Annotated in this window: 44 protein-coding genes (1 of these 44 only partly in view); 21 read left to right on the top strand and 23 right to left on the bottom strand. The window is 40.5% G+C overall.

What is annotated here, in order from left to right; translation table 11 throughout:
* The first annotated feature begins 24 nt into the window (after positions 1-24).
* Positions 25-1,056 carry a glycerate kinase gene (locus NMK36_RS01900; protein ID WP_254172862.1) on the top strand — a complete coding sequence of 344 codons (1,032 nt, stop codon included), beginning with the start codon at positions 25-27 and terminating at the stop codon, positions 1,054-1,056.
* Positions 1,057-1,145: 89 nt separating this feature from the next.
* On the opposite strand, the gene prmA is transcribed toward NMK36_RS01900, so the two are convergent.
* Entirely contained in the window at positions 1,146-2,036 is an 891-nt protein-coding gene (prmA, locus tag NMK36_RS01895) for a 50S ribosomal protein L11 methyltransferase (protein ID WP_254172861.1), read from the bottom strand.
* Positions 2,037-2,229: 193 nt separating this feature from the next.
* The gene (gene serA, locus NMK36_RS01890; RefSeq protein ID WP_072716922.1) at positions 2,230-3,813 is read right to left on the bottom strand and encodes a phosphoglycerate dehydrogenase; all 1,584 of its coding nucleotides are present in this window, start codon (positions 3,811-3,813) and stop codon (positions 2,230-2,232) included.
* Between the two features lie 690 nt (positions 3,814-4,503).
* Between serA and NMK36_RS01885 the strand changes: the two genes are divergently transcribed.
* The 4 genes from NMK36_RS01885 to NMK36_RS01870 all read left to right on the top strand — a co-directional run bounded on the left by NMK36_RS01885 (position 4,504) and on the right by NMK36_RS01870 (position 8,662).
* Positions 4,504-5,022: a hypothetical protein gene (locus NMK36_RS01885; RefSeq protein ID WP_072716920.1), complete on the top strand. Its 519-nt coding sequence runs from the start codon at positions 4,504-4,506 to the stop codon at positions 5,020-5,022.
* 159 nt (positions 5,023-5,181) lie between these two features.
* Complete coding sequence (locus NMK36_RS01880) at positions 5,182-5,961, top strand: photosystem II S4 domain protein (RefSeq protein ID WP_254172860.1); 780 nt, start codon at positions 5,182-5,184, stop codon at positions 5,959-5,961.
* A 123-nt stretch (positions 5,962-6,084) separates the two neighbouring features.
* Positions 6,085-7,422: a hypothetical protein gene (locus tag NMK36_RS01875; RefSeq protein ID WP_254172859.1), complete on the top strand. Its 1,338-nt coding sequence runs from the start codon at positions 6,085-6,087 to the stop codon at positions 7,420-7,422.
* A 145-nt stretch (positions 7,423-7,567) separates the two neighbouring features.
* Positions 7,568-8,662, top strand: a complete 1,095-nt coding sequence (locus NMK36_RS01870; protein ID WP_254172858.1) for a RuBisCO accumulation factor 1 — start codon at positions 7,568-7,570, stop codon at positions 8,660-8,662.
* 101 nt (positions 8,663-8,763) lie between these two features.
* Here the strand turns inward: NMK36_RS01870 and NMK36_RS01865 are convergent, their stop codons facing one another.
* A complete protein-coding gene (locus NMK36_RS01865; RefSeq protein ID WP_083579838.1) occupies positions 8,764-9,645 on the bottom strand; it encodes a DUF4349 domain-containing protein in 882 nt (293 codons plus the stop codon).
* Positions 9,646-9,796: 151 nt separating this feature from the next.
* Here NMK36_RS01865 and NMK36_RS01860 point away from each other — a divergent pair, with 151 nt between their 5' ends.
* Positions 9,797-12,214 (top strand): ATP-dependent helicase, encoded by a 2,418-nt coding sequence (locus NMK36_RS01860; protein ID WP_072716916.1) that lies wholly within the window; start codon positions 9,797-9,799, stop codon positions 12,212-12,214.
* Here the strand turns inward: NMK36_RS01860 and NMK36_RS01855 are convergent.
* Together NMK36_RS01855 and NMK36_RS01850 are read right to left on the bottom strand one after the other, a co-directional pair.
* Entirely contained in the window at positions 12,211-13,629 is a 1,419-nt protein-coding gene (locus tag NMK36_RS01855; RefSeq protein WP_254172857.1) for an OB-fold nucleic acid binding domain-containing protein, read from the bottom strand. The two genes, NMK36_RS01860 and NMK36_RS01855, sit on opposite strands and share 4 nt — an antisense overlap.
* Before the next feature lie 175 nt (positions 13,630-13,804).
* The gene (locus NMK36_RS01850) at positions 13,805-13,969 is read right to left on the bottom strand and encodes a hypothetical protein (protein WP_186440272.1); all 165 of its coding nucleotides are present in this window, start codon (positions 13,967-13,969) and stop codon (positions 13,805-13,807) included.
* 547 nt (positions 13,970-14,516) lie between these two features.
* Between NMK36_RS01850 and NMK36_RS01845 the strand changes: the two genes are divergently transcribed.
* Positions 14,517-15,614, top strand: coding sequence for a trypsin-like serine protease (locus tag NMK36_RS01845; protein ID WP_254172856.1), 1,098 nt, complete (start codon positions 14,517-14,519; stop codon positions 15,612-15,614).
* A gap of 453 nt (positions 15,615-16,067) precedes the next feature.
* Here the strand turns inward: NMK36_RS01845 and NMK36_RS01840 are convergent, their stop codons facing one another.
* From NMK36_RS01840 to remA, 3 genes are all read right to left on the bottom strand, one after another.
* Positions 16,068-17,405 carry a GNAT family N-acetyltransferase gene (locus tag NMK36_RS01840; protein WP_083579836.1) on the bottom strand — a complete coding sequence of 446 codons (1,338 nt, stop codon included), beginning with the start codon at positions 17,403-17,405 and terminating at the stop codon, positions 16,068-16,070.
* Positions 17,406-17,416: 11 nt separating this feature from the next.
* Positions 17,417-17,974, bottom strand: coding sequence for a guanylate kinase (gmk, locus tag NMK36_RS01835; RefSeq protein ID WP_072716912.1), 558 nt, complete (start codon positions 17,972-17,974; stop codon positions 17,417-17,419).
* Positions 17,975-18,182: 208 nt separating this feature from the next.
* Entirely contained in the window at positions 18,183-18,449 is a 267-nt protein-coding gene (gene remA / locus NMK36_RS01830; RefSeq protein WP_072716911.1) for an extracellular matrix/biofilm regulator RemA, read from the bottom strand.
* 326 nt (positions 18,450-18,775) lie between these two features.
* Here remA and NMK36_RS01825 point away from each other — a divergent pair, with 326 nt between their 5' ends.
* Positions 18,776-19,747: an NAD(P)-dependent alcohol dehydrogenase gene (locus NMK36_RS01825; protein WP_072716910.1), complete on the top strand. Its 972-nt coding sequence runs from the start codon at positions 18,776-18,778 to the stop codon at positions 19,745-19,747.
* 79 nt (positions 19,748-19,826) lie between these two features.
* Here NMK36_RS01825 and NMK36_RS01820 read toward each other — a convergent pair whose 3' ends face one another.
* From NMK36_RS01820 to NMK36_RS01780, 9 genes are all read right to left on the bottom strand, one after another.
* Entirely contained in the window at positions 19,827-21,512 is a 1,686-nt protein-coding gene (locus NMK36_RS01820; RefSeq protein WP_072716909.1) for an NAD+ synthase, read from the bottom strand.
* Positions 21,513-21,536: 24 nt separating this feature from the next.
* Entirely contained in the window at positions 21,537-22,637 is a 1,101-nt protein-coding gene (locus NMK36_RS01815) for a hybrid sensor histidine kinase/response regulator (RefSeq protein WP_072716908.1), read from the bottom strand.
* Between the two features lie 11 nt (positions 22,638-22,648).
* Positions 22,649-26,416, bottom strand: coding sequence for a response regulator (locus NMK36_RS01810; RefSeq protein ID WP_254172855.1), 3,768 nt, complete (start codon positions 26,414-26,416; stop codon positions 22,649-22,651).
* An 86-nt stretch (positions 26,417-26,502) separates the two neighbouring features.
* Positions 26,503-27,270 (bottom strand): carbon dioxide-concentrating mechanism protein, encoded by a 768-nt coding sequence (locus NMK36_RS01805; RefSeq protein WP_072716906.1) that lies wholly within the window; start codon positions 27,268-27,270, stop codon positions 26,503-26,505.
* An 83-nt stretch (positions 27,271-27,353) separates the two neighbouring features.
* Entirely contained in the window at positions 27,354-28,079 is a 726-nt protein-coding gene (locus NMK36_RS01800) for a hypothetical protein (RefSeq protein ID WP_072716905.1), read from the bottom strand.
* 40 nt (positions 28,080-28,119) lie between these two features.
* Entirely contained in the window at positions 28,120-29,727 is a 1,608-nt protein-coding gene (locus tag NMK36_RS01795) for a ribulose bisphosphate carboxylase small subunit (protein WP_072716904.1), read from the bottom strand.
* A 250-nt stretch (positions 29,728-29,977) separates the two neighbouring features.
* Positions 29,978-30,280 carry a EutN/CcmL family microcompartment protein gene (locus tag NMK36_RS01790; RefSeq protein ID WP_072716903.1) on the bottom strand — a complete coding sequence of 101 codons (303 nt, stop codon included), beginning with the start codon at positions 30,278-30,280 and terminating at the stop codon, positions 29,978-29,980.
* 87 nt (positions 30,281-30,367) lie between these two features.
* A complete protein-coding gene (locus tag NMK36_RS01785; protein ID WP_072716902.1) occupies positions 30,368-30,706 on the bottom strand; it encodes a carbon dioxide-concentrating mechanism protein CcmK in 339 nt (112 codons plus the stop codon).
* A 184-nt stretch (positions 30,707-30,890) separates the two neighbouring features.
* Positions 30,891-31,202: a carbon dioxide-concentrating mechanism protein CcmK gene (locus NMK36_RS01780; protein WP_072716901.1), complete on the bottom strand. Its 312-nt coding sequence runs from the start codon at positions 31,200-31,202 to the stop codon at positions 30,891-30,893.
* A gap of 620 nt (positions 31,203-31,822) precedes the next feature.
* On the opposite strand from NMK36_RS01780, the gene NMK36_RS01775 reads away from it, so the two are divergent.
* From NMK36_RS01775 to NMK36_RS01750, 6 genes are all read left to right on the top strand, one after another.
* The gene (locus NMK36_RS01775) at positions 31,823-33,694 is read left to right on the top strand and encodes an NAD(P)H-quinone oxidoreductase subunit F (RefSeq protein ID WP_254172854.1); all 1,872 of its coding nucleotides are present in this window, start codon (positions 31,823-31,825) and stop codon (positions 33,692-33,694) included.
* A gap of 168 nt (positions 33,695-33,862) precedes the next feature.
* Positions 33,863-35,365: an NADH-quinone oxidoreductase subunit M gene (locus NMK36_RS01770; protein ID WP_072719110.1), complete on the top strand. Its 1,503-nt coding sequence runs from the start codon at positions 33,863-33,865 to the stop codon at positions 35,363-35,365.
* A 116-nt stretch (positions 35,366-35,481) separates the two neighbouring features.
* Positions 35,482-36,651, top strand: coding sequence for a CO2 hydration protein (locus tag NMK36_RS01765; RefSeq protein WP_072719109.1), 1,170 nt, complete (start codon positions 35,482-35,484; stop codon positions 36,649-36,651).
* Between the two features lie 135 nt (positions 36,652-36,786).
* A complete protein-coding gene (locus tag NMK36_RS01760) occupies positions 36,787-39,486 on the top strand; it encodes a DNA methyltransferase (RefSeq protein ID WP_254172853.1) in 2,700 nt (899 codons plus the stop codon).
* 324 nt (positions 39,487-39,810) lie between these two features.
* The gene (locus tag NMK36_RS01755) at positions 39,811-41,556 is read left to right on the top strand and encodes an ABC transporter ATP-binding protein (RefSeq protein ID WP_072719108.1); all 1,746 of its coding nucleotides are present in this window, start codon (positions 39,811-39,813) and stop codon (positions 41,554-41,556) included.
* 319 nt (positions 41,557-41,875) lie between these two features.
* The gene (locus NMK36_RS01750) at positions 41,876-42,937 is read left to right on the top strand and encodes a hypothetical protein (protein ID WP_139295043.1); all 1,062 of its coding nucleotides are present in this window, start codon (positions 41,876-41,878) and stop codon (positions 42,935-42,937) included.
* 2 nt (positions 42,938-42,939) lie between these two features.
* Here the strand turns inward: NMK36_RS01750 and NMK36_RS01745 are convergent, their stop codons facing one another.
* From NMK36_RS01745 to NMK36_RS01735, 4 genes are all read right to left on the bottom strand, one after another.
* Positions 42,940-43,476, bottom strand: a complete 537-nt coding sequence (locus NMK36_RS01745) for a DUF1349 domain-containing protein (RefSeq protein ID WP_072719106.1) — start codon at positions 43,474-43,476, stop codon at positions 42,940-42,942.
* A gap of 113 nt (positions 43,477-43,589) precedes the next feature.
* Positions 43,590-43,715 carry a hypothetical protein gene (locus NMK36_RS28705; protein ID WP_281250325.1) on the bottom strand — a complete coding sequence of 42 codons (126 nt, stop codon included), beginning with the start codon at positions 43,713-43,715 and terminating at the stop codon, positions 43,590-43,592.
* A gap of 152 nt (positions 43,716-43,867) precedes the next feature.
* Positions 43,868-45,214: an ATP-dependent protease ATP-binding subunit ClpX gene (clpX, locus tag NMK36_RS01740; RefSeq protein WP_072719105.1), complete on the bottom strand. Its 1,347-nt coding sequence runs from the start codon at positions 45,212-45,214 to the stop codon at positions 43,868-43,870.
* A gap of 193 nt (positions 45,215-45,407) precedes the next feature.
* A complete protein-coding gene (locus tag NMK36_RS01735) occupies positions 45,408-47,441 on the bottom strand; it encodes an ATP-binding protein (protein WP_083579990.1) in 2,034 nt (677 codons plus the stop codon).
* A gap of 493 nt (positions 47,442-47,934) precedes the next feature.
* Here NMK36_RS01735 and NMK36_RS01730 point away from each other — a divergent pair, with 493 nt between their 5' ends.
* The 4 genes from NMK36_RS01730 to NMK36_RS01715 all read left to right on the top strand — a co-directional run bounded on the left by NMK36_RS01730 (position 47,935) and on the right by NMK36_RS01715 (position 52,470).
* Positions 47,935-49,083, top strand: a complete 1,149-nt coding sequence (locus NMK36_RS01730) for a glycosyltransferase (protein ID WP_254172852.1) — start codon at positions 47,935-47,937, stop codon at positions 49,081-49,083.
* 241 nt (positions 49,084-49,324) lie between these two features.
* Positions 49,325-50,059, top strand: coding sequence for a sugar transferase (locus tag NMK36_RS01725; protein ID WP_072719103.1), 735 nt, complete (start codon positions 49,325-49,327; stop codon positions 50,057-50,059).
* Between the two features lie 411 nt (positions 50,060-50,470).
* On the top strand, positions 50,471-51,499 hold the full coding sequence (gmd, locus tag NMK36_RS01720) for a GDP-mannose 4,6-dehydratase (protein WP_072719102.1): 1,029 nt from the start codon (positions 50,471-50,473) through the stop codon (positions 51,497-51,499).
* A 26-nt stretch (positions 51,500-51,525) separates the two neighbouring features.
* A complete protein-coding gene (locus NMK36_RS01715) occupies positions 51,526-52,470 on the top strand; it encodes a GDP-L-fucose synthase family protein (RefSeq protein ID WP_072719101.1) in 945 nt (314 codons plus the stop codon).
* A 61-nt stretch (positions 52,471-52,531) separates the two neighbouring features.
* On the opposite strand, the gene NMK36_RS01710 is transcribed toward NMK36_RS01715, so the two are convergent.
* The gene (locus NMK36_RS01710) at positions 52,532-53,815 is read right to left on the bottom strand and encodes a valine--pyruvate transaminase (protein WP_254172851.1); all 1,284 of its coding nucleotides are present in this window, start codon (positions 53,813-53,815) and stop codon (positions 52,532-52,534) included.
* Between the two features lie 197 nt (positions 53,816-54,012).
* Here NMK36_RS01710 and NMK36_RS01705 point away from each other — a divergent pair, with 197 nt between their 5' ends.
* Both NMK36_RS01705 and NMK36_RS01700 read left to right on the top strand, forming a co-directional pair.
* Positions 54,013-54,855 (top strand): Tab2/Atab2 family RNA-binding protein, encoded by an 843-nt coding sequence (locus tag NMK36_RS01705; protein WP_072719134.1) that lies wholly within the window; start codon positions 54,013-54,015, stop codon positions 54,853-54,855.
* Positions 54,856-54,961: 106 nt separating this feature from the next.
* Positions 54,962-55,750 carry an Rpn family recombination-promoting nuclease/putative transposase gene (locus NMK36_RS01700; RefSeq protein WP_072719099.1) on the top strand — a complete coding sequence of 263 codons (789 nt, stop codon included), beginning with the start codon at positions 54,962-54,964 and terminating at the stop codon, positions 55,748-55,750.
* Positions 55,751-55,885: 135 nt separating this feature from the next.
* Here NMK36_RS01700 and NMK36_RS01695 read toward each other — a convergent pair whose 3' ends face one another.
* Positions 55,886-56,485, bottom strand: coding sequence for a DJ-1/PfpI family protein (locus tag NMK36_RS01695; protein ID WP_072719098.1), 600 nt, complete (start codon positions 56,483-56,485; stop codon positions 55,886-55,888).
* Between the two features lie 109 nt (positions 56,486-56,594).
* Between NMK36_RS01695 and NMK36_RS01690 the strand changes: the two genes are divergently transcribed.
* A protein-coding gene (locus NMK36_RS01690) for a histidinol-phosphate transaminase (protein WP_072719097.1) crosses the window boundary here: on the top strand, positions 56,595-57,671 show its 5' portion. The gene runs 54 nt beyond the window's last position; 1,077 of the gene's 1,131 nt are visible here — the first part of the coding sequence; its start codon is at positions 56,595-56,597; the stop codon falls past the right edge of the window.

The raw sequence follows: 57,671 nt of genomic DNA, 5'->3' as shown, positions 1-57,671 counted from the left end.
TTTTTTATGTTTCTGTGATTGTCTATGATAGAAATTTTGCAAGCTTGGGCTGATGGACAACCCCCCCATTCCACAGATTTAGAGCTTTTAGAACAGTGGGAACTGTCTGATTCTAAACAAGCGATATTGTGGGGAATCACACCGGAAAATATTAGGCGGAAATTACAAGGGCGATCGCATCTTTTTTATAGACTTTTTCAAGAGAATCTTGATTTCCCTATATTATCCCAACAGTTAGAAACCCTCTGGAAGTTTTGGCTTCCGTTTGCGACCCAACTGGCTGAGTCTCGTCAACAGTTAGGTCGTCCTCTGGTTCAAGGAATATTAGGAGGACAAGGGACAGGGAAAACAACTCTAGCGAAAGTCTTAACTCAGATTTTGTCTCTTTTTCACTATGACACAATCAGCTTGTCCTTAGACGATCTGTATAAAACTTATTTAGAACGTCAACAGTTACAAAGGGTCGATCCCCGGTTAATTTGGCGGGGGCCACCTGGAACCCATGATGTTGAATTGGCAATACAGGTGTTAGAACAATTGCGTCAACCCTTACCGAATCAAACCATTGCTATTCCTCGATTTGATAAGTCATTATGGCAGGGTGCAGGTGATCGCATTTCATCGGAATTTGTTACAGGAATTGATATTATTTTATTTGAAGGCTGGTTCGTGGGATGTAGACCCATTGATCCACAACAATTTAATTCTGCACCTGAACCCATTATTACCCTCACCGATCAACAATTTGCCAGGGATATGAATGAACAGTTAAAACAATATATTCCTTTATGGGAAAAATTAGATCAATTAATGATTTTAAATCCGATCGATTATAAACTATCAAAACAATGGAGAATTCAAGCTGAACATGACATGATTTCAACCGGAAAATCAGGCATGAGCGATGCAGAAATCAGTCAATTTGTTGATTATTTTTGGAAAGCCCTACATCCCGAATTATTTATAAATCCATTAATTAAAAATCCTAAGTTAGTTAATTTAATTGTAGAAATCAACCCCGATCATTCCCTTGCCAATATTTCCAGAAACCAGTAAACTGATAACTGATAACTGATAACTGATAACTGATAACTGATAACTGATAACTGATAACTGATAACTGATAACTGATAACTGATAACTGATTAAGATCGCCGAATATTAAAACAACACCATTCTTGCCGACGCCATAAGGTAGCGACAACCCAACCATTTTGCTCTAAAGTATCTGCAATGGGTTTAGCTTGATCCATTAAAATACCGCTTAAAACCGCCCAAGTATTTTTCTTAGAGATCGCATTAAATTGAGGAATTAAATCAATAATAACTTCTGCTAAAATATTACAAACAATACCATCAACTGGTTGTTCTGCCACCGAAATGATCTGTTCTATACTTCCATCTTGAATAATAATTTTTTCCGGTGGAATTTGGTTTAATTCACAATTTTCTTTCGTAGAACGAGTCGCTAACGGATCATTATCAGCCGCATAAACCTTTGATGCGCCTAATAAAATTGCCCCAATTGATAAAATACCCGAACCACAACCAATATCTGCAATCACCGCTTGGGTGGGTTCTCCCCCTAATCGCATTTCTAAAGATTCTAAACACAGTTGAGTCGTGGCGTGGGTTCCGGTTCCGAAGGCAACCCCTGGATCTAAGCGTAATAAAATTCGATCACAATGTTCGGGTAAGGTTAACCAAGCTGGATAAATTAAAAAGCGATCGCCAATAGGGGTCGGTTCCCAATGTTGTTTCCAAGCCGTTGACCAGTCCTGCTCATCAATTAAATCCCAAGTTACCGCAGGAATGGGGATTTCTAAGCACAGAGCATCTTGACGCAACAATAAAGAAAGCGCTGCTAAATCCAGTAAATGGGCTTTTTCTTCAGGTAAATAAGCCGATATCAGGCAGGAATTATTTTTAATTTGACAAGCTGTTCCCCGACAACCAAAGGATTCCAACCGCCAAAAGACCGCATCCTCTAGCGTCGGATCACACAATACTTTAATTTCCCACCAACTATTAGCCATAATCAGTTATCAGTTATCAGTTATCAGTCATCAGTCATCAGTCATCAGTGTAGAGATTTGCGATCGCCCGTTTCTACCCACTCATTAGACTTAACAATCGCGAGTTGATATCCTAGGCGATTCGTCCGGGTAAAAAGTTAATCAACGGTCAATGGCTGCCACTGATAACTGATGACTGATAACTGATTACTGATTAAAGCGTTACCGTATAAGCGTCGCGGATACCAGAAACTTTCATGATTTCCGCCAGCAGTCCTTCAGGTAAGGGATCATCAAGGCTTAAAACCATAACAGCTTCACCCCGAACGATTTTACGTCCGACTTGCATACTGGCAATATTGACATTAAAACTGCCCAAAAGGGAGCCAATTTTGCCAATAATTCCCGGCATATCCCGGTGAAGCGTAAATAACATAAAGCGGGTCGGGGGCACGTTAATCGGGAAATCGTCAACACTGGTAATCCGAATTTCCTGATCCCCTAATAAAGCTCCCGTCACCGAATGACTACCTAATGAGCCCTTCGCTTCTAAATGCAGTGATCCCGTGTAGTCCGTCAAGGCAGCATCACGGGTTTCAATCACTCGAATTCCCCGTTCTTTGGCTTCAATACTGGCGTTAACATAGTTCACCCGTTCGCGTAAAGCTTTGGACAGTAACCCTTTGAGGGCTGCCACAACCACCGCTTGGCTATTGGTTCCAGCCAGTTCCCCTTGCAACCGCACATCCAGGAAGTCTACCCGACCTCCGGCTAACTGACCGACTAAATTACCTAGGGTTTCAGCCAGTTGCAGATAGGGTTTGAGTTTTTCCAAAACATCGGGATACAACCCTGGAATATTCACCGCAGAGCGGGCTGGTAAGCCCAGTAACACATCCCGAATTTGTTCGGCAACATCGATCGCCACATTGACTTGGGCTTCCTCTGTAGAGGCTCCCAGGTGAGGGGTGAGCACAATTTTAGATCCCAATTCCCGCAGAGGAGAATCGGCTTCTAGGGGTTCGTTCTCAAAGACATCGAGGGCAGCCCCGGCTAGTTGGCCATTTGTTAAGGCGACGGCTAAATCGGCTTCATTAATCACCCCCCCTCTAGCACAGTTGATTAAGCGGGCTGTCGGCTTCATTTTAGAGAAGATGTCCGCGTTAAACAGATGATAGGTTTCTTTGGTTTTGGGAATATGCAGCGTAATATAATCGGACTCGCGAATCAACAAATCCAAGTCCACTAACCGACAGCCAATTTGATCCGCCCGTTCTTGGGAAATAAAGGGATCATAAGCTAATAATTTCATCCCCATCGCTTTAGCCGCCGTCGCGACATGGGAACCAATTTTACCTAAACCCACAATGCCTAGGGTTTTCTTATAAACTTCTACACCAATGAAGCTTTTACGATCCCACTTTCCACTTTTAACAGATTGGTTAGCATCGGGAATGTAGCGAGACAGAGACAGCATCATCGCCAAAGCGTGTTCAGCCGCAGCAATGGTATTTCCTTCGGGGGAGTTGACAACAACAATCCCTTTGCGGGTAGCGGCGGGAACGTCTACATTATCGACACCCACACCCGCGCGACCAATAATTTTTAAGTTATCGCCAGCTTCAATAATTTCTTGGGTTACACGAGTTCCAGACCGGATCATCAAAGCATCATACTCTGGAATAATCCGCACCAGTTCTTCTGGGGGTAAACCTATTCTGACATCCACCTGAGCGACTTGGCAGAGGATGTCTATACCAACTTGATCAATCGAATCGGAGACAAGAACCTTCGGCATGATTTAGGAAAATGGGTTGCAATAGCAGGAATCGAGATCTCACCCCCTGACAAAATCCGCTAGGGGGATGTTCGAGAGAGTCTTCATGATCTATTCTCTCTCCCAAATTAACGGTCTATGTAAATACCGCAGTAGGTTATTTTAACTGTTAATGGGGTCTATCCACTGCGAATCCTTGGAAAAAATTTGGTTTTGCTCTGGGTGGGGGAGAGAGCAAAGGTGAGGCAGCTTGGGTTTGAGGAGTAGGGGGGTAAGGATTGTGTAGACTAGCAATAGTATTAATGGTGTATTTTCAGATTCTCCTGTCAGCACCCCGCTCTAAAGAGACGGGGCTTCATGCCTCCTCTTTGGATAGCTGACCAGCTATAGTCTTAATTGACTACGTTATCGGCAAGTGTTCAAGAACCCACCAATAGATGCGTAGCTAGTCTGTTGCTCTGGAACTTAAAAGTTAAACAGTTTTACGAGGGGTAAAATAGTGCTTTTGAGATAGTTACCGACCGATAACATTGGCGAAGCTAACATTACCCTAGCAATAGGAGTGGGAGAAATCCCAAAAAAATCGGGAATCGGCAAATAAAACAATTTTTGTCGGTTCCCAATCCAATATTCACGGGGAATAAATTCCCCTGAGTCGTGTTTCCTCTCAGGTCTGAAGACGCTGAGTTTCCACACTCCCATCCTACTTTTATGAACTATCTTGTGACTGTCCTCTCTGATCGCCTACAAGCAGAAACGGCTTATCTGGAATTAGAGAAAGAAGGAATTCCCCCAACTCAAATCACGATTTTAGGAAAAGGCTATAAAACGGCGGATGAATTTGGCTTAATTGATCCCAATGAAAGTGCGATTAAACAAGTGAAATTAATGGCAACTTGGTTAATTCCCTTTGGGTTTGTGGCAGGATTTACCTTTAGTTTAATTACAGGATTAGATACCTTCGCTTGGGCGGGACAGGTTGGAAATCATTTAATTGGTGCGGTTCTCGGTGCGATTTCCGGGGGGTTAGGCAGTGTAGTCGCTGGCGGCGGCGTGGGTTTAATTGTTGGGGGAGGGGATGCGTTACCCTATCGTAACCGCCTCAATGCTGGAAAATATTTAGTGGTGGTCACGGGTTCAGAAACCTTAATGCGGAGAGCCACTCGCGTTTTAAGACCCTTAGAACCGGAAAATCTGCAAGGTTATACGGTGGGAGATACAATAGTTTAAATGGGCGCCATTCTATCCTGGGATTTGTTGCTTTTGTCTCTAGGTATTTCTAATGATTCTGGAGAAAAGTTTATCGAGTCCAAATGGATTGAACTTTTGTTAAAAATGCTATCATCAATACCAATAATTGTTCTATTCCCGTTCACTTAAAATCACCTAATGTTACCGAGAGATGAACTTCTAAAAGGCATTGAAAATCGAGAAAGTTTAGCACGGGTTCTCGATCTGGCAGAACAAGCACTTAAAACGTGGGAAATTACCTTAACGGATTTTCTGTCTCCTCCTGAATTGGCGGAATCAGAAAAGGTTTTTAGTCGATTAACAGAAGTGCAGATGATTGCCTGGGGAGGCTATCCCCAAGCAGAAAGAAAACGGTTAGGAATTGCTCGATCTGATCTGCCTTTGGATTCTTCCCAGGTTAGCGTTGTGGTGTTAGAGATTTCGGGAAATTTTCTCTTTGATCCAGCCACCCATCGAGACTTTTTAGGTTCGATGTTAGGAACGGGAATTGTCCGTGATAAAACGGGGGATATTATTGTTTTAGGAGAGCGTGGTGCTCAAACGATTGTTACTCCAGAATTAGCGGATTTTTTGGAATTAAATTTGACCCAAGTGCGTTCTGTTCCGGTAAAAACACAGCGCATTGATCCGAGTGAATTAAAGGTTAAAGAACCTAAAAAGAAAGACTTAACAACGGTAGAAGCTTCGATGCGTTTAGATGCAGTTGCTTCTGCTGGATTTGGAATGTCACGCAGCAAAATGGTCAGTTTAATTGATGGGGGAGATGTGCGGGTGAATTGGAAGGAAATCACCCAAGCAAGTTATCAAGTAAAATCCGGTGATTTAATTGCAATTCGGGGAAAGGGACGTTTAGAGGTCAAGGATATTGTGATTACCAAAAAACAACGATATCGAGTGGAATTAACTCGGTATCAATAAATTAAGAGGGAACAGGGAACAGGGAACAGGAAATAGGGAATAGAAAGAATTTGGATTTGATGATTAATTTTTGTTATAAGCCTTTTCATAGGATTGCTTTATAAAGTTAAGAGGATATGAGTTATGAGACGACTTTATGATCAAGCTTTTGAAATTTTACAACAAGAAGTTAAACAGTGTTCTCAAAAAGATTTAGTTGGAGACGTGGGAGCGAAAATTGTTCTAAAACGATTAGAAAAAATGCGGTTACAATCAGGAGATTCCCTGACTTTAGATGAATTAAAAGATTTAGTTTATGATCAATTTCCTAACTTTAGCGAATCCGTTTTAAAAAAAGCAGCAAAAGTGAATCGTCCCCCTGGAATTTTTCCTAAAATTGTTTTGGGAATGGCTGTTTTAGGCGGATTTGTAGGATTAGTTGCTCTGGCTAATTTACCTTATCCCATGATTCGTTTTCCGGTGGCTAAAACCTTTCCCATTGTATTACTTCCGAGCTATATTAATATGGATTATAACTATCGACAAGCGGTGTCATTAGTTGAACAATCCGATCAATTAGTCAATCAAGCAACAGCCATTGCTGATATTGAATTAGGGGTTGGAAAAGTTAAACAAGCTCAAAAGCATCTGGATCAATTACCAGTTTGGTTTTTAGGCTATTATCCTCAAGCGTATTGTTCGTTTATGGGTTGTATGTGGCGATTTACCTTCGATGAATATGAAGATGCTCGCAAGAATATAGGACGAATGGAATCTAAAATTTTTCAAGAACAAAATGCCTATCAGGAATATACAAAAGCCGAACAATCCATTCAAGAAGCACAGCAAAAATTCCAAAAACTTCCCCCTGGAAATGAACAACAACAAACCATTAAAGTTTGGCAAACTGCGATTGATCAATTAGAGAAAATTCCCCCCGAAACCTTAGCAGGAAAATTAGCTCAAAAACAGTTAGCAACAGCGCAACGGGATTTTCAACAACAACTTGGATTTGTGGCGGGAAGTATTAAAGGAAATACGTTAATTGATGCGGCGATGCAATTTGCAAGTCAAGCTGCAAAAGCTTCTCAAAATCCGCCTCACACTGCTCAAGAATGGCAACAACTGATTAAATTATGGGAGGAGGCAATTCGTCGGTTAGAACAAATTCCGACGGAAAACCCCAGCTATTCAGAAGCTCAGAAAAAATTAGCAGAATATACAACAAATTTAGGAATATCTCAAACTCGGTTACAAACTGAAAAAGATGCTGTTGAGTTAGTTAAACAAGCAAAATCTGCTATTGCTCAATGGCAAAAATTAGCTCGTTCTAAAGATCCTGATATTGGTGCTTTAATGAGTCAATTAACCGATATCATTAATACCTTGGAACAGGTTCCAGCAGGAACAACAGTTAGTCAAGAATCTCAGAATTTATTACGTTCAGCCCAACATACCTGGGATAAGTTATCTCTAAATTGATTTGACAATTTTGCTGATTTCTGTACCGCTCTATTAATTTTGAAGAAATCAGGTTTATAATTCTCCATCTTTTATGATACATTAAAAATTCAGACAAAAAGTTGATATTTTCAGACGGTTTTCCAGAAAATTAACCTCTATAATTATGACTCAAACACCACAGAATCCTTCTGATTCTCTCTCCGCGACACCAGATTCTTCGACGGACACAGTAAATTTAATACAGTTATTACGTCGTAAACAAGGAAATTGGGTCGAGTGGGGTGAAGCTTGTGCTCAATTACAAAAATCCGGTTACAATCCCCAACAAATTTTTGAGGAAACCGGGTTTGAACCCATTCAACAAAATCAAGTGATTGTGGCGGCACAGGTTTTTAGCTCTTTAGTCAAAGGCAATTTAGCACTTGAAATTCAATCTTATTTTCAACGCAAAGGAAGTGATATTTTATATGAATTTCGGATTCTGAACCAAGCGGAACGAGTCAGGGCTTCAGAATTTGCAAATCAGCGTCAATTAGATGCCGATGAAGCGAAAGAATTAGCAAAAGCAATCAAAGAATTTTCTCGATTTTCGACTGCTCCAGACGGTTTTTCTCATCATCCTGGGGATATTTTAGCTTATTACGCTTGGAAAGCCGCACGACAACATCATGATTTACAACAACGCTCACGGTTAATTGCAAAGGGGTTAAAATATGTTCATTCCCAAACCGCCAGAGAAAAAATTGAACAACTGTTAACCGATTTTTCAGTTACGACAAAACGCTCTGCTCCTCGTTTACCGATTTATCGTTTAGAAACGGAAGAAGATATCCCTCGTTTAATTCCAGTTGCGGGTGAATTTCCGATTTCATTATCGGACTTTAATGCTGTTCCTTTAATGGAAGAAATCGGTACATTTCGTATGGTTAAATCGTCAGGAAACGCCGCCTGGGTAGCTGTTCCAGGATGGCAAGTGGTGATGAAAGCAGAAGATCCCGTTGCCATTTTAGGAAATAGTGCTAATTTACCCCATCCCTTACCGAATAAATCGGAACCTGTTTTAATGATTGTAGATCGCGCTCAACGGGAATGGGATACTGATGCCTATTTCTTAGTAGAAGGCTCCGAGTATTTAGAATTACAATGGTTTGATGAAAACCCGTCAATCTTATTACTCGGAAAATTGCTTTTGGTAGTCCGCCCCAAAAAAGTATTAGATGAGGATCAAATTCATGATGTTTGGCAAACTGATGAATAATTAAGGGTTGAGTTTTAGGAAGAAACCGAGTTTTTAAGTTGTGCGAGCGTCCTCGCTCGCGATTTACCCCAAAATCTTATAAACGGTTCAGGATTTTAACTTTATTTTATTTTATTTTGACGATACCAACGATAACCATAAACTGCGCTTCCCAGAAGCAATAAATAAGGACTAAAGGCTAATAACCATAAAGTTAATCCTACTAATAACCAAGTAAATTCTCCCATTGTATGAGTTGCGCTTCCCCAAGTTTCTTGTATTCTTAATCCCAAATTATCAGAAGTAGAAGCAGCAGAAACGGGCGATTCAAGGGTTAAACTAATTGTGGAATAAGCAACTTGATTTTGTAAATTTCTTAATTGAGCATCAATGCGTTCAATGGATTCCCGAATGGTACTTAATTCATTCGCGGCTTTGAGAACATCCCCAACGGAACCCGAACGTTCCATAATTTTTAAGATCATTTCTTCCGATTTGCGTAAATTTCGTAGTCGAGCTTGAAAATCGACTAATTGATCGGAAACATCCTCGGCTGTAATCATTTGATTTTCCACCGTTCCTAATTTTGCTAACGCATTTAACGTTGTTTCTAACCGTTGTTGAGGAACTCTAAACTCTAAATAAGCCGTTTGACGCTGACTATTATCGGGAGATTTTTGAGCTTCAAATTTTAAAATATCTCCTTGCTGTTTCTGGATAATAGCAGTAATTGATTCTGTCGTTTGATGAATTGATTCCACTACTAAGGTCAATTGAGCACGTTTAATCAGTTGAGATTGTTTTTTAGGTTCTGGGGTCGTTTGTTCCGGTGCAGAATTAGCCATTTCGCGGGTATCTGCTGGGGCTAAAGGCGCACTAGCGGGAGAACTCATTGTCGCTTTATTCGCCTGACTGCAACTGGATAAAGCTAAAACTGATACCATTAATCCTAGACAAAATCCTAGCTTTGATGCTGTCCGAGAGCCCATTTGATTAGTATTCATGGCGTTACCTTCCTCAAAAAAAGAACCCGATATTACAGCAATATCCTTTTAAAATTTACTGTTTCCTGATAAAATTTTAAGCGATATCCCTATAACAATATGTCTAATTTAACCTTTTATTGTTAATAACTCCTTTAAGATTGAGCCTAAAATGACAGACGATTTTGACCTGGATCAAGTTTCCTCCTCCGATTCTATATCAACCCCAGAAACGGAATTGACGGTTTCTGATGGCACAACAACGAATTCTTTAGAAAATATTGAGAAAGTTCGTGCTTTTCGATCCGAAAAAATTAAAGAAATTTATCAAAGTTTACGTCCTGGTCAACAACAAATGGCGGATTGGAATGGAGGGCCATTAGCGATTTCTGCGGTTCCGGGTGCGGGAAAATCAACAGGAATGGCGGTTGCTGCTGCTTTAGCGATCGCTCATTATCAACTCCACGCTCGTCATCAATTAGTGATTGTCACATTTACCCGTTCAGCCGCTGCTAATATTCGGGCTAAAATTATAGAAAAACTCAAAGAACTTAAATTACCTTTAGGCGGATTTGTTGTTCATACTTTGCATGGTTTAGCTCTCAATATTGCCTTAAGGCATCCTGAATTATCGGGATTAAATTTAGAGAATGTTACTTTAATTTTACCCACTCCCAGTAATCGCATTACTCGCACCTGTGTTGAACAGTGGATTGCTGCAAATCCTCGTCATTATCAACGCTTAATTGAGGGAGTTCAATTTGATGGAGAAGAAACAGAACGCTTAAGGAGGCAATCAGTTTTACGAACAGAAATTTTACCGAATTTGGCTTGGAAAGTGATTCAAGAAGCGAAAAGTTCAGGGTTAAAACCGGAAGATTTAAACCAAATTAGCGAACAAATTCCTGATGATTATGAGATTTTAAAAATTGCTGGGGGGTTATATGAAAATTATCAAAATTTATTGCGATCGCTGAATTTAATTGATTATGATGAAATGATTTTAGCTGCCTTGCAAGTCTTAGAAAATCAAGCAGTGCGTCAAGTTTGGCAAAATCAAGTATTTGCTGTGTTTGAAGATGAAGCTCAAGATTCTACGCCTCTGCAAAGTAAACTCTTGAGAATTTTAGCCCGGTCTTCTGAGTCAATTAGTGATGATTTAGAGACTTTAAATTTAGTTCGAGTCGGTGATCCTAATCAAGCGATTAACTCAACTTTTACTCCTGCTGATCCCATTTATTTTCGGAATTTTTGTAATGAATGTGAACGGTTACAAAAATTAGCGACAATGGATCAGGCAGGAAGAAGTAGCTGCATTATTATTGATGCGGCTAATTATATGTTATCGTGGGTCAATCGCTCCAAATTAGCAGGAAATGAACAACCTTTTCGAGAGCAAATGATTCGGTTAGTGGGATGGAATGACCCTCAACCCAATGCAAATCCACCCGCTTATGATCGAGGCTTAGAACTGTGTGAACCTGCGGATATTTATCAAACCGTTGAGTGGATTGTGCAACGGATTGTAACAATTTTTAATCATGAGCCTAAAGGAAAATTTGCTATTTTAATTCGAGAAAATAAACAAGGAGAGTTTATTTCTAACGTTTTAAATAACCCCAAATCATACAATATTAAGATACCCGAAGATTTTAAAACTAAAATCCGCATTTATGATGCGTCTCAACAGGCACGAAATTCTAAAATTCCTGAAGAGATGTTAGCCTTATTACAATTTTTAGATCGGCCCCATTCACCGGATTATTTAAAATTAGCGTTAAAAGTCTTAGGCGATCGCAATTTAATTCCGAATTTAGATTATAATAAAATAGCAATTCATCCTGAAGAATTTCTTTATCCTGGCCCACTGGATGCGCCTCAGTCTCCAGAAATTCGTCAATGTCGTTATTTTTGTTGTCAATTATTGCAAGCGCGTTTAGAACTTCCTCCCTATCAATTAATCTCTTTTTTAGCCTTATCCCTGCGCTATGAACGAACGGAATTAGCAACAGCCGATAAATTAGCTGAACGCATTGGTCAAAAAACTTTTGGTAGCCATTCTATGGGAACTATTTTAGATGTTTTAAACGATATTGTCAGTTCAGAACGATTTGAACCCGTTGATATTGATGAAGAAACTTCTAAAGAAAGTCCCTACACCCGTGACGGTCAATTAACTTTAATTACCATGCACAAAGCCAAAGGATTAGATTGGGATTATGTGTTTCTTCCCTTTTTACAAGAGTCTACTATTCCGGGGAATTTACGAGTTTTACCGCAAACGAAATTTCTAGGAGAATTAACCCTTTCTGAAGTCGCTCGTGCTCAAATTCGAGCCGCATCTCACGGACAAGAATTAATTCCTGATGTTGTTACCGCTTGGGAACAAGCCAAGGATTTAAAAATTGCCGAAGAATATCGCTTACTCTACGTCGCCATGACCAGAGCTAAACGTTTTTTATGGATGTCTGCGTCTCGTTTTGCTCCCTACACTTGGCATAAACCCGAAAATCAGCAAGAACAAAAACCCTGTCCGGTTTTTATTGCTTTAAAACAACAATTTCCTCAACATTTTTTAGAGAAATATTAAAAAATAGAAGAAAGAGTTGGTTCTATTTTCGGTTTAATTTCAGCATCAAACCCAGCAGATTTTAAGGAATTCAGAGTGGCTTCAGCATTTTGTATCCAGAAGTCACGACCTAAACAAACCCCTTTATAATTATGTTGGAATTCTCCCTTCACTGTAGCCACAATAGGAATATTAGCTTGTTGTTGATTACCCGATGATTGTTCTTTGAGGAGTGCATGAAGTTTTTGCAAGCGAGTTAAATCATAAATTTCCTCAATTTTTAAATGTAAAAGCACCATAAATTCTGATTCCTCTATTTCCAAATCTTCTAATAAAGGAGTTGGGAGTTTTTCATGACGAGGGAGAGTATTGGCGAATTGCAATTCATCAATAATTAACTGAGTTTTATCTTCCTGTTTATCAATTTTTCCTGTAATTAAAACCACATCATTTTCACCCGGAAAAGTCTTTATTTCTTGATAGGTTTGGGGGAAAACAATCGCCTCCATTTGTCCGGTTAAATCTTCAATTTGTAAAAATGCCATGCGATCGCCTTTTTTAGTGGTATGCAGTTTAATCGAGGTAATCACAACAACGACTTTAACTTTTGATTTTTTACCCGTTAATTCTGATAAAGTAACTCGTTCCTCTACAATAATAGATTCTAAGATGGATTTTAAAGGATGTTCAGAAACATAAAATCCCAGTAATTCTTTCTCAAATTGTAGTTTTTCTTGAACTGTAAAATCTTCCAGTTTTGCAGGTTTTGGTGCATCTTCATGGGTGTTAATTGTATTTGTTCCTCCCCCTAAAAGATCAAAGATACTTTGTTGACCAACAGCCCGATCTTTAGCTTTACTTTGCGCCCAAGAAATTAATTTATCTAAATGATCAATAGCTTGGCGACGGTTGGGGTTCAATTTATCTAAAGCACCACATTTAATTAATGCTTCTAAAGCACGGCTATTGACAACTTGTAAATTAATGCGATCGCATAAATCAGGATAACTTTTAAATTCTCCCCCTTCTCGACGCTCTGCTAATAAATGTTCAATCGCACCTTCCCCTACATTTTTAATCGCTGAAAGTCCAAAAATAATACTGTTATCGGAGGGGGTAAAATCCATACCCGAAAGATTAATATCCGGGGGGATAACCTCAATTTCGAGGGATTTTTGGCAAGATTCAATATACTTTTGAATTTTATCCGTATCCCCACTATTAGCACTTAATAAAGCCGCCATATATTCAACGGGATAATTGGCTTTTAAATAAGCGGTTTCATAGGTGACATAGGCATAAGCCATGGAATGGGATTTATTGAAGCAATTAGAAGCAACTAAACCATTACTCAGAATAAAGTTATGATATTGTTCTACGCCAATATCATAAACTGGTTGGGTTCCTAAAGATTTGCGACTAATAATTTTAACCATTTTTATAGCTCTCTAAAATTTGTTCAACTTTTAACTTCTTACGTTGAAGCCCTAAATGGGGATATTGATCAATTAAACTATAGAATATATTATAGCAATAATTTGCTCCTTTTGATGAGAGTTTAATCGATACAAAGTTTTTCCCCTAATACTGTGTTGCCCTCTCTCAGGGCTTTTAACTTTTTAAATAATTCTTCCAATGTGGAACCAACGGTTTAAAATTTTCTGGTGTTAGTAGTCTATACAGTTCTTTTTCTAGCACTTCTAATGGTAGCACCGCCATTTGACTTTGATGCCTTAAATCCGCATTTCTCAAAATTCTCCCTGTTGTTTTAGTCATCTGATTTCCTTCCCCCTTCAACTCACACCGAATGAATGCGATCGCCCCTTTAAACTCACACTTACAGTTGCCACCTCGCTAGGGCGACTACTCATCGCCCTCTTCAACTAGCATTAGCCGTTGCGATCGCCTCCTATCTTTTCCTTAAGTTGACGGACTTTGGGGTCTTCTTGGTGCATATAGATAAATTCTATCAACAACCTCGAATAAAGAGTTGAGTCTTTAACTAGCCTCTGGGTGGGGGTCATACCTATACTTTTGGCTAGGTTAAAAACTAAACAATAGTTGGTTTCGTTAACCAGGCTGACTCTGATACAGTTGCAATTACAGGGAACAGTCATGTTAGGTCGCAGTACAGCGCACTGTTTACGAAGCCTCTGCATAGCGGAAGAATCTCAGAGATACTTACAAGCTTCGTTAACGCTCCAGTCCGTTTCGATCAGGATAACCATCCTGCATTAATTTTCTACCAGATGTTGGCTAATTGAGAATGGTTGCAATAGTAGCCCTAGAACAAGAGCAATACATTAGGAATGGAACAAATCTGATGTCAATATCTATCTTTAAAAAGCTTAACGTTTTGGTCTCTACAATCGCCTCAACTACCTTATCTTTAGTGGGAGTTTTTGTACTTTTTGATATTAATAATAAAGCTGAATCTATAGTAACTTCAGGCGATCCTAATGACTATATTGTTAAGCCTGGAACTGGATATAATGGTGTTGTCTCTATACCAATTAAAATTGGTTCAGAAATGTTTGGTTGTTCAGGTTCGCTGTTATCTTCAGGACGACATATTTTGACAGCAGCCCAGTGTTTCGATAACCCTTTTACCCCTGGTTTATCGACTGATACAACGATATTATTTGACTTACCGACAGGTCAAATTGGCATCAAGGCTAATAAAATTTATATTCACCCAAATTGGAAAGATGTTTTTGATTTTAAGTCAATTGAAGGTGATCTCGCTATTCTTGAACTCGCATCTGTGGCACCGGAAGCTGCCGAACGATACGATATTTATCGCAATACCGATGAAGTTGGTCAAGTTGGTGTTAAAGTAGGATATGGGGTTTCGGGTCAAGGAAATCAAGGTTTTGACGTAACAAAATTCCCATTTGGAGTCAAGCGTTTCGGCAAAAATCTATATGAAAGTGGGGGAGAAATTTTCAATAGTTTAGATCCGTCTCAATTCGTCCCAGGTACATCTTTAGCCTATGATTTTGATAATGGCAACCCCGAAAATGATGGATTTGGAAGCATCGGTATTCCTGATTTAGGATTAGGTTTGCAAGAGGTTCATGGAGGAACAAGCCCAGGTGGCCCAACATTCATTAATGGGTTAATTGCAGGAATGGGATCCATGTTTTTTTGTTTGGGTAGTGCTAATGATAATTACACTAGCTGTTCAAGTCCTCCTGATATTGATAATATTCTTCTAAATACTAGTTTCGGAGAATTTGGTGTAGATACTCGCGTGTCAACTTATGCCAGCTATATTGATGATGTTTTAGGGGGAAAAATAAAACCAACTAAGACCGTTCCCGAACCAAATATGATCTTTGGTACTATCTTAACTTTGGGTGCTTTTGTGCTTCATTCCCGTTTCAAGCAAAGAAAAGATAAAACGACTCAATCTTCGTGACTAGGTATTAGAAACCGAGTTTCTAACCCACAGTTGTTAAGAAACTCGGTTTTTGCCTGAAGACGCAATCCTAGACATTGATATAGCATTTGAGTCGTACAAATTAAACTTATGCACCAAGCTCTTGCGTAGTAAGCATAGCCATGATACTTTGAGTTTAGCCCTGATAGTAACATAATTGTTGGCAACATAGTCAGTTTATTATTACCACTTCAGAGGATAAAAATGCCCAAGTTTGGAACCGAAACGGTCAATTTTAACAGAACTGAAAGGACATCAAACTCAAATTCAATCAGCAGCATTTAGCGAAGATAGAAAATTAATTCTGACCCATGCAGAAAACAATACCTTACGGGTCAGGTGTGTGAACAAATTCGGGATTATTTAAAATATGGTTCCGATGTGGAGGAACAAGATCGTAAACTGTGTGATGGGGTTGGGAATTGAAAATAGTTAGGGGGAAACCCAAAACATTCCTTTAATACCATTAGGGTCGGTAATAAACCCTAAATTATGATAGAAATTAACCGCTTTTGAACCTGCAAATAAGGTGATATTTTCGATGTTTTGTTGTCGCAGTTTTTCTAACGTATACTGAATTAGGGTCTTTCCTAATCCTTGACTTTGAAAATTGGGATGAATGACCACATCCCACAACGTTGCATTATAAACATGATCAGAAACAGCCCGTGTAAACCCTATTAATTGTTTTTGGGTATCTTTGACAAACCAAAGAGTAACGGCTAAAAAACTGTGTTCTAGGGCAATTTTCATTTGTTCATGGGAACGAGTCATCCAACCCACTGCTTCAAAGAGTTGGTCTAATTGGTCTAAGTCAAAATCGATATCCGTACTTAATATAAATTGTCCGTTTTTTTGATTCACAGCTAAAGGATTATAAGAATAATTAACAGTGGGTTTAGCAGCGATCGCATCATCATATTTAGACCATTTTTTTGGATTTTTACTAATATTTTGATGGTACAAAACAATCGTTTTTTCTAAATCATTCTTTTTCTGAGATATGGTTTTTAATTTCTCTTTAATGAACCGCTCATCAGGATAAACTTCAATCGCCATTGAATACAGAATTAAAGCAGCATTCATCCAATGTTTATGGATGAAAAAATCTGCTATTTTAATCCATGATTTTAGATTAGTATTTAGAAAATTAATAATATTTTGATACTCAGGATACTGTTGACTCTTCTGAATCACGTTTTGATAATAAGCGATCACTAGATCAACAGTTTCCGGTAAACAAGATTCTAGGGTTTCTCCTAATTTAGTGGCAATAATCACAAAATCCTGTTCTTGATTGGTTTGATGAAGAACAACCAAACTATTCCAATAATAAGTAATCGCTAAATCCCACTTTTTTTGCTGAACTAACGCATCCCCTAAATTACAATAAGACCAATGAAATTGAGCATTTAACTGAATAGCTTTACGGTAAACCTGAATTGCTTCTTCCCAGGATTTTAATTTTAATAAAGCATTTCCCAAATTATGATACGACCAGGGAAAATTAGGATTCAGTTCAATGGCGCGACGATAATGATTAATCGCCTCTTGCCATTGTTCTTGTTTTAAGAAAATATCCCCTAAATGATGATAAAACCAAGAGCAATTGGGATTTAATTCGATGGCATGATAATAATTTGCGATCGCAGCTTGCCATTGTTCTTGCTGACTCTGCAAACGCCCTAAATTAGCATAAGCTTCAGCTGACTTGACATTTGTTGCCATCCCATTGACCAAGTTGAGTTTTAAAGCCTCTTCCTCTGGCATATTTCCTTAATTTAAACAGGCGTATATAGCACAGATTCTAATCGTTGTAACGCGAAATCCAAATCATCATTAATCACTTCAAAATCAAACTCATTCGCCGCGTCCATTTCTGCTTTTGCTCGCATTAAACGCCGTCGAATGGCATCTTCAGAATCCTGACCTCGACCGCGTAAACGACGTTCTAATTCATCAATGGAAGGAGGCATAATAAAAATTCGTAAAGCGGAAGGAAATGTGCGCCGAATTTGACGAGCCCCTTCTAATTCTATTTCTAATAAAACCGATGTTCCCGCTTCAATATGTTCTTTAACCGGGATTAAGGGTGTTCCATAACAATTACCCGCAAATTCAGCCCATTCTAATAACTCTCCCTGTTCTACCATCTCTTGAAACCGATGTCGATCTACAAAATAGTAGTCTTGTCCATTAATTTCACCCGGACGGGGAGAACGAGTTGTTACGGAAATGGATAAATGCAGGTCAGGATGACAGTTGAGCAGGGAACGAACCAAGGTGCCTTTCCCGACCCCACTAGGGCCTGTCATTACAATTAATCGGCCTTTTTTCATAGAATTTTTACTCATTCACGCTGAATAGGAATCTTTCCATTTTCTCATGGTATGCCGATGGAAACCAAGAGATCAAAAATATAGCAACCGCCAGGGGTATTGAGAACAAAGACTGATACTATAGTGCTACGCATTAAAGTGTTTGACAATTCGTAAATCCTAAAACCGTTGCAATACTCACTGTTCCCTGTTCCCTGCTATAAATTTCTTAATCATCGCGAGAATTTCCATCTTTCGCTATCACGAACCGATGAGCAACGGTTTCCGGCTGAATGGCAGAGAGAATCACATGGCTAGAATCGGTGATAATCACGGCTCTGGTTCTACGTCCATAGGTAGCATCGACTAACTGTCCGCGATCGCGTGCATCGGTTATAATACGCTTAATAGGGGCCGATTCAGGACTAACAATGGCAATCACCCGATTTGCAGAGATAATATTACCAAAACCAATATTGATTAACTGAATATCCATAAAAATCTCAATTATAGGGTTTGCCGAGGTTTTTGCGTCATAATTCCATGATAGTGAGAATTTTAGGGAGTTACAACTGTTTATGGGTTAAAAAGTTCCGATTTTATTCTCTTGAGTTTGTCCTTTATTGTTGAGTTAAAATACGAAAAATCACTAATTTTAATGAATATTTTACCGAACAAAACCGTTAATATAGAATTCAAAAACCCTATTTTTCCTCTCAAAAAACAGCAAAATATTAATGAAAATCAAGAGAACCTGAATCCCCATCTCCAGAAGTATGTGTTAAGCTGACAGGTGTTCTCTGCCTATTAATGTAAACGGTTATGAAAGCAATTGTTATCAATCAATACGGAGCACCCGATGTGCTTCGTTATGAAGATATTCCCACCCCAACGATTAAACCGGATCAAGTTTTAGTCAAAATTCATGCCAGTAGTATTAATCCTGTAGATTGGAAAATTAGGCAGGGATTATTACAACCCTTATCCGGCTACAATTTCCCCAAAGTTTTAGGATGTGATTTATCTGGGGAAGTGGTGGAAGTGGGGGAAAAAGCAACAAGCTGGCGGGTTGGAGATCAAGTTTATACCTTCGTTAATCCCTTATTTGGAGGGGCTTATGCGGAGTATGTGGCTGTAAATGCTACCAATTTGACCTATAAACCCCAAAATATGACCTATAGCGAAGCCGCAGGGGTTCCGGTGGCGGGTCTGACGGCGTTACAGGGGTTGTTAGATTTAGGTCAATTGCGACCGGGACAACGGGTATTAATCAATGGTGCGTCTGGTGGTGTCGGAACCTTTGCGGTGCAAATTGCTGCGGTGATGAATGCAGAGGTAACGGGAGTTTGTGGGACGGCTAATGTTGAGATTGTGAAACGTTTAGGAGCCCATACCGTTATTGACTATACCCAAGAGGATTTTACTCAGCAACAAATTCAATATGATATTATTTTTGATGCGGTGGGTAAACAGTCCTTTTTTAATTGTGAAAAAGTTCTAAAACCGGATGGAATTTATATCTCAACATTACCAACGGTTGATAATATGGGAGCGACCCTACAAACGTTATTCTTTTCTAACCAAAAATGTAAATTAGTCTTAGCTCAACCCAGCCGTCGAGATTTAGATGCTTTACGAGATTTGATCGCAACGGGTAAAGTTAAAACAATCATTGATCGAACCTATTCCTTAAGTGATTTGGCTGAAGCTCATACTTATAGTGAAATGGGGCGAACTGTTGGCAAAATTGTGATTACGGTTAATGAAGGGTTACAAACCATTAATATTGATTGATTAGGGAACAGTAAGTAGAGACGTGCCATGGCGCGTCTCTACATGGCGCGTCTCTACAACTGTAATGCGTTGCTATATATTACCAATTAAGGGCTTTAGCAATGGGCATTCTCCATCCGGTTCCAAAAGCGCGATCGCTAATTTTTAATCCGGGTGCGGCTTGACGACGTTTAAATTCAGCAATCATCACTAATCGAATCACTTTTTTAACGACCGTTTCGACCTGTCCTGCTTCCACAATTTCAGTCAAGGATTGATGTTTTTCAACTAAACGATATAAAATATCATCCAAAATTTCATAAGGAGGTAAAGAATCTTGATCCACCTGTCCGGGTTTGAGTTCTGCACTCGGCGGTTTTACTAATACATGATGGGGAATTATTTCTTTTCCATAATATTGATTTAGCCAAGAACATAAGGAATAAACACGGGTTTTCGGTACATCTGCAATGACCGCTAATCCTCCATTCATATCACCATATAAGGTACAATATCCCACCGCCATTTCTGATTTATTCCCAGTGGTTAATAATAAATGCCCAAATTTATTAGAAACCGCCATTAATAAGGTTCCTCGGATGCGAGATTGGAGGTTTTCTTCAGCTAGTCCAAAGGATGTTCCTGTAAACATCGGTTCTAAGGTTTGATCAAAGGTTTGCATTAAATCGCCAATGGGTAAAGTCTGGGTTTGAATCCCTAAATGATTGGCTAATTCTAAAGCATCTTGAATGGAATGATCGGAACTATAGGGAGATGGCATTAATACCCCTAAAACGTTTTCTGCGCCTAATGCTTCCGTTGCGATCGCTGCAACTAAAGAAGAATCAATCCCTCCACTTAACCCTAAAACTACTTTAGAAAATCCACATTTATGCACATAATCTTTTACCCCTAAAACTAACGCTGACCAAATTTCTTGATCTTCATTCTCAATTAAATTTATGTCTTGATTTTGAGAAAAATTAGCAACTAAATCTTGGGTTTGGGTATCAAATTCTATAACGGCAAAATCCGTCTCAAAGGGTTTTAAACTTAAAATTTTATCGCCATTTTTATTAAAGGCAAAACTACAACCATCAAAAATTAAATCATCATTTCCTCCGACTTGATTTGCATATAAAATCGGAAGATTATAGCGTTTTGCCGTATGACTAATTAAAGATTGTCTAAATTTTTGCTTACCCACTTGATAAGGTGAAGCCGATAAATTAACGACTAAATCTACATCTAAATTCGCTAAATCTTGAAACGGATTACAAGGATAATTGCGTTTTCCCCAGAATAGTTCATCATTCCATAAATCCTCACAAATTGTTACCCCAATTTTCAAGTTTTCTTCTAAATAGAAAAAATCACTTTCTAACCCCGGTTCAAAATAGCGATCCTCATCAAAAACATCATAGGTTGGTAATAATCGTTTCTTAAAATACTGTTTAATTTCACCCTTTTCTAATAATGCAGCACTATTAAAAATTGGGTTGCCACCTTTTGTTTGATAATCTAAATTTTGTTGAATTGTTCCGACTAAAACGGCAATTTTAGGAGGTAAATCTATTGCTAATTGCTGTAATTTTTTCTCTGTCGCCTCAATAAAACTCGGGCGAATTAATAAATCTCTGGGAGGATATCCTGTTAAGGATAATTCTGTCGTTAATAATAGATGACATCCCGCTTCAACCGCTTTTTCTGCTGCGTCTAATATTCGTTGAGCATTGAGCGTTAAGTCTCCAACCGTTGGGTTAAGTTGAGCGATCGCAATTTTCATAACTAAACTGAAGTAAAGGAAAATTTAATGGTCAATTTCAATAATGAAGATTGAACCTTGAGGTGTATTATCAACAACGGAAATCCTGCCGCCATGAGCCTCCGCCACAAGTTTGCAAAACGCTAAACCTAATCCAGTTTGGCTAATTCCTTTCATGGGAGTTCCAATTTCATATTTTTCAAAAATGCTTTGTCGTAAATTATCATTCACCCCTGGCCCAAAATCAGCAACCTGAACTCTAGCACCTTGTTCACCTGGGTAATCAACTGTGAGGATAATTTCACTATCATGGGGTGAAAACTTAATCGCATTGGATAGCAAATTGTCAAGGGTGCGACGAAATAGAGAGGGATCAATATTCACCAGACGGTGATTCACTTGAGGCATTTTGGCAATCAGTTTTAAATTATTTTGAGTGGCAATTTCTTGTAAGTCTGTAATGGCCGAGGTACAAAGTTCACACAGGTCTACCTCTTGACGTTCAAGAACTAATTTACTCGATTCTAATTTAGCCCTTAAAAGTAATTCATCCACCAAAGATCGCAGCTGTCGTACCCCTTTCAAAATCTGATCCAGCTTTTTCTGAAGTTTTTCGGGGGGTACGGTGGAATATTTCATCAGCAATTCTGCGGCTAAGAGAATACTGGTAATTGGATTTCGTAAGTCATGAACCATCATATTAACCATATCTTCACGGAAACTCAGCAAGTCTCGAAGATGGTCATAAGATGCTTTTAGCCTGAGTTGGGTTTTAACCCTAGCCATGAGAATTGGCGGGCTAACAGGTTTTGTAATATAGTCAGTCGCGCCCAACTCTAAGCCTTTACGCTCATCCTCAATGCTCGATTTAGCCGTCAGAAAGATAATCGGGATATCCTGAGTTTGTGGGTTAGCCTTAAGCTGGCGACAAACCTCATAACCATCCAAACCAGGCATCATAATATCAAGGAGGATCAAATCAGGGGGATTAGCTGACTGAGCAATTGTCAATGCTTTTTCACCATTGTTAGCAACCTTGACCCGATAATCATCCTTCAGCAGTCCACTGATAAAAGTCAGGTTATCCGGGGTATCATCTACGACTAAAATGGTCGCTTTTTCATTCTGGCCTTGAGAGATGTGCATATCCTTTTATATTACCCCTGTGATGGTTTCAGAGCTTGCCTAGCCAATCCTAACGCAGTATGGGCTGTATCAAAATCAAATGAATTCACTCCAGCTTCAATGGCACTGTAATGATTAGGGAAGGCATTTCTTAGTAAATCGGTATGATCTTGTAACAGATCAGCGGCTTCGGCATCATTTTCAACGAGGAGTTCCGACAGTCGAGTACAAATCTGTTCGAGTTTTACAAAGTCTATGGTCATTTGGGGAGTAACAGCTTTGGGTGGAAACTTCATCTCCAGTTGGTTGATCAACGTTTCCAGAGGGCCACGAATTGTGGCTAATAATGAATCAACTTCTGAACGAGAACAGTCTTGTTTAATTGCTGTTTCGAGGGAGGCAGATGCCTCCTGTATTATAAATGCACCAATGTTGCCAGCAACCCCCTTGAGGGTATGAGCCAACCGTTCAGCTTGGGTTTTGTCCTGGGTATCCAGTGCTTGGCTGATTTTGTCTACAACGGTTTTCTGTCCTGATGCAAATTTTCGGAGCATGGACAGATAAAGTGACTTGTTACCCAGAACCCGCCGCAGTCCTTCCGAAGTATCAAGACCTAGAATATCGGATGGAATGACAATGGCATCCTCTGAATTTAAAGGCATAGCGGTAGGTTGTTCTGGATGTTGATCTCGTCCTGAACGAGGTGTAATCCATTTCAACAGCGTTTTCCAGAGTTGCTCCGGTTCAATGGGTTTGGCGACATGATCGTTCATTCCCACTTCTAAACATCGATCCCGATCGTCCTGCATCACGCTGGCTGTCATTGCCACAATCGGTAAACTATCGTAACGAGCATCTTTGCGGATCACAGCAGTCGCTTCCACTCCATCCATTTCTGGCATCTGCATATCCATCAACACAATATCATAGTCACCCGTCTGAACCTTTTCTACGGCGATCCGTCCGTTTTCGGCTAGATCAACGACAAATCCAGCATCGGTTAACAACCCGATCGCCACATCCTGATTGATTTCGTTATCTTCAACTAGCAGAATCTTGGCGTTGGTAATCTGTTTGAGGCGGTCAACTAGAAGGGTCGAGGTTTTAGAGGTTGGAGTGCTGACCTTTTCGATATTACCACCGAGTAATCCCACTAAACTATCAAACAGGACAGAGGCATTGACGGGTTTAACAAGTACATCTGCAATGCCCAGGGTTTCGGCGGCTTTGAACACTTCCTCCCGTCCGTAGGCGGTGACAATTAAATGATGGGGTTTATGTTGTAAAGGGAGGTCTTGCATCCGACGCACCACTTGTAGCCCATCCAGACCGGGCATTTGCCAGTCGAGAAAAACAATCTCGTAAGGACGACGTTCTGCATCAGCTTCCGCCACAGCCTGTAACGCTTCTGAACCAGAACGGGCTTGATCAACCTTAAATTTCATCTGTTCGAGTAGATCCATCAACACCAGTCGGGCGTTTTCATTGTCATCTACCACTAATACACGCTTGCCTTCCAGGTCAGGACTCAGCACTAAGCGCCGTGCTGTTGCATTGCTCTTGCGTAGACATACCGTACACCAAAAGGTGCTACCTTTGCCGTATTCACTTTCGACACCGACTTCCCCTCCCATCAGTTCTGTAATTCGCTTACAGATTGCCAAACCCAGTCCAGTTCCCCCAAACTTGCGAGTCGTGGAAGTATCCGCCTGTTGGAAACCTTGGAATAACTGTCCTAACTGCTGCGGAGTCAAACCAATTCCGGTGTCTTTGACGGCAATATACAGAACAATATCAGTATCACGGTATTCCTTGAGCCTGATGATGATGGCAATTTCACCCTTTTCCGTGAACTTAACGGCATTATTGGCATAGTTAATCAGAATCTGGCCTAAACGTAAGGGATCGCCAATGAAGTTTCGAGGTAAATTTCGATCAATATCAAAGATCAGTTCTAAACCCTTAGCGGCGGCTTTTTCACTAATTAAGGTTGAAACATTTTCCAGTACCTTTTCTAGTTCAAAATCAATAGACTCAATAGTTAATTTACCCGCTTCAATTTTCGAGAAATCTAAAATATCATTAATAATTCCCAACAAGTGTTGGCTGGAGGTTCGAATTTTAGTTAAGTATTCCCGTTGACGAGAAGTTAGATCCGTTTTCAGTGCTAAATGAGTCATGCCAATAACAGCATTCATCGGCGTGCGAATTTCATGGCTCATATTAGCCAGAAAATCAGCTTTAACCCGACTGGTTTCCTCAGCGAGTTCCTTTGCCCGTCGCATTTCCTCCTCAGCGGCTTTAATCTTGCCAATATCCGTTAGCCACCCCAACACTCCGGGCTTCCCTTCGTATTCCGTGACCATGAAAGTGGCCATAATATCGCGAATCTCCCCAGTGGGGCTATACATTTTGAAATAACCCCCTTCATAGATGCCCTGGCGTTGCAGTTCCGCCAGCATTTGAGGGCGAACCGAGGGATCAACATAGATTTTGGCTGGGGAGTCCCCGATCTTGAGATCCACCAAGTCGGCAATACGTTGGTTCGCAAACCGGGTAATGCCATCGACGGTGATCGCGACTCCAACCGGAGCTTTATCGAGAATGGACTGAAGGTGTTCACGCTGGCGAGTAATTTCCAATTCAGCTTGTTTACGGGCTGTAATGTCGCGGACTGAGGCAAATATACTGATATCGTGTTCTCCCAAGGCCGGCAAACGGGCAAGTCCCACTTCAACGGGAAAGGAGGAACCGTCGTAACGCAGACCCAGCACTTCTCGATTGTGAATGCCGATCTGACAAGCGGGTTCTAGGTGTGAGTTACAATTTGCACAGTCAAAATGGTATGCACAGACTTCATCCAGTCCCAGTCTGTGGATTGGCTGACCGATTAACTGATGAGTCTCATATCCAAACATGGTGGCTAGGGAAGTGTTAGCCAGGATAATAATCCCCTTGGAGTCAATCACAAGCATCCCATCAGGAGCATATTCAATTATTCCTCGATACCAGGCTTCCGTTTCTGCCAAAGCCTTACTTTGATCCCGTTGCAATGCCGTTTCATGTAATACCACCAGCATCACAATCCCTGTGAGTAATGTAGTGGCTAGGGTGACGGTAATGACAATAATATGGGGTTCAACGCCAGTAATAGAGTTATGACTGACGGAGTTTGGCAGGAAATAAGCAGCAGTCATTCCAGAATAGTGCATAGCCGATGTTGCCAGTCCCATGATTACGGCTGAAATGGTTAAGGTATAGCGACTCGCTGCTACTGAAAACCGTTGACTCATATAGAAGCGGAACCACAGCGCGGTTACAGCTAAAATGATCGCGACTACAATTGAGAAGGTGAAGCGGAAGACATTGTAGCGAATCAAGCCATCCAATCGCATGGCTGCCATGCCTGTATAGTGCATTGTACCAATGCCAAGCCCAAATAATGTCCCTGCAATTAGCAAGACTTTGAAACTGGGGCGGGAACGGGTAATGAAGTGCATCGCATAGACGCTGGCAGCTACACCCGGAACCATCGATAGGGCTGTCACCCCAGGATCATAGTTGATACCGCAAGGCAGGTGAAACCCTAGCATTCCAATGAAGTGCATAGCCCAGATGCCGATTCCCATTGCCACTCCACTTAAGGAAAACAGGGTATTACGAATGTGTTGAGCCCTAACCCGTTCAGCAAACTGGCTCATCAAAAAGGCGGTATAGGAGGTAAAAATAGCAATGGCGATGGAAAGAATAACCAATCCTGGATGGTACTCGCCCTGATAGACGATACTGCTATCCGGCATCTGGTGGACAAAATGCAAGTAATCGCCGAACATTATATATATTTTTTTTTGAAACCTAGATCTCTATTTTAGGAGTCTTGGGATTGTTAAAAATATTCTTCTTCCACCGGAACCTCTAACTTTTGTAAATCGGGGAGTTGAACAACTTCTTTCTCCGGTTCCTTCACATTAATGGGTACTCTCAACGGTTGACGTTGTTCGATCCAACAACTGGCTAACGGTAAGGTTTGATCCAAATCTTCCAACGGTCGCGGAATTACCATCACCGCGTTTAACTCGCCAATGCGTTCGGCTTCAAACATTCCCGCTTCAACGGCCATCGCCACATCGGACACCGGGCCGCGAATAATCGCCGTACACAACCCCGCCCCAATGCGTTCATAGGACATCAGACGCACATCTGCTGCTTTTAACATGGCATCCGCCGCCCCTACCATCGCCGGAAATCCGCGTGTTTCTAGTAATCCTACCGCCTGATTACTCAAACGATGACTTGCCCCCCCGTTAGTGAGATGGGATAATCGGGAACTAATGGGAAGCACGATTTCTAAATTGGGAAACGGTCGAGGAATCACTAATGTAGAGATAAATTGACCAAATTGTTTAGCGGTTTGCGCCCCGGTTTCCACCGCTAACCGTACCTCAGAAATTTTTCCCCGGACAATCGCTGTACAATGTCCCCCCCCAATTTTCTCATATCCCACTAAATGAACTCCGGCGGACTTGAGCATCATATCAGCCGTTCCCACAATCGCCGGGAAGCTCTGAGTCGAAACTAAACCCAGAGCCATATCTCTAAATTCGTTCTGAACGGAGCGTTCAGAAGAACCGGAATTTTGTCTGTTTGTGTCCATTTTCAATCATTCCGATGGGTCGGGAAGAGGGGTGTTGACTGTTGAGTGTTGACGGTTAACCGACAACCAACATCCAACACCCTTCAATTCTGGGGATTATTAAAGGCTTTGCGATGGGGAAGTAAGGTATCCAATAACTGACTGAGGTGTTCCTTGCCATAAATAATCGGAGGGAGTGGCTGGGGTAACAGTTCCACCGATTCTGGGGACTGAGGAACCAGAGCGGATTCTTCCGATTTTTCGGGGGAAGGAGCAATCGCCGGTTCTGGTTCAGCAGGAACCGATAAAACATCTGAAGGTTGAGCCGGCTTTTCCTCCAAAGCCGAAATTATTTGGGGTTCTGAAGGAAAAGAAGCTAACTCTAACAGAGGATCGGACAATTCACCAAAACCAGAAAGGATTTGCGGTGATGGGGTGAGCGGAGGTTCCGGTGGCACAGATACCTGTTGGGGTTCTAATTCACCAGAGCAATCGCCAATCACAGATCTCGCGGCAACGACTTGTTGAGGGGCAATAGAACTCTCAAAAATCGTTGTTTCTGAACCAATACAGGCGTTTTCCCCCAGGGTTCCCGCCCCCACAATTAACACCCCCGACCCCAACACAACACCTGCCTCTATTTCTAGGATACCGTGATAAGCCTGAATAATAACTCCCCGGCCCACACAAACTCCCGCAGCAATCCGAAGCTGACTATCGGTTGCCGCTTGTAAGATTACCCCGGGTGCAAGGGTTGCACTGGGATCGATGGTGACATCGCCACTCACATAAACGTCAGGGTTTAGGAGTTGCGGTGGCGATATGTTCATTGTTGCTGGAACCTCTAGCGTTTCAACAGGAAACTGGATCTTAGGGACGTTGGATAATTTCCTCCAGTACCCGACGTTTGGCTTTTGAGTCAATCCCAATCAACCGGACATACTCGCCGCTATGTTCGTTTAAACAACCGTTTAAAGCACTCATCACTTCAGAGATATTGTTCGATTGAATTGGAGAGCAACTCTTCCAAGATCCGGTGCGGAAGCGACGAGCATCAGCGTGTTCTGTGCCAATTTTGTAGCCTTTGGCTAACAGATCCCGCACTTGCTCGGTGACGTTGTTGCCGAGTTTGCCACTGGAAACCGGGGCTACACTGGCGCTACTGCTGGATGCAGGGGCTGAAGTTGAAGCGGTTTTAACCACTTTGCCATCGGGACGTTGGATAATTTCTTCGAGCACCCGGCGTTTGTTTTTGGGGTCAATCCCAATCAAGCGCACATATTCCCCAGGATGCTCACTGATAATGGCATCTAATTTAGATAGGGCATCGGCTACTCCTGAACCCGAAATGCTGGGGCCACTGCGCCAAGATCCCGTACGGAAGCGACGGGCATCAGCATATTCTGTGCCAATTTTGAAGCCTTTGGCTAAGAGATCTCCAATTTGTGCTCCTAAATCAGAACTGCCACTACTAGCAGAACTGGAAGGAGCAGAGGCGGCAACACTGACTTTACCATTACTGGATTTGGCAACAACGGGGCCATCGGGACGTTGAATAATTTCTTCAACTACACGGCGTTTGGCTTTGGAATCAATGCCTAACAAACGGACATATTCTCCAGTGTGTTCTCTCAGGCAAGCTTCTAACGCAGCCACGACTTCCCCGGTACTCTTCCCATTGATGGGAGATCCACTCTTCCAAGATCCAGTACGGAAGCGACGAGCATCGGCGTGTTCTGTGCCAATTTTGAAGCCTTTGGCTAAGAGATCGCCAATTTGCTGAACGATTTCCGAGGATAAATTCCCACCGCCGAGATTGGCATAGGAGCGATCGCGACCACTGCCATTCCCAGAAGATTCATTACGGATGGGGTTAATACAAGAAGCGTTTTCAGAACACTGATAACCGGCTTTGAGAGATTGGTTCACACCAATGACATGAGTGGCGAAGCTGAGATCGGCATCCGTGACATTGGGTAAGCGATCGGCTTGTTGCTGATTGGTGATAATGGAACCAGAGGGAACGTATTTTCCAGGGGGAATTTCCACGTCTTCGATTAAAACGTGCATCATCACAATGCAACCATTCCCAACTCTGGAATTAAACACCGTAGAGCGGAACCCGATAAAACAGTTATCTCCCACATAAGCAGGGCCATGAATTAAGGCCATGTGGGTAATGGAAGAATTCTTGCCAATCCACACGGAGTAGTTTTGGCCATCATCGCCTTTGACCCGACCTTCTTCTAAGCCATGAATCACTACACCGTCTTGGATATTGCTATTTTCCCCAATCGCAAAGGGTGAACCTTCATCAGCGCGAATGGAGGTGCCGGGGGCGACTAATACATGAGCCCCAATGCGAACGTCACCAATAATATTAGAGAAAGAATGTACATAAGCCGTTGGATCGATTTTCGGCTCTGCCAAGTTCTTCGACCAAGGGGTTGGAGGTGCCGCTAGGCCACGAACTGCCATAATCTTAATTGCTCCTAACCGAATAGTTGTTTGTTGTTCGTTTTCAGGGTTCGTTATCTCAGAAGCTAAAATGGGTGATTAAGAAGGAATGGAATTAAAACTTAAGAACTTCTAAAGTTTTGGAATTTCGGGTGCAAAATCTCAATTTTTTTCAAAATTTCAATTATCCTATAAGGAAACACCCTTTCAGCCTTGTTCTTTTTCAAGATTTCCGGCTTCTGGCTTCTCAATTGCCCAACTTTTTCTCCTGTTAATAATGATCTCTTTTGCTGTAAATCAAGCGATTTTCTACGCTGATAGTGTCAATAATGGCAACAATAGCCGCATCGCTGGGGCGTTTTTCATTCCCTTCGATTTGACGGGCTGCACTGCCTCGACTGACCAGTACCCACTCACTCACTCCGGCTCCGACTGCATCAATCGCCACCTCATATCCATTAGATATATCTTCTCCATTTTCATCCACAAATCTGACCAGGAGAAATTTAGAACCGCGTAAACTGGGTTCTTTTTGATTACCGACGACTGTGCCAATCACTTTGGCAATTTGCATAAGAGTTGGAGGATGAATAAAGGGAAATTTTCAGTAACAATGGGTCGGATACACCGACTAAACGTTACGGTTTAAATCTTCTGGAAATTAAGGACGGTTGATGGGACGCCCAGCCATCATTTCGCGGAATTGTTCCACCGCTTCGGTGTAGCGGATGGGTAAAACGTATTCTAAATTTTCGTGAGGGCGGGCAATAATATGGGTCGATAAAACTTCTCCACCCTTGACTCGTTTGACAGATTCAACTCCCGCCGCTACGGATGCTTGGACTTCGGAAACATCGCCCCGCACAATCACGGTAACACGGCCACTGCCAATTTTTTCGTAACCCACTAAGGTAACACGGGCAGCTTTTACCATTGAGTCCGAGGCTTCAACAATAGCAGGAAAGCCTAAAGTTTCGATCATGCCAACTGCAATCGCCATTAAATTTGACTCCTAAAATCAATCAAAACGGTTCGGAAATAACGCGGAATGCCGTCGTACAACAGCAAAATTCCGATAAAACTTAAAATTGACTTTTGGTGCTGCGCCAGCGCCACGGTTCAGGAATTGCTTTTAAGAACTTGTACGTTTGTCAATTCAAAGGGGTATTTGTGAGTCCTTAGCCTTAGTAAGACCGGAACTGCTCTACCGCATCGGTGTAGCGAATTGGTAACACATATTCTAGGTTCTCATGGGGACGGGCAATAATGTGGGTGGAAGTCACTTGACCGCCATTGACTCGTTTGACGGATTCAATTCCGGCCGCTACGGATGCTTGAACTTCGGACACATCCCCCCGCACAATCACGGTGACTCGGCCACTGCCAATTTTCTCGTATCCGACTAAGGTGACACGAGCAGCTTTCACCATCGAGTCTGCGGCTTCAACGACAGCAGGAAAGCCCAGGGTTTCAATCATTCCAACAGCAATTGACATTGTTTAACTCCTAATTAATGAACAGACTAAACTACAATGTATTTTTAAGCAATATGTGACTTCCCAACAGATTGAACCGTCGGATTTAGGCCTACACTCTAGGTTGTAGTTCGCCTCTAAGTCAAATTTTACGGCTTATTTATCCCTAGATTTGGCAATAGTTATATTTTCCTATTGCGACTCCCCATACCGTTAGGCGGGAATGGAAGATAAGCCCTGCTTTCATGAGAGCCAGAAGGTTGCGGCAGGCCTTACCGTACCTTAATTTTTTGTCAAATACGGCTTTAGATTACCTACAATTTCAATTTGCAGAAATAGTAACGAACCTCCCTCTCTAAGAATAGGAGAATCGTGACACCCTTGACAATATTAATCTGCATTATATTTTCTCATTTTTAATATTATTTTTGTTGATATTGAACTTTGATTAAGTTTTGTTAAGTTTTTTAAAAAATAAAAACGTGTTAAAAAGATAATAGCTCTATTAAATAGAGTCATATATTGACTTGACTCTATTAAAAGGTATAAAAATGGAGAGTTCAAGGCAGAGAACAAACCCAAAGACGAAATCTTGATATAGTAAATTGATAATTCATAAGAATTTTCTAATTTAACTTAACATGACGGATTTTCTCCTCCAAACCAGTTGGTGGATACCTTTGTATGGCTTAATTGGGGCAATCTTGACCTTACCTTGGTCAACGGGACTGGTGCGACGTACTGGCCCAAGACCCGCCGCCTACTTTAATTTGTTAATGACGGTTTTGGCCTTTATCCATGGTTCGGTGATTTTCCGTACCACTTGGGATGAACCCATTCAGCAAATCCTCATCCATTGGGTACATACCACTGATTTAGACTTGTCCTTTGCCCTGGAAATCTCCCCGGTGAGTGTGGGGTCAATGGAATTAGTCACCAGCCTGAGTTTAATTGCTCAATGTTACGCCCTGGGATACATGGAAAAAGACTGGGCACTGGCTCGGTTTTTTAGCCTGATGGGATTCTTTGAAGCCGCCATTAGTGGGTTAGCCTTGAGTGATTCTTTGTTACTCAGTTATATTCTCCTCGAATTGTTAACGCTCTCGACCTATCTTCTCGTGGGCTTTTGGTACGCTCAACCGTTGGTGGTGACTGCGGCTAGGGATGCGTTTCTGACAAAACGGGTGGGGGATGTGTTGCTATTAATGGGGGTGGTTTATCTTTCAACCCTCGCGGGAAGTTTGAGCTTTTCTGATTTGGAAAACTGGGCAGAAACGGCAACCTTAATGCCTTTACAAGCAACGTTACTCGGTTTAGCTTTAATTGCTGGCCCCATTGGAAAGTGCGCTCAATTTCCTTTAAACCTGTGGTTAGATGAAGCGATGGAGGGCCCTAACCCGGCTTCGATTTTGCGGAATTCGGTGGTGGTCGCCAGTGGAGCTTATGTATTAATTAAACTACAACCGGTTTTAGCGTTATCTCCCATTGCCTCTACAACCTTAGTGGTTTTAGGAACGATCACAGCCATTGGTGCTTCCCTGGTTTCCATTGCCCAAATCGATATAAAACGGGCTTTATCTCATTCCACCAGTGCGTATTTAGGGTTAGTTTTTATTGCGGTGGGAGAAAGTCAAGTTGATATCGCTTTGTTATTATTATTCACCCATGCGATCGCTAAATCTTTAATTTTCATGAGTGCGGGTTCCATTATTCTCACCACGAATACCCAAGATTTAACGGAAATGGGCGGTTTATGGTCAAAAATGCCCGCCACGACAATGGCGTTTATTGTCGGTTCAGCCGGTTTAGTGGCGTTAATGCCCTTGGGAACCTTTTGGACAATGCGTCGTTGGGTGAATGGATTTTGGACAGTTCCCCTGTGGTTAATTTTAGTGTTGCTGTTGATAAATTGTTTAACGGCGTTGAATTTAACCCGGGTTTTCGGATTAGTTTTTGCTGGAAAACCTCAACCTAAAACCAGACGCGCACCGGAAGTTCCTTGGCCGATGGCTGTACCAATGGTGGCTATGATTATTGTCACGTTATTAGTTCCCCTGATGTTACAAAAATGGCAATTATTACTGACTTGGAATAGTCCCTTAGTTGCAACATCTGCTTCTGGGTTTGCCACAATTGTGCATCAATTAACGGTTCCTTTGTTAATTTTATCGGGATTAATTGGTGTAGCCATTGGAGGAGCAATTTATTTATATGGAATGGGTTCTAAACCCTTTAAATTCCCTTGGAAAGAATTGCAGGATTTACTGGCTTACGATTTCTATATTGATCGAATTTACAATGTTACCGTTGTCTTATTGGTCAGTCGTATTTCTGCCTTAAGTGCTTGGATTGATCGATATATTATTGATGGGATTGTGAATGCGTTTGGTTTAGCAACTCTATTTAGTGGAGAAGGCTTAAAATACAGTATTTCTGGACAATCCCAATTTTATCTGCTCACCATTGCTCTCGGTGTTGGGGCACTTGTGGGACTGATGTTGTGGCTATTTTAATCAGTTATCAGTTATCAGTAAACAGTTATCAATCAAGAAGTGAATAGTAAACAGTTGATTAACTGCTAACTCTTAACTCGTACAGACGCGCAATGGTACTGATAACTGATAACTGATAACTGATAACTGATAACTGATAACTGATAACTGATAACTGATAACTGATTTATGCTGAGTGTATTAATTTGGGTTCCTTTGTTAGGTGCGGCTTTAATTGCATTTTGGCCAAATCTCTCTAGTAAAACCGCTCGTCAATTGTCTATTGTGATAGCGGGAGGACTATTTTTATGGTCGTTGGTTTTAGCGGGATTATTTGATCCGAGTAATCCTTCTTTACAATTTAAAGAATATATTCCTTGGCTTACACCCTTGGGATTAAATTATTACTTAGGGGTCGATGGCTTATCCTTACCTTTAGTCATTTTAAATGGTTTATTAATTACCATTGCCATTATCAGTACCAATGTAGGGATTAGTCGCCATCAATTGTATTATTCCTCAATTTTGTTGATTGCGGCTGGAATTGCGGGAACGTTTTTATCCCAAAATTTATTATTGTTTCTACTGTTTTATGAAGTGGAATTGATTCCCCTTTACCTATTAATTGCGATTTGGGGAGGCAAAAATAAAGGGTATGCCGCGACTAAATTCTTACTCTACACAGCAGTTTCAGGATTTTTAATTTTAGCGTCATTTTTAGGCATTGTTTGGCTGACTAATACCCTTGATTTTGATTTAGATACCATTAGTGCAACCTCTTTAGGCGTTTCTTCTTTACCCTTAAATACACAATTGATTTTATTAGGAGGTCTTTTAATTGGGTTTGGAATTAAAATTCCTCTGGTTCCCTTTCATACCTGGCTACCCGATGCTCACGTCGAAGCCTCAACCCCCGTTTCCGTACTATTAGCGGGGGTCTTATTAAAGTTAGGAACCTACGGGTTATTACGCTTTGGTGTAGGTTTATTTCCTGATGCTTGGTTAGTGATTTCTCCCTGGATGGCGAGTTGGGCTGTTGTGACCGTTTTATATGGAGCCTTTTGTGCCATTTATCAGAAAGATATGAAGAAAATGGTGGCTTATAGTTCCATTGCTCACATGGGCTATATTTTATTAGGGTTTGCTGCCGCTAACTCCACCAGTTTGTTAGGTTCAGTGATGCAAATGGTGAGTCATGGTTTAATCTCTGGATTAATGTTTTTAACCGTTGGGGTCGTGTATCGAAAAGCGGGAAGTCGAGACTTAGATATTATTCAAGGGTTATTAAACCCAGAACGGGGTTTACCCTTAATTGGAACGATCATGATTTTAGCCGTGATGGCGAGTGCAGGGATACCCGGTTTAGTGGGATTTGTGGCAGAATTTATTATCTTTAGAGGGAGTATGGATGTGTTCCCGGTACAAACATTATTGTGCATGGTGGGAACCGGATTAACCTCCGTTTACTTCTTAATGATGATGAATAAAGCGTTCTTTGGTCGCCTCTCCGAATATGTGGTGAATTTACCCCCGGTACAATGGCGCGATCGCATTCCAGCTATGATTTTAGCACTCATTATTGTTGTGTTAGGAATTCAGCCTAATTTAATGGTCAGGTTAAGTGATGCGTCCACAACAGCGTTAGCCCATACCCAACCTTTATTTGCTCATCATCTAGCCGAAAAACTTTAACCGTTCTCATGTCACTCTGACTTTTTTTGTTAAATTGTCAGAGTGATTTCTCACACTTACTCCAATATGATTGTAAAATAAAATAAACCTTAATTTTAATCAAAACTTTAAACAAAATGACTCTGACCCAATCTTCTGCGGCTTCTCAACACCCTCTGTCTGAGTATATTTATCGCCTAGAGTCTGGTGAAGCTTTATTACCCGATTATCCTGAAAATTTGGTGGAAGTGGTTGGCATTTTAAAAAGTTATGGCATTGTTTTGGATGCCTATTCCAAAAATTTAATATATATTGCCAATGAACAGTTTTTAGAATTATTTCCGTTTTTTAAATATTTTAATGGCGAGGTAAAAACTCAAAAATTATTGCAATATTGGTGGCATGATCGAATTAACTTTGAATATGCTGAATATTGTATGAAAACCATGTTTTGGCATGGAGGCGGTGGCTTAGATCAATATTTAGATTCTCCTGAATTTCTCCAGTTAGCTGAAACGGCTATTCAAGTTAAAACAAAGGGAAATTTAATGATCCAAACCTTGCATCGTCTTTTCCCAGAATTCCTCCCCGAACAAATTCGACAACTCGCCTATTACAGTGGATTAGGTCAATTTTGGCGAGTCATGAGTGATATGTTTATTTCCCTATCTGATCGCTATGATCACGGAGAAATTAAATCAATTCCTGATGTTGTGAATCATATTTTATCAGGATTAGTTGAATCAGCCAATAAACCGATTACTTATAGCATCAAAATTAACAATAAAGTCTATGATATTCTCCCCAAATCAGCAAAATTAACCTTTTTAATGGATACGGCTGTTCCCTATGTTGAAGCGGTGTTTTTCCGAGGAACTCCATTTCCGGGAACCGTTTCTTATAATGCTCAAGCCCATCAAATTCCCCTGGAACAAAAAGAGTTTGCTTATGGTGCATTATACGCCGATCCTTTACCTATTGGGGGTTCAGGAATTCCCCCCACTCAATTAATGCAAGATATGCGTCATTTTCTACCTGACTATTTACACAATATTTATCAAAATAGTTGTCGCGGAGAAGATGATTTACGGGTACAAATTTGCCAAAGTTTTCAAAAGTCCATGTATTGTGTAACAACTGCCGCCATTATTGGATTAGCACCCTATCCCATTAGTACCTCTGATCCTGAGCAAAAACAAGCGAATCGGATTTATTTTGAAAATTGGATGGATCGATTTTTAAACTCTCGTTTAGGGGAAGTTAATAAACCCACAGCTAGGGAATGTAAGCTATTTCCAGAACGTTAAAAGACACTTTAAACTACTAGACACCGGGTTTATTAAAGAAACCCAGTTTCTGACAATCCACAGAAGTTCTCTTAGAAAAAATTACTATATCTACAAGGCTATCTAATGAGTTAAAACCAGCGTAAGGATTGTCAAATGTCAGCAACACCGGAAAGCTTACAAAAATTTATTGATTTCTGTAAAGAACATATCACAGGACAAGAAAGAAAAGAAGCACAAACTTTTTTAGATCGTTTTTTTAAAGCATTCGGTTATGAGGGTGCTTTAGAAGCGGGTGCAAAATATGAGGAAGCGATCAAAAAAGGGAGCCAAAAAGGTAAAACTGGTTTTGCTGATTTAATTTGGAAACCTAAAGTTTTAATTGAGATGAAACAACGGGGTGAGGATCTCAATAAACATTATGCCCAAGCTTTTGCTTATTGGCAACGTTTAGTACCGAATCGCCCTCGTTATGTGATCCTTTGTAATTTTGATGAATTTTGGATTTTTGATTTTGATAATCAATTAGATGAACCTGTTGATAAAGTCGCTGTTATTAACTTAGTAGAAAGAGCGAGTGCTTTTGCTTTTATGGAGTTGGGAAATCGGACTCCTGTTTTTAGAAATAATCAAGTAGAAATTACTGAAATCGCAGCCCGAAGAATGGCGGAATTATTTACAATTTTATACGAAAGATTGTCAAAAAAAAATTCTGAATTAATTGTTCAACGTTTTATTTTACAATGTGTGTTAGCCATGTTTGCCGAAGATCGGGGATTATTACCTCAAGATTTATTTATTGCTTGTGTACAAGATTGTCTTCAAAATAAACTAAGCTCTTATGATATCATTGGCGGATTATTTAGAGAAATGAATCAAACCGGAATTACTGCGGCTGGGCGTTATAAAGGTGTAGATTATTTTAATGGGGGACTATTTTCTACAATTTATCCCATTGATTTAACAGAGAAAGAATTAGAATTTTTAGATGTGGCTGCGAGACAGGATTGGAGTCAGGTTAGACCCTCAATTTTTGGGAATATTTTTGAAGGCTGGGTTAATAAAAAAGACCGTCATTCCTACGGAATTCATTATACTTCAGAAAGTGACATAATGAACATTGTTCGCCCTACTATTAGTCAGTATTGGGAGGAGCGTATTGAGGAAGCAAATACTCTCAAGAAATTGTATCAATTGCAGGTAGAATTACTCAATTATAAAGTCTTAGATCCAGCTTGCGGGAGTGGGAATTTTCTTTATATTGCTTATCAGGAATTAAAACGCCTTGAGCAGCTTTTAATTCATAAAATTATGAGTAAAAAAACTACCAATATTGATCAATTACACATCAGTTTTGTTACTCCCCATCAGTTTTATGGAATGGATCTTAATCCTTTTGCCGTGGAGTTAGCTAGAGTTACTTTAATGATAGGACGTAAGGTGGCAATTGATAAGTTTAATTTAACTGAATCTGCTTTACCTTTAGATACTTTGGATAATAATATTATCTGTAAAGATGCTCTTTTTAGTGATTGGGTGAAGGCTGATGCTATTATTGGCAATCCTCCCTTTTTAGGGGGAAATAAAGTAAGATTAGAATTAGGAGATGAATACATAGAAAAAGTTTTCGATAAATTTTCAAATGTTAAAGATAAAGTAGATTTTTGTATTTATTGGTTTAGGTTAGCACATGATAATATGAATCAAAAAGGTAGGGCTGGATTAGTGGGTACTAATTCTATTAGTCAAGGGCTAGGAAGAAAAGCATCCTTAGATTATATTACTCAAAATAATGCTTATATTCACGAAGCAATTTCAACACAAGTTTGGTCAGGTGAAGCAGCCGTTCATGTTAGTATTGTTAATTGGTGTTATGAAAATCCCAAAGAATATTATTTAGATCATCAATTAGTTAAACAAATTAATTCATCTTTGACAACTACCATAGATGTTTCACAAGTAGGTATAATTAAAGCTAATTATAATTATGCTTTTAAAGGGGTTCAACCAACCGGACAAGGGTTTTTGATCACAGAAGAAGACGTTAAAAGATATATTAAAAGTAATGATAATAATAACACGGTATTAAAGCAATTTTTAGATGCTAAAGATTTAGCTAGAAATCCTCATGGAAAACCGGATAGGTGGATTATTGATTTTAATGATATGAGTTTAGAAGATGCTAGTGATTATCAATTACCTTTTGAACATATAAAAGCTACTGTTAAGCCAGAAAGAGATAAAAATAGGCGAGAAATTACCAAGTTAAACTGGTGGAGATTTGGTGAAAAACGTCCGGCCATGAGGGAAGCAATTAAAAATTTATCTTTTTATTTTGCTATTCCTCGACATTCTAAATGGTCTATTTTTATTCCGGTTCAAAAAGAATGGCTACCCGGTGATTCTACTGTAATTGTAGCATCAGATGATTTTTACATCTTAGGAATATTAACCTCAAATATTCATCGTATTTGGGTAAAAGCACAAAGTTCAACTTTAGAAGATAGAATACGCTACACTCATAAAACCTGTTTTGAAACCTTTCCCTTTCCGCAAACACCGACTAAAAAGGTAGTTGAAAAAATCAGAGAAACCATGATTAAACTCCATGAATATCGGACAGCACAAATGGAGAAAAAACAATGGGGAATCACCCAATTATACAACAAATATTTTACTGAGCCTAGCAGTCAACTGTATAAACTCCATCAACAATTAGATAAATTAGCAATGGAGGCTTATGAATTTAATCCCGATGATGATCTTTTAGAGAAATTATTCAAACTCAACCTAGAGTTAGCAGAAAAAGAGGAAAGAGGGAAAAAAATAGTCGGTTGTTGGGATAGTTATCAATAATTTTTTACAGGATAAACTCAGTTTCTTGGATGATTTTTTAAGAAACGCGGTTTCTGAACCCCACGCGATTACATCTAGTTGTTATAATAGATAAACCTGAATAAACCTGAGCATTAAAATCGCAAATGTATGACAGCCAAAATACACATCAGCAACTTGGGTAATTCTTTAGCTTTACCAATACCGGACTATATTGTAAAAATTCTGAACCTGAAAGCAGAGGACTCAGTAATTTGCAGTATAGAAAGAGGTCATTTATACTGTATAAACTGCATTACACACACCCAACCCATCATTTAATCGCTTAACTTTATTCACCTAAATATGAAATCTTCTCGATTACAAAAACTGATCGGCTATTTACGTCCCCATTGGAAAAAAGCAACATTAGGAATTGTGGCATTATTCCTGGTTAATGCTGTGGGGGTTTATATTCCAATTTTAATTCGGAATGTAGTTGATGAACTCCAAGTTGCAATTGAGTTTGACACGGTACAGCGTCAAGTATTATTGATTTTTCTTTTAGCTTCGATGATGTGGGTAATTCGGATGATTTCCCGCATTGTTATTTTTGGGGTGGGTCGTCAAGTCGAATTTGATTTAAAGCAAAGGATTTTTAATCATTTATTAACTTTAGAACCTTCCTATTTTTCCGAAAGTACCGTTGGAGATTTAATTAATCGTTCCACCAGTGATGTTGATAGTATTCGCCGTTTATTAGGGTTTGCCGTTCTCAGTCTTGCGAATACGATATTTGCTTACGGGTTAACCCTTCCGGTCATGTTAGCGATTAACCTGCGATTAACTTTATTATCGATTTCAGTTTATCCGTTGATGTTGATTTTAGTGCAGGTTTTTAGTGGAAAGCTTCGAGATCAACAAATGACGGTTCAGGAAAAACTATCAAATATTAGTGATTTGATTCAGGAGGATATGAGTGGGATTTCTTTAATTAAGATTTATGCTCAGGAAGAGAATGAACGGAAAGCTTTTGCAGGTCATAACCAGGAATTATTTGAAGCCAATTTAGAGTTGGCTAAAACCCGTAATCTTTTATTCCCAATTTTAGGCGGAATTGCAAGTTTAAGCTTTCTAATTTTATTAGGAGTGGGGGATGAAGCGATCGCCAATGGAGAACTCAGTATCGGGAATTTTGTTGCTTTAATTTTATATGTTGAACGCTTAGTTTTTCCCACAGCTTTATTAGGATTTACAATTACAACCTATCAGCGAGGAGAAGTCAGTATTGATCGAATTGAAGCCATTTTAAGTGTTGAACCTCGGATTAAAGATCCTTTAGAACCTTTACCCTTACCCACTCCTGTTAAAGGATGGTTAAGTGCTTTTCATCTAACCTATAGTTATCTCAGAAGCACAATTCCGGCTTTAAATGATGTTAATTTTATGATTAAACCAGGAGAAACTGTTGCAATTGTTGGCCCTATTGGTTCTGGAAAAACAACCTTAGCGAATGCTATTCCTCGGTTATTAGATATTAAGATGGATCAGTTATTTGTAGATGGTCAGGATATTACTCAATTAACATTATCTGATTTAAGACGTGCGATCGCTTATGTTCCTCAAGAAAGCTTTTTATTTAGTACCAGTATTAGCAATAATATTGCCTATGGCAACCCTCTAGCTGAACAATCAGAAATTGAAAAAGTTGCTAAAATGGCTAAAATTCATGAAGAAATTTTGAATTTTCCCAAACAATATGAAACTCTAGTGGGAGAACGAGGAATTCAATTATCCGGGGGACAACGACAACGAACTGCGTTAGCAAGAGCATTATTAGTGGATGCACCCCTTTTAATTTTAGATGATGCCCTTTCCAGTGTGGATAATCAAACAGCAACAGAAATTTTACAGAATTTAAAAATCGGAGTCCAGCGCAAAACTGTTGTGTTTATCTCCCATCAAATGTCGGCAGCGGCAACGGCGGATCGCATTTTCGTCATGGATCAAGGGCATATTATTCAAACGGGAACCCATGCTGAATTAGTTGCCTTAAAAGGATTATATCAGACCCTTTGGAATCAACATAAATTAGAGGAATTATTAGTTTAAATGAGTGGGTCACCAAGCAGGTAAATTGGCATCTTGCTGATAAGTGGAAAGTGGCAAAGGTTCAACACGTTGAATCCTTGTAACTTTCATCCGGCTGCTATCTGTATCTTTTAAATACCAACAGGAAATTAGAGTAGGGATCAAGAAGTTGATTTTCATTTTTTTGCTTCCTTAACTGTTGATAGCAGGGAACAGGAAGGAAAAGACTTGACCCTCTAGGGTTTAATATCAGTCGATGTCCTAACTGCCAGACGCGACTACTATATTAGAACTCTGGCAAAATAATTTAATGGTATTGTCAGAAGTTTTGCTCAACTTAATGTCTAATCAAATATTGATGATCAGCAATTTTCTAGCTTGGCTCTATGGAGAAGACGCTCTCCTCAAAAGTCCTGCGGGTATTCCCTATCCTGTCACCGTGAAACCTTGCATTCTGGATAACCCTGAAGCGGTGTTGCAGGAACTCACGGAAGATACCCGTCAATTTCCCAGTTCCAGCCCGTTGTTAGAGGAGATGAAACAAAAGAACCAACATTTGTGGAATGGTCGAACTTATGTATTTTTAGAGTTAGATGCTGCATCTGCCTATCCCCGTTTGCGGTGTGCGGAGGGCTATTATTTTGATATGGTGAATACCTGCATGGTGCTGGAGCAGGAGTTAACTCGCACCATCAGCCAAACCCCTGAATTAGACTTTGCCACTTTATATGAAAGAATGCCTCTGCGTCGGGCACTTCACCAAAACCAAACCGGAGAAGCTGCTCTCCAAGACGTTTGGACAGGAGCGCATCGCAGTGCAACGGTGGCAATTTCTTGTCTGTTTGCCGCTTATGATGGGAAATCTTACCGCTACTATGTCAGTCGCCGTTCTGCTCAGGTTGCGGATGGGGCTGGACTGTATCATATTATCCCCTCAATGGTGTTTCAACCCACAAATTCGGACAAACAGCCCCAGGATTCTTTTAATATTACCAATACAATTCTGCGGGAAGTTGCCGAAGAACTGTTTAACCGTCCTGAAAATAGTTCCACAGACTATCCTGAAATTCTTGCCTTGCGGGAGTTGCTGCAAACCGGAGGCGCCGAACTGGTGGTTACAGGAGTGGCAATGGACTTGTTGAGTTTGCGACCGGAAATTTTAGCAACCTTAGTCATCCACCATGAAACCTGGCTGCAACAGTATCAACACCAGATCAGATTTTCTAGGGATGAGTATATCACCGATGCAGAGGCGCAAAAAAATTACCAAAATTTAGAGGATGACAGCATTCTACAACCGGGAGGAGAATTTGCCCCCGAAAACTGTGCGGTTGTTGGTGCTGCCTGTCTCATTGTCGGTTTACCTGTGGCTCGTCAACTCGGCAAGAGCTACTGTGAATAACCCTAGAGAGGCTTAATTTGGAAGTCCTCAAACGTTGCTTGAAACCCTTCCCGTTCTGGCGAAGCAAACATGGGGCCAACTTGCACCGTCTCAGCTTCCGTCAGATACGCCAACCGCATCATCGTGTAGTCTTCACCATCCAGGGAATATTTCACCTGTACGGTGCCACCTTTGCGTTCTAACTCCAGCCATAATGAAGTCGGGTTATGGGGTAACTGAACGACAGACCAGTCGGAAAACTCCCGTGTCACAACGGTACTGGCATATTGCACCCCCTCAACAAATTCAATTCCGCACTTCAGCCAAGTTGTGTCATTCTCGCGGATCATCAGTCCGGCTTGATCATACAACACTTCATACTGTCCAGTGATTTTCACAACGGCGACAAAATCCCCTGTGACTTCCTCATAGTAAAAGTGTCCCGTATCCCGAATAAATCCATAGTGGGTTTTACGCCAAAAGTCGGTTTTCTCTCCAGAAGTCACCGTTAATGTCTGTTGTTGTTCATTCCAAACCGGCGGCTCATTGTGCCATTTCATAATAATTCCTCAATATCGTTTTATAGCAGGAGACAGGACACAGGCTATAGTTTTTAACTCCGTACCCTGCACCCCGCACCCCGCATTCCGCACTCCGCACTTCGCACTCTTCCCTAGGCCTTAATGACAACGTTTTCTCGTTGACTTAATGCTTCATAAATCTGCACTAAAATATCTTTTAACCCATATTGAAATTGCCAATTGGGATAATGGGATTGGAACTTGCGGACATCGCTCACCCACCAGATATGATCTCCGATGCGGTTTTGTAAGACTAAGCTTAATAAAACTAAAATTCTAGCTGGATAAGTTTTTCAAAATTTAAAAACTTGCCCCTACAAATCGAATTTTACTTCATAGGAGCAAGTTAATGAATGATGAGCAATTAAGATTATGCTGACTCGTGTTGTCGATGCCAAGCGGGATGCCATAAAACTTCTGCTGTGGAACGTTTTTCCACCATTTCCTGGGTAATCACACAGCGAACAACATCTTTTCTGGAGGGGATTTCATACATAACTTCTAACATTAATTCCTCCAGAATTCCCCGTAATGCTCTGGCTCCTGTTTTGCGACGGAAGGCTTCTTTGGCAATCGCTTTTAACGCTTCCGATTCAAATTCTAACCGCACATTATCCATGCGTAATAGCTTTTTATATTGTTTGACTAAAGCATTACTCGGCTCAGTTAAAATTTGCATCAACGCCCCTTCATCCAACGGAGAAACACGAGTTAAAACCGGAAGCCGTCCTATGAATTCGGGAATTAAACCAAATTTGACTAAATCTTCCGGTTGAACGTGATATAAAATTTCATCGGACTGGAGGGGAGTAATTGTTGTTTTATTGTCTTCTCCCGACTGAATAAAACCGAGGGATTTTTTACCTAAGCGCTGTTCAATGAGTTTTTCTAACCCAACGAACGCTCCCCCACAAACAAATAAAATTTTACTGGTGTCAATTTGGATAAAATCTTGATAGGGATGCTTTCTTCCGCCTTGGGGAGGAACATTAACAACCGTTCCTTCTAACATTTTTAAGAGGGCTTGTTGTACCCCTTCCCCAGATACATCTCGTGTAATCGAGGTATTTTCACTTTTACGGGCAATTTTATCAATTTCATCAATATAAATAATTCCCCGTTGCGCCGCTTCAATATCAAAATCGGCAACCTGTAACAGTCGCAGTAAGATATTTTCAACATCATCCCCCACATAACCCGCTTCCGTTAACGTTGTCGCATCGGCAACGGCAAAGGGAACATCTAATAATTTCGCTAAAGATTGGGCGAGTAAGGTTTTGCCACAACCCGTCGGCCCCATTAACAGAATATTGGCTTTTTGTAATTCGACAAAATCATCGGCTCCTGAATCAGAACCGTTTAATTTTTCAGCACCTAAGCGTTTATAATGATTATAAACTGCAACAGATAGAACTTTTTTCGCCCCATCCTGACCAATCACATGATCATCTAAATAGTTTTTAATTTCAATGGGTTTAGGAATGGAAGTCAGAGAAAATCCTTTCGTTGCAGACTGTTTTGAGGAACGTGCCTCTGGCTGGCCGCTCACTGAAGCCTTGGCCCGATTGCGGTCAGAAAATTCTTCTTCTAAAATTTCGTTACAGAGTTCAACGCACTCATCACAGATATAAACACCTGGGCCTGCAATTAATTTGCGAACTTGCTCTTGAGATTTACCGCAGAACGAGCATCGTAAGTGGGAGTCATATCTGGACATAGTGAATTAATCTTTTTTAATTAATTGCTGGTGGTTTTTCCCTAAAAAGGGGAGATGGATTAAATGGGTTTGCTGCTTGGACTGGGATGCGTTTCCTTTAGGGGACATCCTAAGCAAGATCCATCCAATACTCTCTCCCTTTAAACTAACACTAAATCAAGAAAACGTGGCAATTTCAGGTTATTCTTTATTTTTACGATAGACCGGGGAGGGAAGTAGGCAGATAAACCGTAAAGGTAGAACCAACTCCCAGTTTGCTAGACACTTTAATTTGTCCTCCCATCATTTTGCAGAAATGGTGGGTTACCGTTAAGCCTAAACCGGTTCCGCCATATTGACGACTAAAGGAATTATCCACTTGGGTAAAAGCTTGAAATAATGTTTGCTGTTGTTCTAAGGAAATCCCAATTCCAGTGTCACTCACTTGAAAACAAATCCAGTCTAAGTCGCCATTATGTTCTCGGTTTAATGTCAGGGTAACTTTCCCCTTTTGGGTAAATTTCAAGGCATTACTGAGCAAATTATAAAAAATTTGTCGGATTTTACCCATATCTCCCTCCATCAGATCTAAATTGTTTTTACAACAAATTTGCATTGTATTTTGATTTTGATCCGCTAGAGGTTGTAAGGTGGTCACCACGTCATGAATCAAACTAGCGACTTCAAAGGTTTCCACATTCAAAGGCATTCGCCCCGATTCTACTTTACATAAATCCAAGATTTCATTAATCATGGTGAGTAAATGGGAACCCGACTGACGAATTTTCTGTACATCGGGTAATAAATCATTAATCCCACGATCTAAAACTTCTTCCAGTAATAAATCACTAAACCCAATAATAGCGTGTAACGGTGTTCTTAACTCATGACTCATATTCGCTAAAAAGGTACTTTTGGCTTGGTTAGCAGTTTGAGCTTGATCTAAAGCGGTTTGTAAAATAGATTCAACCTTCAACCGTTCAATCATTTCAGTTCGCAATTGTTGAATTGCATCTTGTAATTCTGTCGTGCGTTTTTTAACTCTGATTTCTAATTCTGCCTTCACCTGGGCTAGAGCTTGTTCAGCTTTTCGGCGTTCAAATCGTTCAATGGCTAAGGCAACTAAATTCGCTAAGGAATCAATAAAAGTTCGATCTTCAAGATTACATTTCTGTTGATTACTGGGATATTCTACACAGATAAACCCAATAATTTTCCCCCCCAACCAAATCGGTACATCTAAACGGTTTCTCTGGGAATAGGGAAGATCATCCAGGTAAGATTCAGAAGAAATAGATCGATCAACTGATGATAAATCGAGAGGAAATGAACGCTCAGGAGAAAAAGGTGCAGGTTGAGGATTAATCGGAGTTGAACAATGGGTAAAACAATGATTAACAAGGGATAAATCTTCCGGGGAATGGTGATGGGTTTGACGTTCATACAAATCTAAACAAATCCAATCTAAACCCTGCTTTTCTATCCCAGATTCAACGTTAAATTTAGGAATGAATTCAGGAGATTGTTCTGTTTTTAAGATAGCATAACGAATGCTACTATTAAGCCAAACACTGACGCGATCTACTTCTAATGTATTGGCTGCGGTTTCAGTAATTTGGCGAATGGCAATATCCAGATGATCACAATTGCGGGTTTGTTCTCGACTTAAATCCCGCAGAGCAACATTTTGACGATGTAGACGTTCTGTACTGACTTGTAGGGTTTGTTCGGCTTGTTTTCGTTCTGTAATATCATGGAAAATCGAGAGTATCGCTCGTTCTCCTTGAAAGAGTAAAATCTGGAAAGAACCCATAACCCAAAAGGGGGTTCCATTCATTTTTTTGACTTGCAGTTCATAGTTATGAACATAGCCTTCCGCTATGACTTTTTCAATTAATTTTTGCCGATCTAAAGGAAAGAGATAAAAGTCAAGGGTTTTAATCGTTTTGAGAAGCTTCAGCGAAAAACCAAATAAATTACTGGACATGACATTGGCATATAAAATTAAGCCATCGGATAAGCGACTAATAATAATCGGAATAGGGGTGGCTTCTGCGATCGCTTCAAAGATTTCTCGCCGTTCTAATGGGGTTTCAGAAGGGTCAGTAGACGGGGAGGATTTCGGGTTTTGTTTGTCATGCCAGACTTTGAGATCAAAGGTTGTATTTTTCCAGGTTTCAAGGTCTGGGAATAGGGAGTTGACGTGACCCGTAAAAGATTCTTGGGAAAGTTTTTCTTCTAGCATCATTCAAGAGTTTCAAGATTGAATTGGGGGTTTAATAAAAGACTCATGAACTGGTGTTTTGCTGACAGCTAGGACAGGGAAATAGACCAGTAACTAACGAGACAGCATCAATCCAATATCCTCTGGGTTATACCAAATCTGAGTGGGAAGGAGGAAGCGACTTATACTTGAAGCAGAATACCACCCATCACAGAATTGTTATTTAGGGCTAACCCTCGGAATAGAAGCTAGACCCATTTTATGCGAACACCCATTAACTTTGAGGGCGGAATGTGGGTTATATCGCCATCCCTATTTCCCCTGCACCCTGAATGACTTTGATAATTCTGAACAGTTTAGAACAAGATAACCTATATTGGGTGAATTAGGATTCAGGTTTTCCCGGAACAGATCAAAATTTTTTGATCAGGAGTTAAACGCCGGACATTAACATATTTCTCGAATTCCCAAGCTGTGCGATATTGATTCTTGCACTCTCTTGGATTAGATATTTGCTGTGTCGTTAAGCTATGCACTGGTTCATGAATGGTTAACACCCTTGGCGACGGGTGGTTCAGAACTTGTTGTGCAGGAAATTCTCAACCATATTGAAGCGGATGTTTACGCGCTGATTGATTTTGAATCCACAAACCCTGACAGCTATTTGTATCAACGTACCATTGGCACAACCTTTCTTCAACAGTTTCCCCAGGCGCGTTCTGGGGTGCAGAAATATTTGCCTTTACTTCCCCTCGCCATTGAACAACTCGATGTCCGAGATTATGATGTGATCCTCTCGTCTTCCCATGCCGTTGCTAAAGGTGTGCTGACCAGTCCCCATCAACTGCATCTGTGTTACTGCCATACCCCAATGCGCTACGCCTGGGATTTAACCTTTGACTATCTCAACAGTAGTTTAGCAGGAAAAGGGCTACAAGGGGTGTTAACGCGCTATCTACTACATCGTTTGCGGCAGTGGGATGTAATCTCAGCGAACCGAGTGGATTATTTTATTGCCAATTCTAAACATACGGCTCGACGGATTTGGCGGTGTTATCGTCGGCCAGCTACGGTGATTTATCCCCCAGTGCAGGTGGAAAGATTTGAGTTTCAGCCGCAAAAACAAGATTTTTACTTAACCGTTTGTCGTTTGGTAAGTTATAAAAAAATCTCATTGATTGTGCAAGCGTTCAATCGCCTCGGATACCCTTTAGTGGTGATTGGGACGGGCCCCGATTTAAAGGGGATTCAACAACTGGCAAAACCCAATGTTCAGGTCTTAGGATGGCAGCCCAATGAAGTAGTAGACCAGTATATGAGGGATGCTAAAGCCTTTGTCTACGCCTCCTGTGAGGATTTTGGCATGGCCTTAGTAGAAGCTCAAGCTTGTGGTACTCCTGTGATTGCTTACGGTGCGGGAGGTGCTTTGGAAACGGTGCGAGATCTGCGACAATATCCAGATTCGGCAACGGGTTTACTGTTTCCCGCCCAAACCGAGGAGGCATTGGTAGAGACTTTAGAAGCGTTTGAGGAGTCTAGGGGAAGGTTTAACCCTGATATAGCTCGATTAAACGCCTCTGGGTTCAACCCGAAACAATTCCAAGAGCATTATTTGGGATTCGTGGAGCATTGCTTGCAACAATTTCAATCGGGAAATATCAGCTAAAATGCCAATTAATTTCGGATGCGTGAAAATAGGTTTCCCAAAGCAGAGGGTTTAAAATCAAGGAATTCTTTTAACAGTGGATTAAAATTTGGGCTATAGTCCCTTTCTCCACTGGAGTTTTCCCCTTCTGTCAAGACCGATTTTTGATCCGAATTTTGATGAACTAAAGCCGAATTACCTATATTGGGTGTCTTGAGGCTTTATGATCAGGACTGTGTGTGGTGTGAATTGAAGGAGTAAGATGACTGCCAATAGCCAACTCATCTTTGGTAAGGGACTTCGGCGTGGGTTCACAAGGCGGGGGGTTTTGCCCTTGGCCGATCGGGTGATGCCTCAACCCCTGTCTCGACAGCGTTTAGACGAGGAGTTTTTTAAGAGATCTTTTGATATTGTCTTTTCCCTGTCTGTTCTGATTTTGTTTGCTCCGGTTTACATAATTTTGGCTCTGCTGATTGCGTTAAGCTCACCAGGGTCAGTTTTTTATGTCCAAGAGCGAGTGGGGAAAAACCGGAAATTGTTCGGTTGTATTAAATTCAGAACGATGGTGAGTAATGCCGATGAAATGTTAGCGCAAATGATGGAAACCCATCCCCATTTGCGGGAAGAATTTCACAATAATTTCAAACTCAAACATGATCCTAGAATTACTTGGATAGGTCGGTTTTTACGGGTGACAAGTTTAGATGAATTTCCCCAATTTTGGAATGTTTTAATGGGGGATATGAGTGTAGTTGGCCCTAGACCTTTAGTGGTTGAAGAACTACATAAATATGGTCGTCACATGGATAAAATTTTGACCATCAAACCCGGAATTACTGGACTATGGCAAGTTTCAGGACGCAATGATATTCCCTATCCTCGTCGTGTTCAGATGGATTTATACTATGTCAACTTTAAGAATTTCTGGACGGATTTATGGATAGTCATCAAAACCATTGGTGTTGTGATTTTTCCTAAAAATAATGGAGCTTATTAGGTTCAGAAAAAATACAAGATTCCTAGCTCAATTGAATCTTGTTTTATTTTTCTTTAAATTTTCAAACCTAGAATTTGACAAACCCCCTAAACCTTGTGCATCAAGAGTTGAGGGGTTTCATTTTGAGCTAACTAGCTGATCAACCTCAAACTAGGATGAGGATTCTCCAGTAACTGAACGAGTCTGATAGAGTAGGGATTGGAATTAACTTGAATTAAACTGGGTATCAGGTTAATTTGGTGATGGGTACTGATCCAGGACTGACAAGTCTGCAAGATCAGGATGATCGATTCACGGACTGAATTGCTGATCAGGTTCTGGGGTGCAAACAAGACAGACTTCTCCCCGTTAATTGTTGTGTACAATTAAACGAGGGAATATTAACCTACAAGACCATAAGGAATACTATAAATGACGGAACGGAAAAGAGCCTTAATTACGGGAATTACGGGTCAAGATGGCTCATATCTGAGTGAATTGTTGCTCGAAAAAGGCTATGAAGTTCATGGAATTATTCGTCGCTCTTCTAGCTTTAATACTGACCGTATTGACCATATTTATAAAGATCCGCATAACCTTGAGGCGCGGTTATTTCTACATTACGGAGATTTAACCGATGGTACAACTTTACGCCGAATTCTGGAAGATGTTAAACCTGTAGAAATTTATAACCTTGGGGCTCAATCCCATGTGCGGGTCAGTTTTGATTCCCCGGAATATACCGTTGATACAGTTGGAATGGGGGTTTTACGTTTATTAGAAGCAATTCGAGACTATCAACACCGTACCGGAATCGAAGTTCGTTTTTATCAAGCGGGTTCTTCAGAAATGTTTGGGAAAGTGTTAGAAATTCCCCAAAAAGAAACGACACCTTTCTATCCCCGCAGCCCCTACGCCTGTGCTAAAGTTTATGGACATTGGCAAACCGTAAACTATCGAGAATCCTACGGTTTATTTGCCTGTAATGGAATTTTATTTAACCATGAAAGTCCCCGGCGTGGCCCTACCTTTGTGACCCGCAAAATTACCCGCGCGGTGGCTCGAATTGTTAAAGGGAAACAAAAGGAAATCTATTTAGGAAATCTCGATTCTAAGCGAGATTGGGGCTATGCTAAAGATTATGTTCGAGCCATGTGGCTGATGCTCCAACATTCTGAACCGGATGATTATGTGGTAGCTACCAATGAAACCCATTCAATTCGGGAATTCCTCGATATTGCCTTTGGTCATGTTAATTTAGATTGGCAAAATTATGTCAAATTTGATGAACGCTATCTGCGTCCTGCGGAAGTGGATATTTTAATTGGTGACCCTGCTAAAGCTAAAGCCAAATTAGGATGGGAACCTAGTGTTACCTTTGAAGAATTAGTTAAATTAATGGTAGATTCTGATCTCAAAGCCTTGGAAGAAACTCAAGAACCTACCCATCAATTTGATTAATAACTGATATAATAGAGGCTAAATTCATGAGTCCACTGGATTTAACAAATAAACGGATTCTGGTGACAGGAGGTGCGGGTTTTTTAGGGCGTCAAGTGGTAGCTCAACTGCATCAAGCAGGTGCTGATCCAAAGCAGATTATGATCCCTCGTTCTAAAGATTATAATCTGTGTACATTAGACGCTTGCCAAAAAGTGGTTCAGGATCAAGATATTGTGATTCATTTGGCGGCACACGTTGGTGGCATTGGTTTGAATTTAGTCAAACCGGCGGAACTGTTTTACGATAACTTGATGATGGGGACTCAATTAATTGAAAGTGCCTATCGTGCAGGGGTAGAAAAGTTTGTTTGTGTGGGAACCATTTGCGCCTATCCTAAGTTTACACCTGTTCCTTTTAAAGAAGATGATCTGTGGGACGGTTATCCTGAAGAAACCAATGCACCCTATGGAATTGCTAAAAAAGCATTGTTGGTGCAATTACAAGCTTATCGTCAACAATATGGTTTCAATGGAATTTATCTGTTACCCGTGAATTTATACGGCCCTGAAGATAATTTTGATCCCAAAAGTTCCCATGTAATTCCGGCATTAATTCGCAAGGTTTATGAAGCTCAACAACGGGGAGATAAAACTCTCCCAGTTTGGGGAGATGGGAGTCCCAGTCGCGAGTTTCTGTATTCAACGGATGCAGCACGGGGAATTGTTATGGCTACTCAATTGTACAATGAACCCGACCCCGTGAATTTAGGGACAAATCAGGAAGTCAAAATTAAAGACTTAGTAGAAACGATTTGTGAATTGATGGGATTTGAGGGAGAAATTGTCTGGGAAACGGATAAACCCAATGGTCAACCTCGGCGTTGTTTAGATACAACTAGAGCGAAAGAAAAATTCGGGTTTATAGCAGAAGTTGGCTTTAAAGAAGGGTTAAAAAATACCATTGATTGGTATCGTCAACACGCTGAATAAGGTTTTAAAAAGTAACGATTAGGGTGTTTCATGTAAAGTGACACACCCTTTTTTATGACCCTTAAACAGCAATTGCTGCGGATTTATAAATCTGCTCAACAACTGTTGCTAACCGCTTCATTCCTTCTGTAATTTCTTCATCCGTTGCCGTTAAACTAATGCGAAGACATTGGTTTTTATGGCTCCATTCTCCTTGTAAACCGGGGAAAAATGAACTACCGGGAACCACAATTAAACCGACTTCTTTTAGCTGCTGATAAAGTTCCCAATCCGTCATCGGTAAATCTTTAAACCACATCCAGGCAAAAATTGCGCCTTCACCTCGATGTAAAAACCAAGGTAAATTGTTAGGCATGGCTTGATTTAATGCCGTTTCAACAACGGTGAATTTCTGCTGATAATAAGGACGAATTACCTCCGTGGCAATTTCTGATAATGCTCCACACCCAATAGCACGGGCGGCAATGGCTTGTCCATAACGGGGGGAATGAATACACATATTGGTTTGAAATGCTTCTAATACCTGAATTGTGCTTTCATTCCCGATGGCAATTCCTAATCGTTCCCCCGGTAAACCTGCTTTTGATAAACTAATACAATGAATAATATTATCTCCAAAAACAGGTTTCATTTCTGTAAAATTCAACGCCGGAAAGGGGGGTGCATAGGCTGAATCAATAAACACAGGAACATTAAAAGGTGCTGCTAATGCTGCAATTTTTTTGACTTCTTCTTCCGTCAAAACATTACCACTGGGATTACAGGGACGGGAGAAAACAACACAGCCAGTCGTTTCATCAATCGTTAATTGATTAAAATCAGGACGATATTTAAAATAATGATTAGCTTCATCAATATCTAAGGCGGGTTGATAGGAAAAAACCGCTTTAGGAATTAAACTCACACCCCCATATCCGGTATAATCAGGACTTAAAGGTAAAACAACTTTTTTCAGTTTGCCTTCGGTGGTATATCCCCCAAAGGCATTAGCTGCATAGAAATAAATCGATTGACTCCCCGGTGTAATTAATACATTACGGTCAGTTAAATTTAACCCATAACGAGAGTTAAAATCCTCAACAATAACATCAATAAAAGGTTGATATCCCTGACTCGAACCATACCGACAAACCACTTCCCCATATTCAGGACTCGATAGCAATTGTTCCGTACAATCTCGCCAAAGTTGTTCAACTTCTGGCAAAATTACCGGATTTCCCGCACTTAAATTAATAAAATCTTTGCCTTTTCCTGATCTTAACGTTTCAATAATATCTTTCATAATGGCACGAACCCCGGTTAAACGAGACATCCGTTCACCAAATTGTGTCAATGCAGGATTCATAGTTCTATAACCCAATTAATTAATTAACATCATTCTCCTGTTATCAGGAGACGGCAGGCAGAATCATAACCCGAAATCTGATACCCAAAACCTCAGCAATGGAATTTGATCCCTGTTAATCTTCATTTGATCAATCTTAACCTTAGAATTGAAAATACAGAATAGTTTCAATCAGAATGTTAGGGGTTTTTGTGTCTATGGTGATCTGGCAAGCTGATTTTTATCGTCGTCCCCTGAAGGATACCACTGGGAAACCCCTTTGGGAGTTATTAGTCTGTGATCAGACTCGCCAAGTTGAGTTTATAGCGATGTGTCCTCAATCGCAAGCGAATTCGACTTGGTTAATTGAACAGTTACAGCAAGCAATTGTAATCCAAAAACCGGAGCGAATTCAAGTCTTTCGTCCCCAGTCTTTCAGTTTATTAGAAATGGCTGGCAAAGCATTAGGAATTTCGGTAGAACCCTCTCGAAATACTATGGCTTTAAAACAGTGGTTAGAGGAACGTTCAAAAGTCTATTCTAAGTTAGAAAATTATACGGGGGAACCCTATAATCCTGTGACGTTAGATCAACCCCCCCCTTTACCTTTACCTGAAAATTTATGGGGTGATCGCTGGCGATTTGCTAACCTATCTGCGGGAAATTTGCAAGCGTTTTTTGCAGATAGTCCGATTCCAATTTTACAAACACCGGATGAATTTTTACCGTTAAATTTAGGATTAGCATCTGTAGTTGCCATTCCTGGGATTGTGATTGATGGGGGTAAAAAATCGATGCCGTTAGCGCGATGGTTAGCCGAAATTAAACCTTTTTCTTGCAATTATATAGCGGGTTCACCCGATGGATTAATTTTAGAATCGGGGTTAATTGATCGTTGGGTAATAGCCACTTTTGAAGATGCAGAGGTCATAGAAGCTGCTAAAACCTTTGAAGTGAGAAAGCAGTTAGCTAAAGGATTACATTTTTTATTAGTTCAACCGGATGATTCGGGAATGACATTCAGTGGATTTTGGTTATTAAAAGGGGAACTGAAAAATTAATCATTAACCTGATAATTCTGGTTGAACCCATCAATTAGCTATAGTAGTTTAGATTGAGCACATTGTAAAATGAATAGATGAGGAGATTCGGGAGGGATAATCAAGGGTGTTTGACAGTATTTGCAAGTTTTTGGCTGAAAATTATTCTCAAGATTTAGCGAGTTGGTTGTTGGGTTCTCCCGTTGCGTTAACAGAGTTAAGTCCCCAAGAGTTATCCTTGGAACCCATTCGGGCTGATTCCCTGATCTTACTGCAATCGGATGATCTGGTCTTGCATACAGAATTTCAAACGGAACCCGATGCTAAAATCCCTTTTCGGATGTTAGATTATCGAGTAAGGGTCTATCGCCGTTTTCCTAATAAAGTCATGCGTCAGGTGGTGATTTATCTGGATCGCACTAACTCTCCTTTAGTCCAAGAAAATAGTTTTCGCCTAGAGAATACATTTCATCAGTTTGAGGTGATTCGTCTTTGGGAACAACCACCTGAAGAGTTTTTAAATGTATTAGGACTGTTACCCTTTGCGGTACTGAGTCAGACGGATGATCCGACAATGATATTAAGTCAAGTGGCTGAAGTGATTAACAGAATTACAGATCAACAAGTTCAAAGTAATCTTACGGCTGCTTCGGCAATTTTGGCGGGTTTAATTTTAAATCAAGATACCGTGAAAAGAATTTTAAGGAGTGATCTTATGCGAAATTCAGTGATTTATCAAGAAATCCTACAAGAAGGGAAATTGCAAGGGAAATTGCAAGGGAAATTAGAAGGGAAAATTGAAGGGAAATTGGAAGCTAAGGAAGAAGTTGCTTTAAATTTATTGCGAATGGGTTTTAGTTTAGAGCAAGTGATTCAAGCAACGGGATTAAGTATTGAAGACATTCAATCTTTGTAAAACGCTTGAGTATTCCCGTCATTGATATCGAGAATTTATATATTGTTCAAGAAACCCTGTTTTTGAATCATAAGCTTACGCAGATATTAGATAAAATTAAGTGTATGATATCTGCGTAAGCCTCGAATTGGGAAACTAAACCTTTGCCAATTCTAAATGCTCAATTTTTGTTCCTAATACCGTTAAAAATGCAGCTAACCAACGGGGATGAGCCGGCCAAGCGGGAGCGGTAATTAAATTTCCATCAACAATGGCATCATCAACAGCAATATCCGCATATTCTCCTCCGGCGCGAATCACATCAGGCCCACAAGCAGGATAGGCAGAACACCGTTTTCCCTGTAAAACATCGGCTGCTGCTAACAGTTGAGCACCATGACAAATAGCAGCAATGGGTTTATTCGTTTGAGCAAAATACTGCACCATTTTAATAACATCTGCATTCAACCGAATATATTCTGGTGCCCGTCCACCGGGTATCACTAACGCATCATAATTTTCGGGTTTAATTTGATCAAATGTGGCATTTAAGGTGAAATTATGACCGGGTTTTTCACTATAGGTTTGGTCGCCTTCAAAGTCATGAATTGCAGTTTTTACCTTTTCCTCTGCTTTTTTTCCCGGACACACTGCATGAACCGTATGTCCGACCATTTGCAAGGCTTGAAACGGAACCATGCACTCGTAATCTTCAACGAAGTCACCCACGAGCATTAAAATTTGTTTGGCTGCCATAGTTCAATTCAATCAGAAGAATATTAGTTTTTGGATGTTATTTTAGTCTAAATTAAGAGATAATAGAGTTTGTGTGAACTTAAGAAAAAATTACGATCACGTCAACGCCATGCTGTCTTTTCTCCGCAACGACCTCAACCAAATTAACGCCTATACTCCTCACCCTGGGGGAAGTTCCGGTAGTCCGGTGGAGGCTGAAATTTTGGATCGTTTGGATACGAATGAATGTCCCTATGATTTACCAGAAGCGTTAAAACAAAAGCTGGCGTGGACGTATCAACATGAAATTGAAACGAATCGTTATCCTGATGGCAGTCATTTCCCGTTAAAACTAGCGATCGCAAGCTATATTAATGAAATCATTTCTAATTCGGAAGCCTATGTTAATCCTGAGCAAATTTCTGTAGGGAATGGGTCGGATGAATTAATTCGCTCCATCTTAATTGCCACTTCTTTAGGGGGAGAAGGGTCAATTTTAGTGGCTAATCCCACCTTTTCCATGTATGGAATTATTGCTCAAACTTTAGGGATTCCAGTTGTGAACGTGGGACGGGATGAAGACACATTTGAAATGGATTTAAAAGCCGCTAAAACTACAATTGAAACCACACAAAATTCTCCCATTCGAGTTGTATTTGTGGTGCATCCTAATTCCCCAACGGCTAATGCTTTAACAGAAGATGAATTAGACTGGTTAAGAAGCTTACCCAAAGATATTTTAGTGGTTATTGATGAAGCTTATTTTGAGTTTAGTCAAACCAGTGTTGTCGAGGAGTTAAAACAGCATCCCAATTGGGTGATTTTACGCACCTTTTCTAAAGCTTTTCGCTTGGCTTCATTACGCGCTGGATATGCGATCGCTCATCCTGAATTGATCACTGCATTAGAAAAAGTTCGTCTTCCCTATAATCTCCCCAGTTTCACACAAACCGCAGCGTTATTAGCTTTAAATCACCGTCAAGAGTTACTCGCCGTTATTCCTGAAATATTGGGAGAACGCACTCGTTTAATTAATACTTTAGCTCAAAATAAACAGTTAAAGCTTTGGCGAAGTGATGCTAATTTTATTTATATTAGACTCACTGATGAACGCAATTCTGAACCTGCATTAAACGAGATCATGCAACAATTAAAAACCAAAGGAACATTAGTCCGTCACACTGGAGGAGGACTGCGAATTACCATT

It is taken from the genome of Planktothrix pseudagardhii (genome assembly GCF_904830925.1).
GTDB classification, from domain to species: Bacteria; Cyanobacteriota; Cyanobacteriia; order Cyanobacteriales; family Microcoleaceae; genus Planktothrix; species Planktothrix tepida.
Note: the sequence above shows the minus strand (reverse complement) of the source record. Positions and strands in the feature narration are given on the sequence as shown.

Bases quoted from the DNA above. Each gene is read 5' to 3' on its own strand.
- NMK36_RS01715 (WP_072719101.1), top strand. From the start codon at position 51,526: ATGAGTCCACTGGATTTAACAAATAAACGGATTCTGGTGACAGGAGGT.
- NMK36_RS01760 (WP_254172853.1), top strand. From the start codon at position 36,787: ATGTCAGCAACACCGGAAAGCTTACAAAAATTTATTGATTTCTGTAAA.
- gmk (WP_072716912.1), bottom strand. From the start codon at position 17,974: ATGAAAAAAGGCCGATTAATTGTAATGACAGGCCCTAGTGGGGTCGGG.
- NMK36_RS01790 (WP_072716903.1), bottom strand. From the start codon at position 30,280: ATGCAAATTGCCAAAGTGATTGGCACAGTCGTCGGTAATCAAAAAGAA.
- serA (WP_072716922.1), bottom strand. From the start codon at position 3,813: ATGCCGAAGGTTCTTGTCTCCGATTCGATTGATCAAGTTGGTATAGAC.
- NMK36_RS01735 (WP_083579990.1), bottom strand. From the start codon at position 47,441: ATGATGCTAGAAGAAAAACTTTCCCAAGAATCTTTTACGGGTCACGTC.
- clpX (WP_072719105.1), bottom strand. From the start codon at position 45,214: ATGTCCAGATATGACTCCCACTTACGATGCTCGTTCTGCGGTAAATCT.
- NMK36_RS01840 (WP_083579836.1), bottom strand. From the start codon at position 17,405: ATGCCAGAGGAAGAGGCTTTAAAACTCAACTTGGTCAATGGGATGGCA.
- NMK36_RS01815 (WP_072716908.1), bottom strand. From the start codon at position 22,637: ATGCACATCTCTCAAGGCCAGAATGAAAAAGCGACCATTTTAGTCGTA.
- NMK36_RS01875 (WP_254172859.1), top strand. From the start codon at position 6,085: ATGAGACGACTTTATGATCAAGCTTTTGAAATTTTACAACAAGAAGTT.
- NMK36_RS01800 (WP_072716905.1), bottom strand. From the start codon at position 28,079: ATGAACATATCGCCACCGCAACTCCTAAACCCTGACGTTTATGTGAGT.
- NMK36_RS01860 (WP_072716916.1), top strand. From the start codon at position 9,797: ATGACAGACGATTTTGACCTGGATCAAGTTTCCTCCTCCGATTCTATA.
- NMK36_RS01705 (WP_072719134.1), top strand. From the start codon at position 54,013: ATGGTGATCTGGCAAGCTGATTTTTATCGTCGTCCCCTGAAGGATACC.
- NMK36_RS01880 (WP_254172860.1), top strand. From the start codon at position 5,182: ATGTTACCGAGAGATGAACTTCTAAAAGGCATTGAAAATCGAGAAAGT.
- NMK36_RS01865 (WP_083579838.1), bottom strand. From the start codon at position 9,645: ATGAATACTAATCAAATGGGCTCTCGGACAGCATCAAAGCTAGGATTT.
- NMK36_RS01820 (WP_072716909.1), bottom strand. From the start codon at position 21,512: ATGAAAATTGCGATCGCTCAACTTAACCCAACGGTTGGAGACTTAACG.
- NMK36_RS01710 (WP_254172851.1), bottom strand. From the start codon at position 53,815: ATGAATCCTGCATTGACACAATTTGGTGAACGGATGTCTCGTTTAACC.
- NMK36_RS01745 (WP_072719106.1), bottom strand. From the start codon at position 43,476: ATGAAATGGCACAATGAGCCGCCGGTTTGGAATGAACAACAACAGACA.
- NMK36_RS01750 (WP_139295043.1), top strand. From the start codon at position 41,876: ATGTCTAATCAAATATTGATGATCAGCAATTTTCTAGCTTGGCTCTAT.
- NMK36_RS01785 (WP_072716902.1), bottom strand. From the start codon at position 30,706: ATGGCGATTGCAGTTGGCATGATCGAAACTTTAGGCTTTCCTGCTATT.
- NMK36_RS01725 (WP_072719103.1), top strand. From the start codon at position 49,325: ATGACTGCCAATAGCCAACTCATCTTTGGTAAGGGACTTCGGCGTGGG.
- NMK36_RS01900 (WP_254172862.1), top strand. From the start codon at position 25: ATGATAGAAATTTTGCAAGCTTGGGCTGATGGACAACCCCCCCATTCC.
- NMK36_RS01855 (WP_254172857.1), bottom strand. From the start codon at position 13,629: ATGGTTAAAATTATTAGTCGCAAATCTTTAGGAACCCAACCAGTTTAT.
- NMK36_RS01755 (WP_072719108.1), top strand. From the start codon at position 39,811: ATGAAATCTTCTCGATTACAAAAACTGATCGGCTATTTACGTCCCCAT.
- gmd (WP_072719102.1), top strand. From the start codon at position 50,471: ATGACGGAACGGAAAAGAGCCTTAATTACGGGAATTACGGGTCAAGAT.
- NMK36_RS01795 (WP_072716904.1), bottom strand. From the start codon at position 29,727: ATGGCAGTTCGTGGCCTAGCGGCACCTCCAACCCCTTGGTCGAAGAAC.
- prmA (WP_254172861.1), bottom strand. From the start codon at position 2,036: ATGGCTAATAGTTGGTGGGAAATTAAAGTATTGTGTGATCCGACGCTA.
- NMK36_RS01695 (WP_072719098.1), bottom strand. From the start codon at position 56,485: ATGGCAGCCAAACAAATTTTAATGCTCGTGGGTGACTTCGTTGAAGAT.
- NMK36_RS01885 (WP_072716920.1), top strand. From the start codon at position 4,504: ATGAACTATCTTGTGACTGTCCTCTCTGATCGCCTACAAGCAGAAACG.
- NMK36_RS01780 (WP_072716901.1), bottom strand. From the start codon at position 31,202: ATGTCAATTGCTGTTGGAATGATTGAAACCCTGGGCTTTCCTGCTGTC.
- NMK36_RS01765 (WP_072719109.1), top strand. From the start codon at position 35,482: ATGACTCTGACCCAATCTTCTGCGGCTTCTCAACACCCTCTGTCTGAG.
- remA (WP_072716911.1), bottom strand. From the start codon at position 18,449: ATGGATATTCAGTTAATCAATATTGGTTTTGGTAATATTATCTCTGCA.
- NMK36_RS01805 (WP_072716906.1), bottom strand. From the start codon at position 27,270: ATGGACACAAACAGACAAAATTCCGGTTCTTCTGAACGCTCCGTTCAG.
- NMK36_RS01870 (WP_254172858.1), top strand. From the start codon at position 7,568: ATGACTCAAACACCACAGAATCCTTCTGATTCTCTCTCCGCGACACCA.
- NMK36_RS01845 (WP_254172856.1), top strand. From the start codon at position 14,517: ATGTCAATATCTATCTTTAAAAAGCTTAACGTTTTGGTCTCTACAATC.
- NMK36_RS01825 (WP_072716910.1), top strand. From the start codon at position 18,776: ATGAAAGCAATTGTTATCAATCAATACGGAGCACCCGATGTGCTTCGT.
- NMK36_RS01850 (WP_186440272.1), bottom strand. From the start codon at position 13,969: ATGACTAAAACAACAGGGAGAATTTTGAGAAATGCGGATTTAAGGCAT.
- NMK36_RS01810 (WP_254172855.1), bottom strand. From the start codon at position 26,416: ATGCCGGATAGCAGTATCGTCTATCAGGGCGAGTACCATCCAGGATTG.
- NMK36_RS01770 (WP_072719110.1), top strand. From the start codon at position 33,863: ATGCTGAGTGTATTAATTTGGGTTCCTTTGTTAGGTGCGGCTTTAATT.
- NMK36_RS01775 (WP_254172854.1), top strand. From the start codon at position 31,823: ATGACGGATTTTCTCCTCCAAACCAGTTGGTGGATACCTTTGTATGGC.